Below are 57399 nucleotides of genomic sequence, written 5' to 3' on the forward strand. Positions count from 1 at the left end.
AAAACTCGTGATCGCCCTCGGCGTGTCGGTCCTGCTCGGCGCGTGCGCCGGCAGTGGCATGAGCAACGCCAGCAGCAGTGCCGCCACCCCCATGGTCGGCGGCGCGCCGATGTACCCGACGAAGGACATCGTCGACAACGCGGTGAATTCGAAGGACCACACGACGCTGGTCGCCGCGGTGAAGGCGGCCGACCTCGTGGCCACGCTCAAGAGCCCGGGCCCGTTCACGGTGTTCGCGCCCACCAACGCCTCGTTCGCGGCGCTGCCGGCCGGCACGGTCGACACGCTGCTCAAGCCCGAGAACAAGGCCACGCTCACCAAGGTGCTGACCTACCACGTGGTGCCCGGTCGCATGGACAGCGCGGCGCTGACGAGCGCGATCAACGCGGGCGGCGGCAAGGCGATGCTCAAGACCGCCAGCGGCGGCACGCTCACGGCCACGATGAGCGGCGGCACGGTGTGGGTGACCGACGCCAAGGGCGGCACGGCGGCGGTGACGATCGCCAATGTCTACCAGTCGAACGGCGTGATCCACGTCGTCAACAAGGTGCTGCTGCCAGGTTGATCGGCAGGCGGGCGGCGGCCCTTCGTCAGCTCCGCTGCGCGGCCTCCGCCTCGTCGCGCAGCCATTGCGCGAAGTCCTGCGCGTCGCGGTTGCCCGCGGCGCGCCGCGACATCTCGATGAAGTAGCCGCGGTGCGATGCCACGCCCTGGCCGAGCGGCGCCACGAGCCGGCCGTCGCGCACCAGTTCGCGCAGCAGCGGCAGGCGCCCGATGACCACGCCCTGCCCCGCCACCGCGGCGGCCACCGCATCGGCGTACTGCGAGAAGCGCAGCGTGCTCTTCATGCGCAGGTCTTCCAGCCCCATCACCTTGAGCCACGGCTCCCAGTCGGTGGTCGGGGCTTCGCTGTGGTCCGGGTATTCGATGGTCAGCAGCGTGAGCTTGGAAAAATCGGACAGCTCGCGCAGCGACGCGGCCACCTGCGGCGCGCACAGCGGGATCACCGACTCCTCGAACAGCGCCGGGCCCACGCCGCGGCCGATGGGCACGAAGCGCACCGCAAGGTCGAGCCGGCTCACGTCCAGGTCGAGCACGTCGAGCGTGGCCGACACGCGCACGTCGACCTGAGGATGCGTGCCGGTGAAGCGCGCCAGTTTCGGAATGAGCCACAGCGACGCAAAGCCCGGCGTGGTGGTGATCGACACCTGCCGCGGCGCGGCGCTGGCGCGCACGCGCGCGGTGGCGTCGCGCAGGCGCTCCAGGCTGTCGGTGACGGCGCGCTGCAGCACGCCGCCGGCCTCGGTGAGCACGAGCGCGCGGTGGCGGCGCTCGAACAGCAGCACGCCCAGGCTGGCTTCGAGCTGCTGGATCTGCCGGCTCACGGCCGACTGCGTGAGGTGCAGCTCGCCCGCCGCCAGCGTGAAGCTGAGCCGGCGCGCGGCGGCCTCGAAGCTGCGCAGCAGCTCGAGCGGCGGGAGCTCGCCGGCAGGGGTTTTCACATTCTCTGGAGGCATGCAACGAGTTCCAAATGACCGCGTGTAAGAGAGGGCTCGGCTCACTATATTCATTCGTATCACGAATGCAATGGAGGTTCCCATGAGCACCACCGACCGGTCCCCTTCCACCTTTTTCTCCTCGTCGAGCTCGCGCTTCCACGTGAGCCTGCCCAGCCGCGCCGTCTTCGCCGTGCCCGACGGCGCGGGCGTGGGCATCGAATGCCGCAGCGGCGCGGTGTGGATCACGCTGGACCGCGACCCGCGCGACATCGTGCTCGGGCCGGGCGAGCGCTTCGAGAGCACCGAGCACCGGCGCGTGCTGGTGTCGGCGCTGGAGTCGTCGTGCATCTCGGTGTCGGACGCGCAGCCCGCCGCGCTGCCGAACCCGGCCTCGCGCGCACAGGCTCGCGTGCGGTCGCCTTGGCGACTGGCGCTGCACGGGTTGTCCCCGGCTTGACCGCGGGCGCCGTGGCATCGAACCTCGATGCCATGGACCGCCCCCGCAGGGAGCAGCACCGCGCGCCGCCGTGACGACAGGCGGCTTTTTGCTTTGGGCGTCCGTTTTCCTTCTTGGCCTTGAAAGGGACACGCCCATGACCACCACTTCTGGCGCAGCGCTCGCATGAACGCGCCGCAACCCACACCCCAACCCTGCATCCTGTGCGAGCAGGCCGACGGCATCGCCACGCTCACGCTGAACCTGCCGCACAAGCTGAACCCGATCGCGAAAGACCTGCAGGTCGAACTGCGCGACGCGCTCGAGCGCATCCGCGACGACCGCACGGTGCGCGCCGTGATCCTCACGGGCGCCGGCAAGGCCTTCTGCGTGGGCGCCGACCTGAGCGCGATGGCGCCGCCCGGCGAGCCCGGCCAGACGCTCGGCGACCAGACCGCCGAGTGGATGCAGAAGCTCAGCAACCCGCTCATCGAGACGCTGCGCACGCTGCCGGTGCCGGTGGTGGCAGCCGTCAACGGCCCGGCGGCCGGTGCGGGCGTGGGCTTGGCGCTCGCGGCCGACGTGACCATCGCGGCGCGCAGCGCCTACTTCTACCTGCCCTTCCTGCCCAAGCTGGGCATCGTGCCCGACCTGGGCTGCACCTGGGCCATTCCGCGCCGCGCCGGCCGTGCGCGCGCGATGGGCATGGCGCTGCTCGACGAGCGCCTGAGCGCCGGACGCGCCGTGCAGTGGGGCCTGATCTGGGCCTGCGCCGACGACGAGCAACTGATGGACGAAGCCCGCGCCATCGCGCAGCGCCTGGCGCGCCTGCCGGCGCACTCGGTGCTCGAAGCCCGCGAGGCCTTCGACGCCTCGGAGCACCACTCGCTGAAAGAACAACTGCACTACGAGAGCGAGCGCCAGCGCGCGCTCATCGACCGCCCCAGCTTCCGTGAAGGCGTGAGCGCCTTCCTGCAGAAGCGCCCTCCTGTCTTCGAAACCCGCTGACGTCCCCATGACCATCGAACGCACCCTCTTCACCGCCGACCACGAGGCCTTCCGCGACAGCTTCCGCCGCTTCATGGACAAGGAGATCGCGCCTTTCCACGACGACTGGGAAGAGCAAGGCTACGTCGACCGCGCCGTCTGGTCCAAGGCCGGCGAAAACGGCTTCCTGTGCATGGCGCTGCCCGACACCTACGGCGGCGCGGGCGCCGACCTGCTCTATTCGGTGATCCAGTTCGAGGAGCTGTGGGCGCGCGGCTTCACGGGCATCGGCTTCGGCCTGCACAACGAGATCGTCGCGCCGTACATCCTGCGCTACGGCACCGAGGCGCAGAAGCAGCACTACCTGCCGAAGCTCGCCAGCGGCGAGAGGGTGGGCGCCATCGCCATGAGCGAGCCCGGCGCGGGCAGCGACCTGCAGGCCGTGAAGACCAGCGCCATCCGCCAGGCCGACGGCAGCTACCTGCTCAACGGCAGCAAGACCTTCATCACCAACGGCTGGCATGCCGACCTGGTGATCGTGGTCGCCAAGACCGACCCGGCCGCGGGCGCGAAGGGCACCAGCCTGTTCCTCGTCGAGCGCGGCATGCCGGGCTTCGAGAAGGGCAAGCGCCTGAAGAAGCTGGGCCTGAAGGCACAGGACACGTCCGAGCTGTTCTTCAACGACGTGCGCCTGCCGGCCGAGGCGCTGCTGGGCGAGGTCAACCGCGGCTTCGTCTGCCTGATGGAGCAGCTGCCCTGGGAGCGGCTGCAGATCGCGATCAGCGCGGTGGCCGCGTCGCAGGCCGCCATCGACCACACCGTGGCCTACGTGAAAGAGCGCAAGGTGTTCGGCCAGCCCGTGGGCAACTACCAGAACACACGCTACACGCTGGCCGAGCTGCAGACCGAGGTGCAGGTGGCGCAGGTGTTCGTCGACAAGTGCATCGAGCTGCTCATGGCCGAGAAGCTCGACACCGCCACCGCGAGCATGGCCAAGTACTGGACCAGCGACCTGCAGTGCAAGGTGATGGACGAGTGCGTGCAGCTGCACGGCGGCTACGGCTTCATGTGGGAGTACCCGATCACCCGCGCGTACGCCGACGCGCGCGTGCAGCGCATCTACGGCGGCACCAACGAGATCATGAAAGAGGTGATCACGCGATCGATGGGCCTCGGCGGGCGCTGAAGCGCCCCGCATTTGGCACCACTGGCGCCATGGAAAGGGCTGCGGGAGAATGCCGCGCATGCCCATCCTCAACGCCTTCTACGCCCAGTCGGGCGGCGTCACCTCGGTCATCAACGCCTCGGCCTGCGGCGTGATCGAGACGGCGCGCCAGCACCCGGACCGCATCGGCACGCTCTATGCCGGGCGCAACGGCATCCTCGGCGCGCTCACCGAGGACCTGATCGACACCAGCGCCGAGCCGGCCGACGCGATTGCGGCGCTGCGCACCACGCCCTCGGGCGCGTTCGGCTCGTGCCGCTACAAGCTCAAGTCGCTCGAGAAAAACCGCCGCGAGTACGAGCGCCTGATCGAGGTGTTCAAGGCGCACGGCATCGGCTACTTCTTCTACAACGGCGGCGGCGACTCGGCCGACACCTGCTTCAAGGTGAGCCAGCTGTCGCAGTCGATGGGCTACCCGCTGCAGGCCATCCACGTGCCCAAGACCATCGACAACGACCTGCCGCTGACCGACTGCTGCCCGGGCTTCGGCTCGGTGGCGAAGTACGTGGCGGTGTCCACGCTCGAAGCCTCGTTCGACGTGCGCTCGATGGCCGCCACCTCCACCAAGGTGTTCGTGCTCGAGGTGATGGGCCGCCACGCGGGCTGGATCGCCGCGGCCGGCGGGCTGGTGGCCGACCATGGCATTCCGGTGGTGGTGCTGTTCCCCGAGATCGAGTTCGATGCGGCCCGTTTCCTGGCGCGCGTCGATGCCATGGTGCAGCAGCACGGCTACTGCTCGGTGGTGGTGTCCGAAGGCTGCCACCATCCCGACGGCACCTTCCTGGCCGAACAGGGCGCGCGCGATGCCTTCGGCCATGCGCAGCTCGGCGGCGCGGCGCCGGTGGTGGCGCAGATGGTGAAGGAGGCGCTGGGCCACAAGTTCCACTGGGCGGTGGCCGACTACCTGCAGCGCGCGGCACGCCACATCGCCTCGGCCACCGACGTGAAGCAGGCCTACGAGCTGGGCCAGCGCGCGGTCGAGCTGGCGCTCGAAGGCCGCAACGCGGTGATGCCGACCATCGAGCGCACGAGCGACGTGCCCTATGCGTACACGTTGGGCGCGGCGCCGCTCGAAGCGGTGGCCAATGTCGAGAAGCCGATGCCGCGCGATTTCATTTCGGACGACGGCTACGGCATCACCGAGAAGTGCCGCCGCTACCTGCTGCCGCTGATCGCGGGCGAGGACTACCCCGCCTACCGCGACGGCCTGCCGGTGTACGCGACGCTGCGCAACGTGGCGGTGCCGAAGAAGCTGCCGGCCTTCGCGCTCGCATGACGGTGGTCATCGACACCGCGCGCTGTCCGCTGTGCGGCGAGGCGAACCGCTGCGCGATGGAGGTCGAGCGCGAGACCGGGCAGGCGCAGCCGCCCTGCTGGTGCATGGCCGCCGATTTTTCGCTGGCCCCGCTCGACACGCTGCCCCCGGCGTTGCGCGGCCAGGCCTGCATCTGCGCGCGCTGCGCCGCAGGAAAGCCGCCGCCTCAGGACTGAGCGACGTCGCCCTGCGACTGGGACTGTGACTGCCCCTGTGCAGGCTCGGCAGCTTCCGTCGCGGCTTCCGCCACATCCCCTGCCGTCACCATCGTCGGCGCCGTGCCGCTGCGCTGCGCGGTGACCACGCCGTGGATGAACTGCAGCTTGCCCACCGCCGCGCGCGGCAGCACGAAGGGGTAGTAGTCGGGCTGGCCCATGCTGCGCGACAGCTCGTTGAGCATGCTGGTCAGCAGCACCCAGCCGTTGATGAAGTCGAGAAACTTCGCGGCGTCGGGATGGTCGGGCTGCCACAGGTCGGCGGCGGTAAAGAGATCGTTCTGCAACTCCACATTGCTCGCGTCGATGCCGAAGCTCATGGCCGTGTCGGCGGTGTCGGCCATGTGCAGGTAGTGGGCCCAGGTCTCGGCCCAGTCTTCCCACGGGTGCATGCTCGCGTAGCTGCTGACGAAGCGCTGCGCCCAGTCGGGCGGCGGGCCCTGTTCGTAGTGCTGCTGCAGCGCGGCGCCGTAGTCGGCGCGCTCGTCGCCGAAGAGCACGCGGAAGTCGTCGATCCATCGCGTGGGCAGCACCAGCAGGTCCCAGTAGTAGTGACCGATCTCGTGGCGGAAGTGGCCCAGCAGCGTGCGGTAGGGCTCGTGCATCTCGGCGCGGATGCGCTCGCGCACGGCGTCTTCGGCCTCCTCGGCGTTGAGCGTGATCAGCCCGTGCTCATGGCCCGTCATCACGTGCGGGGCGCCCGGCATGTTGCTGAGGAAATCGAAGGCCAGCCCGTGCACCGGGTCGGCATGGCGGCTCACCACCGGCAGGCCGAGCGCGAGCAGCTGCGAGATCAGGCGGCGCTTGGGCATCTCGAGCTTGCGCCAGAGTTCGCCGTTGGCTTCCACCGACAGGTCGGGGATGGTGCGCGTGACGCTGCAGGCCAGGCAGTAGCCGGGCGCCAGGCCCTGCGTGTCGGCGGGAATGGTTTCGCCCTCGCGCGGCTGCGCCACCATCCAGTTGCAAGCGGCCGGCGTCATGAGGTTGGCGCAGCGGCGGTAGGTGGCGCCGTGCGGGTCGCCAAAGACGGTGAAGGTGTCGGGCAGCGCGCCCTCGCCTTCGGCCGGCGCCAGCGGCACCACGCCGAGCCGGTCGATCACGTAGCCCAGCGGCGTGTGGCAGGCCAGGCACTCGCTGTTGCGCAGGAACACGGGGCGCCCGCACTGGCAGCGGTAGGCGCGGCTGACGGTGGGCGCGGCGAGTTCAGCCGCGAGCGTGGGGGTGGCGTCGGGCGCGGCCGGGTCGTGGCCGGAGTCGGGGGTCGATGGATGCATGGCTTGTTCTTTGGAGACTTGACGCACAGGGGACAGCCGCCGCATTGTGCGACCGGCCCGCGCGCGGTCGACCGCGTAAACACCGATATGCTTGTAGGACGACGGACCCGCGACCGTCCCTGCGCCGCCCCATGACCTCCCCCCCCACACCCGACACGCCGCCCTCCATGGGCGCCCTGCGCGCCCGCTACGGCGAGCGCTACCGCTGGTACCTGCTGCTGTCGGTCATGGTGGGGACGATGGCGTCCATCATGTCCTCGACCATCGTCAACGTGGCGATCCCCGACATGAGCCACCACTTCGCGCTGGGCCAGGAGCGCGCGCAGTGGGTCAGCTCGGGCTTCATGGTGGCGATGACGGTGTCGATGCTCACCACGCCCTGGCTGCTGTCGCGCTACGGCTACCGGCGCACCTACGTCGGCACCATGCTCCTGCTGCTGGCCGGCGGCATCGTCGGCGGGCTGGCCAACCACTACCCGCTGGTGCTGCTGGCGCGCGTGGCCGAGGGGCTGGCCGCGGGCGTGGTGCAGCCCATTCCGGCCATCATCATCCTGCGCGCCTTCGAGCCGCACGAGCAGGGCCGCGCCAGCGGCATCTTCGGCATGGGCGTGGTGCTGGCGCCGGCCATCGGGCCGAGCATCGGCGGCGTGCTGGTCGACCTGTTCGGCTGGCGCTCGATCTTCTTCATGGTGGTGCCCTTCTGCCTGGCCTCGATCTGGCTGGCCTACAAGTTCGTGCCCAAGACCGCGCCCGGCGGCGTGGCCGCGACGCGCGGCAGCGGGCTCGATGCGCGCGGCCTGGCGCTGGGCACCGTGGGCACGCTGTGCCTGCTGAACGGGCTGGTCGAGCTGCGCGGCGATTCGCCGCTGCAGGCCGCGCTGCTGCTGGCCGGCGCGCTCATCGCCTTCGCCGCCTTCGTGTGGTGGCAGCGCCGGCTCATGGCCTCGGGCGGCGCGCCGCTGATGAACCTCGCGCTCTTTCGCTACCGCCAGTTCGCCATGGGCAGCCTGGTCGCCTTCATCTACGGCACCGCGCTGTTCGGCTCGACCTACCTGCTGCCGGTGTACATGCAGGTGGGGCTGCACCTGTCGGCCTCGCATGTGGGCACCACCCTGCTGCCGGCCGGCATCGTGCTGGCCTTCACCATCGCGGGCGTGGGCCGGCTGGCCGACAAGCAGCCAACCTGGCTGCTGGTGAGCATCGGCCTGGCGCTGCTGGCGGTGTCGTTCGCGCTCATGGCCGTGCTGCGGCTGGACAGCCCGCTGTGGCTGCTGGTGGTGTTCGCGATCGTCGGGCGCATCGGGCTGGGCTTCATCCTGCCCTCGCTCAACCTCGGGTCGATGCGCCCGCTGGCCAAGCCGCTCATTCCGCAGGGCGCCAGCGCGATCAGCTTCGTGCGCATGCTCGGCGGCGCGGTGGGCGTGAGCCTGTGCGCCATCATTCTCGAATGGCGCCTGGCGGCGCACGGCGACTCGCTCGCCAACCCGGTGAGCACGCCGGCGCGGCTGGCCGCCTTCGACGAGGTGTTCCTCATGCTGGCCGGCCTGTGCGCGCTGGCCGTCTGCGCGGCCTGGCAGCTGCGCGAGCCGCCCGGCGAGGACACGGCGCAACACAGGGGGTAAACCCCGGCGGCGCGGGGACTCGCTTTCGCTTTCAATTGTTATCAGTTGTATCTAAAAGCGGAATCGGTTCCATGCATCGCAGACGTTTTCTCGCCGCCTCGGCCGCGGCGACGGCCGGACTCGGCCCCCTCCTTTCCTTGCCTTCCACCGCCCTGGCCGCCGAGAACGGCGTCAGCGACGGCGAGATCGTCCTCGGCCACACCGGCATCCTGAGCGGGCCGCTGGGCGTGCCGATCAAGGTCGTGATGGCCGGCGCCGGGCTGGCCTTCGACGCGGTCAATGCGCAGGGCGGGCTCGCGGGCCGCAAGCTCAAGCTGGTCTCGCTCGACGACGAGCTCAAGCCCGAGAAGGCCGTCGCCAACTACGAGAAGCTGCTCGCCGAGCACCGCGCCTTCGCCTTCTTCGGCTGCGTGGGCTCCGGCACCACGGCCGCCGCGGCCAAGGTGCTGGGGCAGAGCGGCGCGCCGATGGTGGGCGGTTATGCGGTGTCGGACTCGGCGCGCGAGAAGGTCGCGGGCGCAGGCTACTTCGTGCGCGCCACCTTCGCGCGCGAGGCGCAGGCGCTGGTGCAGCACCTGAGCACCATCGGCGTCTCGCGCATCGCCGTGGCCTACCTGGACAACCCCGGCGGCGCCGAAGTGGCGCGGCTGGTCGAGGCGGCGCTCGACACGCTCAAGCTCAAACCCGTGGCGGCGGTGCCCGTGAAGGGCGACGGCACCACCAACGAGTCCGCCGGCAAGGCGCTGGCCGAAAGCAAGGCCCAGGCCGTGCTCATGTACCTGGGCGGCGGCATCGGCGGCGAGGTGATGAAGAGCGCCTGGACCGCCGGCGGACGCCAGATGTTCTACGGCATGTCGATCGTGCCGGGCGACGTCACCGCCAAGCTCGTCGGCGACAAGACCAGCGGCCTGGCCATCTCGCAGATCGTGCCCTACCCCTGGAGCGAGGTCGACGCCACCGCGCGCGAATTCCGCCAGCTGGCCGAGCGCGCCAAGGTCGACATCGGCTACCTCAGCTACGAAGGCTATGTGAACGCGCTCGTGATGATCGAGGCCCTGCGCCGCACCGGCCGCGACCTCACGCGCGCAAAGCTGCACGCCACGCTGAAGGCGATGAAGCTGCGCATCGGCAACATGGAGATCGACTTCACGGGTGCGAGCAACACGGGCTCGCGCTTCATCGAGATGGTGCGGGTGACGAAGGAAGGGCGCTTCCTGCGATAGAGACAGAGGTCGGCGCTGCTCACAGCCCCAACTGCGTGAGCGCCCAGGCCACCGTGCCCAGCTGCATCACGTTCAGCACCATCCCGGCGATGTGGAGCTTGCGGAACTGCACGATCGACGTGTCCGTCGCCGGGATCGTGTGGCGCAGCAGGTCCATGCGCGGAATGATGAGCCAGCGGCGCAGCGCGAAGGCCAGGCCGGCAATGAGGGCCATGCCGACCGCGAAGAAAGGCTTGCCGCACCACGCATAGCTGAGCGCCGCCGCGCTCGCGGTGAACACCACGGCCACGTAGTAGACGTTGAACAGGCCGCGGATGAAGCGCGAATCCAGCGGGGTGTCGTGCGAGAGCACGAGCAAGGGCAGCGAGCCCATCATGAAGAACCCCATCCAGACCAGCAGGATGACGGTCGCCATGAGCGCAACGACGATGGGAAGCATCTTTGAAAACCCTCCGCGGCGCGCAAGCATACGCCCGGCCGGGCGCGGCGTCTCTCGGCGCTTACACGGCGCGCGCAGCCGCCGGCACCCGCGCCCCGCCGTCGGCCACCAGCGCCACGCCGGTCACGAACGAGGCTTCGTCGCTGGCCAGGAACAGGCACACGGCGGCCATTTCCTCGGGCGTGGCCATGCGCCCCAGCGCGATGCGCGCCACCGTCTGCGCGCGCGCGGCGTCTTCGTCGATGCCGCGTTCGGCGGCCAGGTCGCGCATCTCCTGGCGGCTCATGGGCGTGTCGACCCAGCCGGGGCACAGCGCGTTCACGCGCACGCCCTTCGGCCCATAGGCCTGCGCGGCCGAGCGCGTGAGCGCGACCACGCCGGCCTTGCTGGACGCATAGCTGGCCATGCCGGCACCGGCGTTGAAGGCCGCGACCGAGGCGATGTTGACGATGGCGCCACCACCCTGCGCGACCATGCCGGGCAGCACGGCGCGCTGGCAGCGCATGGTGCCGCCGAGGTTGACCTCGTGCAGGCGGTGCCAGTCACCGTCGTCGATGTCGGCCGCGTCGTCGCTCTGCACGATGCCGGCGCAGTTCACCAGCACGTCGATGCGCCCGAACGCGGCCTGCACCGCGGCCACGGTGGCGCGCACGGCCGCGTCGTCGGTCACGTCGCAGTCGAAGGCCGGGCCGTCGCCCACCGGCTGCGGACGCGGCCAGCCGGCCACCGCGACGCGCGCGCCCTCGGCCGCGAAGCGCGCGGCCACGGCGGCGCCGATGCCGGTCGCTGCACCGACGACGAGGCAGGCCTTGCCTTGCAGGCGCGCGGTCATTCCGATGCCTCCGCGAAGAACGGACTCTCAGGCAGCGTCGAGCCGCCATCGACCACGATCGTCTGCCCCGTGATGTAGCGCGCCGCCGGGCTCGCCAGGAAGCGCATCGCGTAGGCGATGTCTTCAGGCCGCCCCAGTTCGCCGGCCGGGATGTGGCGCGCGATGCGCGCGGCCTTGGCCGGGTCGGACAGCAGTGAGCCGCCCTGCTTGGCGATGTAGCCCGGCTCCACGCCGTTCACGGTGATGCCCTCGCGCGCGTACTCCAGCGCCGCGGTGCGGATGAAGCCGTTCACGCCGGCCTTGCTGGCCGCGTAGTGCGCGCTGCCCGGCATGGCCACGCGCGGCCCGGTCACCGACGAGGTGACGAGCAGCCGCCCGCCGCCGCGCGCGCGCAAGTGCGGCACAGCGGCCTGCGTGAGCCAGAAGCAGGCCTTGAGGTTGACGGCCAGCGTGTGCTCGAGCTGCTCGTCGGTCATCGCGTCAATGGCGGCCCAGGGGTTCACGGCCGCGTTGTGGACCACGATGTCGAGCGCGCCGAACACGCGCACCGCCTCGGCCACCGCACGCTCGGCCTCGTCGCGCCGGCCGATGTCGCAGGCCAGTGCCTGCGCCGCGAAGCCGCGCGCACGCAGTTCGGCCGCCACCGCCTCGCCCGCACTGCCGGTGCGGTTGGCGATGAGCACCGAGGCGCCCGCTTCGGCGAACACCTGCGCGATGGCCGCGCCGATGCCGCGCCCGCCACCCGTGACCAGCGCGACCTTGCCCTGCAGGCCGAAGAGATCGGGCGTGCTCATCCCTTGCACTCCCGCACGAACTCGGCGAAGGCCGCGTTGTGCTCGTCGACCTCGCGTTCGGTGGTGCCGGGGCAGCACAGCATCATGTTGTGGAAGGGCGTGATGAGCACGCCGCGGTTCATCATGTACAGGTGCAGCAGCGCCTCGAGTTCGCCGTCGCGCGTGCGGCGCACGTCGCTCGCGTTGCGCGGCGCGTCGGCGCAAAAGAGCGTCTCCACGCGCGCACCGACCTGCGTCGCATGCCACGGCAATCCCGCCGCGGCGATGCTGGCGTTGACGCCTTCGGCCAGGCGCTGCGCCAGCACCAGCATGCGATCGAAGGCCTCGGGCGTGAGCACCTGCGAGAGCACCGCACGCATCACGGCCACGGTGAGCGCGTTGCCCGCCAGCGTGCCGCCGAAGCCGGCGTGCGCCGACTGGCGCTTCGTGGGGTGCAGCTTGGGCAGCACCTGCCAGACGCGCTCGGCGGTCTCGGTGCTGAGGCCGAAGGCGGCGGCGGGAATGCCGCCGGCGATGGCCTTGCCGATCACGAACATGTCGGGCTCCAGGCCATGCTGTCGCGTGTAGCCGCCGGGGCCGCTCGAGATGGTGTGCGTCTCGTCGATGACCAGCAGCGTGCCGGTCTCGCGCGTGAGGCGGCGCAGCGCGTCGTGAAAGCCGGGCGCGGGCGCGATCATTCCGTAGTTGGTCATGGCCGGCTCGGCCAGCACGCAGGCCACGTCGCCGGCGCGCAGCGCGCGCTCCAGCGCGGGCACGTCGTTGAACTCGACCACGGCCGACAGCTGGTCGTGCGGAAAGCCGTTGGGGTGGATGTCGTTGCGCATCGCGACAGCGCCGTCGCGCAGCTCCACATGCGCCTCTTCCACCGAGCCGTGGTAGCAGCCCGAGAACACCAGCACGCGCGGCCGGCCGGTGACCATGCGCGCCAGGCGGATGCAGGCGCGGTTGGCGTCCGAGGCCGAGGTCGTGAGGTTCCAGTACGGCAGGCCGAAGCGGCGCGACAGCTCTTCGCCGACCCAGGCCGCATCGTCGGTGGGCAGCATCAGCGAGCTGCCCACGCGGGCCTGCCGCGTCAGTGCCTCCACCACGGCCGGGTGGCCGTGGCCGCACATGCCGCCGGTGTCGCCGAGGCAGAAGTCGGCATAGCCGTTGCCGTCCACGTCGACGAAGCGCGCGCCATAAGGCAACTGCGCGTCCTGCACGTACAGCGGCCAGCCGCCGATCCAGCGGCGCATCCAGTGCGAGGGCGCGCCGTAGAGCCAGGCCTGCTGGCCCTGCGCAAAGCGTTCGCCGCTGCGCGCGTGGGTGCGCGCATAGCGCGCCTGTTCGGCCTGCATCAGGGCCTGCACGCGCTCGCGCGGCACGGTGGGTTCGAAGGTCGGGGTCATCGGGAACTCGGTCAAGAAGAAAGAGAGGAAGAAACGCCCAGCATCGAGAGCGCCTGCGCATAGCTCGCGCCCGGATGCATCACGTCGAAGTGCACGGTGCGCAGGCCCACGCGCTGCGCGCCGGCGATGTTGCGCAGCTGGTCGTCGACGAACACGCAGGCGTCGGCGGGCAGGCCGAGCTGGTCCAGGCACTGCTGGTAGGCGCGCGCATCGGGCTTGAGGATGCCGGTGTGCGTGGCGTCCACCACCACGTCGAAGGCGCTCATGAAGGGCAGGCGCTGGCGAAAGCCCGCGCCGTAGAACAGGTCGAGCTCGTTCGACAGGATGGCGAGCCGGCAGCCGGCGCGGCGCGCCGCCTCGATGGCCGCGAGGGCCTCGGGGCGGATCGCCGCCTCGGGGTCGGCGCCGCGCGCGCGCTGCACGAAGGTCTCCATGCGGTCCCAGCGTTCGCCGACCAGCGCACCCACCTCGCGGGTGCGCGCCATCCAGTAGTCGCGCTCCGAGAGCTTGTCGGCCTGCATGTCGCGCCACAGCGGATCGCTCGCGAGGTCGAAGGGGCCGCGCCAGGTGAGCGTGCCGCGCGGCAGCGACAGCGCCTCTTCGGTGAGCGCGTGGGTCTCGAACAGCGTGCGGCTGATGACGCCGCCGAAGTCGAGCACGAGGGCTTGCGTACCGGGGCTCATGCGCGGCTCCCTGCGGGCACGGTGCCGTCGGCCACCCAGGCGTCGAACACCTGCAGTGCGGCGTCGCAGAAGGCGCTGTCGTTGATGTGCGCGTCGAGCTCGACGAGCCGCGCGGGGTCGACGCTGCTGCGCAGCGCCTCGGTGAAAGCCGCCAGGCCCTCGGGGTCGTGCAGCGGCTCGCCGGGACGGTCCCAGCCTTCGATGCCTTGCAGCGGCATCAGCAGGCAGGTGGCACCCTCGGCGCGCGCGAGGCGGCGTGCGATCTCGGCGGCCACACCACGGCGGAACGCGGGCGCGCTGAGCGCCGAGGCCAGCAGCCGGTTGTGGATGTGCGTGGGCCGGCCTTCAAGGCCTTCGGGCGTGGACTGCCAGGCCGGGTAGTCGAGCATGTCGATGGCGCCGGGCGCGACGATCTGCGGCGTGCCCGCGCGGCCGGCGCCGAGCAGGCGGTGGGGCCCGGCCGTCACGCACGAGCCGCCGAGCTGGTTGGCCAGCTCCTGCAGGCTGAAGTCCATCACCGCGCAGAAGCGGCCTTCGGCGGCGAGTGCCTCGAAGGCACGACCGCCCATGCCGGTGGTGTGGAACACGGCGACTTCGTACCCGCGCGCTTCGAGCGCGGGCTTGAGCGTCTTCATGTAGGTGAGCGCGCTGGAGCCCAGCGAGGTCATGCCCACCAGCGGCTTCTCGAAGGCCGGCACGCAGGCCTGGCGGCAGGCGCCGAGCACCGCGCCCGCGGCCTGGCTCAGGGCCGAGCGGCACAGGCTGTTGAGGCCGTAGAGCCCGCCGGCCCACAGCACCATGATGAGGTCGGGCGGAATGCGCTCGGGCGGCAGCAGGTGCGAGTAGGCGATGGTCGACACCAGCACCTTCGGCACGCCCAGCGGCAGCGCCTGCGCCACGTCGAGCGCGAGGTCGGTGCCCATGGTGCCGCCCAGCGCGAGCAGGCCGTCGATGCGGCCTTCGGCCTGCCAGCGCGCGGCGAGTTTCGCGGCGCCGCGCGCCATCAGCGTCATGGCGCTGTTCTCGTCGCCGCTGTGCGCCACCTCGGCCACGGTCTTGCCGGCGGCCGCGGCCACCTCGGTGTTGGGAATGTCGGGCACGAAGGGCGCGCCGTCGAGCACGCCCACGTCCATCACGACGACACGGCCGCCGCCGGCCTCGATGCATTCGCGCATGAACAGCAGCTCGGCGCTCTTGGTGTCGGCGGTGCCGATCAGCAGGATCGTGGGCGATGCACTCACAGCGTCGCTTCCACGTCGGCGAACGCACCTTCGAGCGCATCGACCATGAAGTCCACCTCCTCGCGCGTGATGACCAGCGGCGGCGAGAGGATGAGGTTCGGCCCCGAGATGCGCACCATCAGCCCGCGCTGGTAGGCCGCCTGCGCCACCTTGGCGGCGATCGGGTTGCCGCGCGGCAGTGTGGTGCGCGTGGCCTTGTCGGCCACCATCTCGATGCCCAGCATGAGGCCCATGCCACGCACGTCGCCCACGAAGCTGAACTTGTCGACGAAGGGCCGCACGCGCGCCTGGAAATGCGCGCCCACGCGCGCCGCGTTGCCGGGCACGTCGAGCGCCTCGATCTGGTCCAGCGTGGCGAGCGCGGCGGCGGCCGCCACCGGGTGCGCGCTGTAGGTGTAGCCGTGGCCCACCGCGGCCTGGCCCGTGGGGTCGTTGAGGAAGACCTCGGCCACCTTGCTGCCGATGGCCGTGGCGCCCAGCGGCACGTAGCCCGACGAGATGCCCTTGGCCAGGCACCACAGGTCGGCCTTCACGTTCCACAGCCGCGTGCCGAACATCGCACCGCCGCGGCCGAAGCCGGTGACGACCTCGTCGGCGATGAGCAGCACGCCGTACTTGTCGCAGATCTCGCGCACGCGCGGCCAGTAGTTGGGCGGCGGCACGATCACGCCGCCCGCGCCCTGGATCGGCTCGGCGATGAAGGCGGCCACGGTGTCGGGGCCCTGGAACTGGATCTCGCGCTCCAGCTGCGTGGCGCAGATCTCGCCGAGTTCTTCCGGGTCCTGCGTGTAGGGGTTGCGGTACAGCCACGGCGTGTCGACATGAAAGCAACCCGGCAGCAGCGGCTCGTAGGCACGGCGGAAGTTCAGGTTGCCGTTGACGCTCATGCCGCCGAAGTGCACGCCGTGGTAGCCCTGGCGCAGCGCGATGAACTTGAAGCGGTCGGCCTGGCCCTTGAGCTTCCAGTACTGGCGCGCAAGCTTGAGCGCACCCTCCACCGCGTCGGAGCCGCCGTTGCTGAAGAACACGGCGGCCACGCCGTCGGGTTCCATGGTCTTGACCAGGCGCGCCGACAGCTCGATGGCGCGCGGGTGCGTGGTGCCGCGGAACACGTTGTAGAAGGGCAGCTCGTCCAGCTGCGCCACGATGGCGTCGCGCACCGGTTGATTGCTGTGGCCCAGGTTCGCGGCCCACAGGCCGCCGACGCCGTCGAGCATCTTGTGGCCGTCGACGTCCCAGATCCAGCAGCCCTGCCCGCGCGCAATGATGTCGGGCTTGCTCTTGAGCATGGCCTGCGGATGCGCCATGGGGTGCCACAGGTACTGGGCGTTGTCTTGCTTGAGCGCCGCCACGGCGGCGGCTTCTTTCGTTGTCATGCAGGTCTCCGGAAGTGTTCGATGCGCGTGCTCAGGACGGCACGCCGACGGTGAGGGTCTTGACCTCGGTGTAGTGCAGCAGGCCTTCGGCGCCCATCTCCTGGCCGATGCCGCTTTCCTTCCAGCCGCCGAAGGGCATCTCGGGCTGCGAGACGCCGAAGTGGTTGATGCCGACCATGCCGGCTTCGAGCGCGTCGCCCAGGCGGTGCGCGGTGTGCAGGTCGCGCGTGAAGGCGTAGGCGCCCAGGCCGTAGGGCAAGGCGTTGGCCTGCGCGATGGCTTCGTCCAGCGTGTCGTACGGTTGCAGCACGGCGATGGGGCCGAAGGGCTCCTGGCGCATCACGCGGCTGTCGGCCGGTGCGTTGGCGATCACGGTGGGCTCGAAAAAGAAGCCGGGGCGCTGCACGCGGTGGCCGCCGCACAGCAGCTGCGCGCCGCGTTCCACGGCGTCGTCGACGAAGCGCTGCATGTCCTCGATGCGGCGCGCATGCGCGAGCGGGCCCATCTGCGTGGCGGGGTCGGTGCCGTCGCCCAGGCGCAGCGCGCGCGCGGCCTGCACGAAGGCGTCGCTCCATTCGCCGAAGCGGGCGCGCGGCACGTAGAAGCGGATCGGCGACGCGCACACCTGGCCCGCGTTGCGGAACTTGGCGGCCAGCGACTGCTTGAGCGCGAAGGGAAAGTCGGCGTCGTCGCAGACGATCACCGGCGCGTGGCCGCCGAGCTCGCCGGTGAAGCGCTTCACATGCCGCGCCGCCTGCTCGCCCAGCAGCTTGCCCACGGCCACCGAACCGGTGAACGACACCTTGGCGATGGCCGGATGGTCGATGAGGAAGGACGACACCTCGGCCGGGTCGCCGCACACCATGTTCAGTGCGTCGGGCGGCACGCCGGCGTCGAGAAAGGCGCGCACCAGCAGCATGCAGGTGCCCGGCGTTTCTTCCGCCGGCTTGATGACCACGCTGCAGCCCGCGGCCAGTGCGCTCGCGAGCTTGCGCGCGGGCAGGTTGGCCGGGAAGTTCCACGGCGTGAAGGCCGCCACCGGCCCCACGGGCTGGCGCATGACCGACTGCGAAAGGATGCCCTCGACGCGCGGCGGCACGAGGCGGCCGTACAGGCGCTTGGCCTCCTCGGCCTGGAAGTCGATGATGTCCGCCGACAGCGTGACCTCGCGCAGCGACTCGGCCAGCGGCTTGCCTTGCTCGAGCGTGAGCACGTGCGCAATCGTCTTCGCCTGCTCGCGGATGTTCTGCGCGGCGGCGCACAGGATGTTGCAGCGTTCGAGCGCGCTCTTGCCGCGCCACTGCACGAAGCCGCGGCGCGCGGACGCGGCTGCTTCGGCGAGTTCGTCGCGGCCGGCCAGCGGCAGCTGCGCGATCGTTGCTTCGGTGGCAGGGTTGACGACCGCGCGGCGGCCGCCGGCGGTCTGCGTGCGCCATTGGCCGGCGATGTGCAGTGCGAGTTCAGGGTAGTCCATGCCCTGCACGATAGGGAGCGAGCCCCTTGCCGCGTTATCGAAAACTGGCAAACCTCGCGCAGCCTCGTGCGTGATGCGCAAAGGCCTTCCTATACTGTCCGCGCCGATCTTCTTTCACGACGCCTCCACGCCACGACCTCACCGTGCCCCGTTCACGCACCCCTTCCAGGCCCAGCGCCAAGCCCCTGCCCAAGGCACGCAGCAGCGCCGCGAGCGCCCCGGCCTTCGACCTCGAGACCTTCCTGCCCTTTCAACTCTCGGTGGTCGCCAACCGCGTGAGCCAGACGGTGGGCCAGTCGATCGCGAGCCGCTTCTCGCTGCAGATTCCGGAGTGGCGCATCGTCGTGGTGCTGGGCAAGTACGGTGCACTGTCGGCGCTCGAAATTGCACAGAAGACGAGCATGGACAAGGCCCGCGTGAGCCGCGCGCAGCACCGGCTGGTGGACCTGGGCCTGGCCAACATGCACCCCTCGGCCGACGACCGCCGCAAGGTCATCGTGTCGCTCGAGGAAGAAGGCCTGGCGCTGTACCGCGACATGGTGCCGCTGGCGCACGACACGGCGCAGCGCCTGTTTTCGCAGCTCACGGCGGACGAGCGCCAGGTGCTGCAGACCATCGTGCAGAAGCTGTTCGACAGCACCACCGGCTTCGAGCCCAGCGGCGAGCTCGAATAGGGCGCGATCGGGTGGCTTAGGGGTTTGCCCTGTCACTTTAAGATCGTTGTCAACGAAACAATCTGGTCTGGAGATTGCTTCCGGCACGGGTCTTCGCACCCCTGCCACCGCTTCGCCGGACCGCCATGACCAGCCAGACCGCCTCCGTTCTTCCTGACTCCGCCCCCACCGTCGCGACGCGCTGGACCCTGTCCACGCACGACATCGACGCCTATGCCAGCGGCCAGAACGGCTGGCACCTGGCGTGCGACATGCTCTCGGGCGGCAGCTTCGCCGGCTTTCTCGACCACGTGCAACTGCCCGGCCTGCGGCTGGTGCGCGAGACCACCAACCGCGCGCTGCGCCAGCACGGCGAGATGAACCCCGACTGCTGCGGCTTCGCCCTCACCTGCCGGCAGGACGGCGAGGCGCGCTTCTCGGGCCAGCGGCTGGACACCGAATCGGTGATGGTCGGGCGCTGCGACGAGCTCGACCTGTGCAGCCCGCCGGGCTTCGAGCTGACGGGCATCGTGGTCGACAACGCGCTGCTGCAATCGCTCACCGAACGCCTGAACGACCGCGCGCCGCCGGCCTGGCTCGAACGGCGCGTGGTGCTGCACTTCGACGACCCCACCATGCAGTCGCTGCGTGGCACCTTGCGCGGCGCCTTCAGCGCACTCGACGCGATGCCCGGCCTGCTCGACGACCCCGTCGCCACGGTGCAGCTGCGCGACGACGTGCTGCTGGCCTGGCTCAACGCGCTGCCCGAAGACGTCGACCTGCGCGAGCTGCGTTCCACCGAGGCGCACCGCCGCGTGGTGCGCCGCGCCTGCGAGCTGATGATGTCGCGGCCCGACGAGCCGCTGTCGATGCTGCAGGTGTGCAGCCGCATCGGCGCGAGCCAGCGCAAGCTGAACTACTGCTTCCAGGAAACGCTGGGCCTGAGCCCCGCGCGCTACCTGCGGGCGCTGCGCCTCAATGGCGTGCGCCGCGCACTCAAGCGGCCCGAGTCGCGCTCGGTGCAGGACATCGCGGCGCACTGGGGCTTCTGGCACCTGAGCCAGTTCGCGACGGACTACCGGCGCCAGTTCGGCGAGCTGCCCTCGCAGACGCTGCGCGGCGCGGCGCTCACGAGGCACTGATCCGGTGCACGGGCCGAGGGGAATCCCTCGGTTTTCGGAGCGCCAGTTTTGCCGTTTTTTGATACCTGCTTGCGGAGGCGGTCGCTATCGTTGACCGCCATATGTCCGCCACGCTGCCAACTCTGCCGAGTGCCCGTTCGCTCGCCGCCGCCCTGCAACGCCGCGAGCTCTCGTGCCGCGACCTGATGCAGACCTGCCTCGCGCGCATCGACCGCTTCAACCCGCAGGTCAACGCGTTGGTGTCGCTGCAAGCGCCCGAGGAGATGCTGCGCCAGGCCGATGCCTGCGATGCCCAACGCGCGCGCGGCGACGCGGTGGGCCGGCTGCACGGCTTCCCGATGGCGCCGAAGGATTTCGTCGCCACCGCCGGCCTGCCGACCACCATGGGCAGCCCGGTGTTCGCCAAGCAGGTCACGCCGCACGACGCGATCATGGTCGAGCGCCTGCGCCGCGCCGGCGCGCTCTTCGTGGGCCGCAGCAACACACCCGAGTTCGGCCTGGGCTCGCACACCTACAACACGGTGTTCGGCACCACGCGCAACGCATGGAACCTCGACCACGCGGCCGGCGGCAGCAGTGGCGGCGCCGCGGTGGCGCTCGCGCTGCACATGCTGCCGGTGGCCGACGGCAGCGACATGATGGGTTCGCTGCGCAACCCCGCGGCCTGGAACCATGTCTACGGCCTGCGCCCGTCGCTGGGCCGCGTGCCCACCGGGCCGGGGCGGGAGCTGTTCTTCCAGCAGCTGGGCTGCGAAGGGCCGATGGGCCGCACGCCCGAGGACGTGGCCTGGCTGCTGTCGGTGCAGGCCGGCTACGACGCGCGCTCGCCGCTGAGCCTGGCCGGTGACGGCGAGGCCTTCGCGCAACCGCTCGATGCGGAACTGCGCGGCCAGCGCATCGCCTGGCTCGGCGACCTCGGCGGCCACCTGCCGATGGACCCGGGCGTGATGGCGCTGTGCGAATCGGCGCTGCAGCATTTCGACACGCTGGGCTGCAGCGTCGCACCCGCCGTGCCCGCCTTCGATTTCAACGCCCTGTGGACCGCCTGGCTGCGCCTGCGCGGCTTCATCGTGGCCGGCGCGCTGCGCGGGCTGCATGCCGACCCGGCCACGCGCGCGCAGCTCAAGCCCGAGGCCTGCTGGGAGATCGAGCAGGGCGAGCGCCTGAGCGCCGCCGCGCTGCATGAGGCGGCCGTCACGCGCACGCAGTGGCATGCCGCGCTGCTGCAGCTCTTCGAACGCTTCGACTTCCTGGTGCTGCCGGCCGCGCAGGTGTTCCCGCTGCCGGTCGACACGCACTGGCCGCGCGAAGTCGGCGGCCGCGCCATGGACACCTACCACCGCTGGATGGAAGTGACCATCGGCCCCTCGCTCGCCGGCCTGCCCGCGATGGCGATCCCGGCCGGCTTCTCGCAAGCCGAGGGCACGCGCGGCCTGCCGATGGGCCTGCAGCTCATCGGCCGCCCCGGCGCCGACCTCGACGTGCTGCGCATGGCGCACGGCTGGCACCAGGCCGTGCCCTTCGCGAACGTGCAGCCGCCGCTGCTGCAGCCGTAGCAGCAACAACAAGCCCCCTGTTTTCCGTACTCCGACACATCTCACACAACCCGAGGAGAGAACCCATGCGCAGACGTTCGCTGATTGCTGCCGGCCTGGCCGCCGGCCTGTCCCCCATCGCCCTGCCCGCCCTGGCGCAGGGCCTGGGGGGCAAGACCCTGAACCTGATCGTGCCCTACCCCGCGGGCGGCGGCTCCGACATCAACGCGCGCCTGGCCGCGCCCGAGCTCTCGCGGCTGCTGGGCCAGCCGGCCATCGTCGACAACGTGCCCGGCGCCAGCGGCTCGCTCGGCGTGATGAAGGCGGCGAATGCACCGGCCGACGGCTCGGCGCTGCTCGTGGGTTCGCCGATGGAGCTGATGCTCACGCCGCTCACGCTCAGCAGCGCGCGCTACAAGGCCGAGGACTTCCGCCCCATCGGCGTGATGGCCGTCACCTCGATGGTGCTGCTGGCGCGCAAGGACCTGGGCGTGGGCAGCGTCGACGAACTCATTGCACTGCTGCGCCGGCCCGACACCAAGGAGCTGAGCTACGGCAGCATCGGCCCCGGGTCGCTGTACCACCTGCTGGGCGAGCGCTTCATGCAGCAGACTGGCACCAAGATGCTGCACGTGCCCTACAAGGGCTTCGCGCCGCTGGTGAACGACCTGCTGGGCGGGCAGATCGACCTGGTGTTCGCGCCGCTGGCCGGCAACGTGCCCGACCTGCTGGACGCCGGCAAGGTCAAGGCGCTGGGCATCGCGGCCTCGGCGCCGCACGAGCGCTTCACCACCATTCCGCTGATCCGCAACAGCAAGGGCCTGGACGACTTCGTCTACAGCCTGTGGGCCGGCATCCAGGTGTCGCACCGCGTGCCCGAGGAAGCGCAGCAGCGGCTGCACACGGCCTTCAACCAGATGATGCTCAAGCCCGAGCTGCGCCGTGCACTGGAACTCGGCGGCAGCAAGGTGGCGCCCGAACAGACGCTGGCCGAGCTGCGTCGCGGCTACCAGGCCGACATGGAGCGCTACCGCGCCATCGCCAAGTCGGTGAACCTGCGGCCCGAATGACATCCGCGGGCACGGGCCCGCGTTTTGCCAGTTTTCGATAACGCCGCGGCGGCGCGCAGAGAGAGGATGCGGACCTGTCCATCCTTCATCCGCCAAGGAGAACCTCCATGTCCGCCGACCTTTTCCCCGCAGCCTCCGGCGCCCTCACGCGCCGCCAACTCGTCATCGGCGGCGGCGCGGCCGCGCTGGCCGGCGTGCCCGCGCTGGCGCATGCGCAATCGAAGACCATCAAGATCGGCTACCTCACCACGCTGTCGGGCGTTCGCGCCAACTTCGGCGAGGCCGACCCCTGGAGCCTGGAGCGCGTGCGCGCCACGCTGAAGGACGGCCTGACCATCGGCGGCACGACCTACAAGGTGGAGATCGCGGTGCGCGACACGCAGTCCGACGCCAACCGCGGCGCCACCATGTCCAGCGAGCTGCTGCTGCGCGAGAAGGTCGACCTGCTGCTGGTGCAGGACAGCGACGCCGCGCTGGCCGCGGGCCAGCTGTGCGACGTCAACGGCGTGCCGATGGTCTCGACCATGGGCCCGTGGCAGGCCATCACCTTCGGTCGCGGCTCCACGCCGCAAAAAGGTTTTCCGTTCTCCTTCCATTTCTTCTGGGGCGCCGACGACGTGCTGAAGAACTTCTTCGGCATGTGGGAGCCGCTGAAGGTGGAGCGCACGCTGGGCACGCTGTACATCGACAACGGCCCGGGCCACGCCTTCGCCGATCCGGCCACGGGCATCCCGGGCGGCGCGAAGCAGCGCGGCTACAAGGAGACCAACGGCGGCTTCTTCAAGATCGCGACCGACGACTTCAGCAACCAGGTCTCCAGCTTCAAGGCGGCGCGCGCGAACATCGTCTCGGGCTTTGCCTACGCCAACCACTTCGCCACCTTCTGGAAGCAGGCGCAGCAGGCGGGCTACCGGCCCGAGGTGGTGACGATGGCGGCGTCGTTCCTGTTCCCGAGCGCGGTGGAGTCGCTGGGCGCGGCGGGCAACGGCATGTCGACCGAGGTCTGGTGGACGCCCAACTTCCCGTTCAAGTCCTCGCTCACGGGCCAGAGCGCCAAGGCGCTGGCGGCCGACTGGGAGGCCACCACCGGCAAGCAATGGACGCAGCCCATCGGCTACGGCCACGCGCTGTTCGAGGTCGGCATCGCCGCGCTGAAGAACGCCTCCAACCCGAAGGACAAGAAGGCCGTGCGCGACGCGCTGGCCAACCTGCAGCTCGATTCAGTGGTGGGGCGCATCGACTTCAAGGGCAGCCCGATCAAGAGCGTGGCCGTCACGCCGATGGTGGCGGGCCAGTGGCGCAAGACCAAGGCGGGCAGCAAGTTCCCGTACGAACTGGTCATCACGCACAACAGCACGGCCAAGCAGATTCCGGTGGAAGACGAGCTCAAGCTGCTGTCGCAGCTGAAAGCTGCATGAGCGATTGCCTCGTCATCGACGGCCTGTGCAAGCGCTACGGCGAGATCGTCGTGGCCGACCAGGTGGCGCTCTCGCTCGCACGCGGCGAGTGCCTGGGCGTGGTCGGGCCGAACGGCGCGGGCAAGAGCTCGCTGTTCAACCTGATCACCGGCGTGGCCGTGCCCGATGCCGGCAGCATCCGGCTCGAAGGCCGCGAGCTGGTCGGGCTGCGCGCCGATGCGCGGGCGCGGCTGGGCGTGGCGCGCGCCTTCCAGATCCCGCAGCCCTTCGCGCACCTGAGTGCGTACGAGAACGCACTGGCCGCCGCCACCTTCGCCGCGCGGCTGCCGCGCGCGCAGGCCGCGCGCCAGGCCTGGGCCATGCTGGAGCGCACCGGGCTGGCCGACCGCGCCGACGTGCCGGCCGGCCGCCTGCCGCTGCTGGACCGCAAGCGACTCGAACTGGCCAAGGGCCTGGCGGCGCGGCCGCACCTGCTGCTGCTCGACGAGATCGCCGGCGGCCTCACCGAGGCCGAGGTGCAGGTGCTGGTGGCGCTGGTGCTCGAGCTGAAGCAGGACGTGGCGATGATCTGGATCGAGCACATCGCGCAGGCGCTGATGGCCGTGGCCGATCGCATCATGGTGCTGAACTTCGGCCGCAAGCTGCTGGAAGACACACCCGCCGCCGCCATGGCCAGCCGCGAGGTGCGTGAGGTCTACATGGGCGTGGGCGACGAAGACACCTTGCAGGAGAGCACCCATGCCGCTGCTTGAAGTGCGCGACCTGTGCAGCCACTACGGCGACCTGCAGGCGCTGTTCGACCTGTCGCTCGACGTGGCGGAAGGCGAAGCCACCGCGCTCATCGGCGCCAACGGCGCGGGCAAGTCGACGCTGATCCGCGCCATTGCCGGGCTGGGCTCACGCAGCCGTGGCGGCATCCGCTTCGACGGCCAGGCCATCGAGGCCGAGCCGGCCGAGCGCATCGCGCGCCGTGGCATCGCGCTGGTGCCCGAGGGGCGGATGCTGTTCCCCTCGCTCACCGTGGAAGAGAACCTGCGCATGGGCGCGCTGTGCGGGCGCACGGGCCACTGGACGCTGCCCACCGTGTACGCGCTGTTCCCGATCCTGCAGGAGTTCCGCCACCGGCCGGCCACGCAGCTGTCGGGCGGGCAGCAGCAGATGGTGAGCATCGGCCGCGCGCTCATGGCCAACCCGCGCCTGATGCTGTGCGACGAAATCTCGCTGGGCCTGGCGCCCGTGGTCATCGAGCAGATCTACCGCGCCTTCGGCGACATCCGCGCGCAGGGCACGGCGCTTTTGGTGGTGGAGCAGGACGTGACGCGTGCCTGCCGCATCGCGCAGCGCGTGTACTGCCTGCTCAAGGGCCGCGTCACGCTGGCGGGCCGCGCGAGCGACTTCAGCGCCGCGCAGATCGCCAACGCCTACTTCGGACACTGAACACATCTCCCCATGGCCTGGCTCGAAACCCTCATCAACGGCGTGCTGCTCGGCGGCCTCTATGCGCTCTTCGGCCTCGGGCTGGCGCTGGTCTTCGGCGTGATGCGCATGGTCAACCTCGCGCACGGCGAGTTCGTGGTGCTCGCGGCGTACTTCGCGGTCTTCCTGGCCACGCAGTTCCCCGGCGTGTCGCCGCTGTTCTTCATCGCGCCGGTGGCGCTGGCGGCCTTCGGCATGGGCTACCTGCTGCAGCGGCTGCTGCTGAACCGCGCGGTGGCCACCGACGATCCGCTCACGCCGGTGCTGGTCACCTTCGGCATCGCGGTGGTGCTGCGTAACCTGATGGTCGAGCTGTTCGGCGCCGACCCGCGCGCGCTGGACGGCGGCGCGCTGGCCACGGCGGGCTTCGAGATCGGCGGGCTGCGCATCGGCTGGTACCCGGTGCTGGTGCTGGTGCTCGCGGTGCTGGCCTTCGGCGCGCTGCAGTGGCTGCTGCAGCACTCGCGCTTCGGGCTCGTGGTGCGCGCCACCTCGGACCACCGCGAGATCGTGCGCACGATGGGCGTGCGCCCGCGCCATGTGTATGCGGTGGTGATGGGGCTGTCGCTGGCCTTCGCGTCGGTGGCGGGGCTGCTGCTGGCGCTGCGCACCTCGTTCACGCCCTTCTCGGGCGTGGAGCGGCTGCTGGGCGCGTTCGAGGTCGTGATCATCGGCGGCCTGGGCTCGTTCCGCTGGGCGCTGGTCGGCGGCATCGCGCTGGGCGTGGCGCAGCTCGTGGGCCAGCGGCTCGATTCCAACGCGGGCGCGCTGTACGCCCACCTGCTGTTCTTCGCGGTCCTGATGGTGCGCCCCAACGGCATCGCTGGCGCACGTACCTGAGATGACTTCGATGCGTCCTCCGTCTCTTGTCCCCTGGCTCGGCTTCGCCGCCGCGGCCCTTGCCATCGCCTTCGCGCCCACCGTGGCCGACGGCGGCCTGCTGCGCCTGCTCAGCGAGGTGCTGATCACGCTGGCCATGGCCCAGATGTGGAACCTGCTGGCCGGCTACACCGGGCTGGTATCGATGGGCCACCAGGCCTTTGCCGGCATCGGCGCCTACCTGCTGTTCGTGGCCTCCGACCGGCTGGGCATCTCGCCCTACTGGATGGTGCCGGTGGCGGGCCTGGGCGGCGCGCTGCTGGCCGCCGTGGTGGCGCCGCTGATGTTCCGCCTGCGCGATGCCTACTTCTCGATCGGCATGTGGGTGCTGGCCGAGATCGTGCGGCTGCTGGTCGCCAAGTTCCCGCTGTTCGGCGGCGAGTCGGGCGTGCCGCTGCAGGCGGTGCGGCTGGTGGAGGCCGAGACCTTCCAGCAGAACGCGTTCTGGATCTCGGGCGCCATCGGCCTGGCAGCAGTGGCCGGCGTGTACCTGCTGATGCGCTCGCCCTTCGGCCTGGGGCTGATGGCGGTGCGCGACAACGAACTGGCCGCCACCAGCATCGGCGTGAATGTGTGGCGCAACCGCTTCATCGCCTTCGTGCTGTCGGGGCTGGGCTTCGGGCTGGCCGGCGGGGCGCACTTCATGGGCACGATGTTCGTCTCGCCCGACTCGGCCTTCGACATCAACTGGGTGGTGACGGCGATGTTCATCGTGATCATCGGGGGCATCGGCACCATCGAGGGGCCGCTGATCGGCACCGTCATCTACTTCGGGCTGCGCGAGCTGTTCAACACCTGGTTCGCGATGTCGGGCGGCTGGTACCTGATCGCGATGGGCTGCATCGCCATCGCTGTCATGCTGCTGGCACCGCGCGGCCTGTGGGGGCTGGCGCGCGAACGCTGGGGCTGGCGCGGCCTGAGCGTGCAGCGCCATCCGCCGCCGCGCGACGAGACGGCCCTTTCTTCTTCTCCCCTTCCTCCCTCCACGCAAGGACGCACCGCATGAAGACCACCGCCTTCTTTCACGACGAACGCACCTTCTGGCATGTGCCCGGCGGGCTGCATGCCCTGTTCCTGCCGGTGGGCGGCTGGGTGCAGCCCATGGCCGGCAGCGGCATGGCCGAGTCGCCCGATTCCAAGCGGCGCATCAAGTCGCTGATGGACGTGTCGGGCCTGAGCGCGCAGCTGGACGTGCTGAGCGCGCCGATGGCCAGCGAAGAAGACCTGCAGCGCGTGCACCCCGCGGGTTACCTGCAGAAGTTCAAGGCCGCCAGCGACGCCGGCGGCGGCGACCTGGGCGAGGTCGCGCCCTTCGGCCCGGGCAGCTACGAGATCGCGAAACTCTCGACCGGCCTGGCCATTGCCGCGATGGACAGCGTGCTGCAGGGCCGCCACCGCAACGCTTTTGCGCTCACGCGTCCGCCGGGCCACCACTGCCTGCGCGAGCACAGCATGGGTTTCTGCCTGTTCAACAACATCGCGGTGGCCATCGAGACCATGAAGGCGCGCCACGGCCTGGGCCGCGTGGCCGTGATCGACTGGGACGTGCACCACGGCAACGGCACGCAGGAGATCTTCTACGACCGCCCCGACGTGCTCACGCTGTCGCTGCACCAGGAGAACTGCTTCCCGCCCGGCTACAGCGGCGCCGAAGACCGGGGCACGGGCGCGGGGCTGGGCTTCAACGTCAACATTCCGCTGCAGCCCGGCGGCGGGCACGCGGCCTACATGCACGCCTTCGAGCGCATCGTGACGCCGGTGATCGACCGCTACCGACCCGAGCTGATCGTGGTGGCGAGCGGGCTGGACGCCAACGGCGTCGATCCGCTGGCGCGCATGCAGCTGCACCCCGAGTCGTTCCGCCAGATGATGCGGCAGGTCAACGCGCTGGCCGCGAAGCACTGCAACGGGCGCGTGGTGGTGGTGCACGAAGGCGGCTACTCGGAAGCCTGCGTGCCCTTCTGCGGACTGGCGGTGGTGGAAGAACTGTCGGGCCACCGCACCGAGGTGGAAGACCCGTTCAGCGACTTCTTCGGGCTGCAGCAACCGTCAGCGCGCTTCGATGCGTTCCAGCGTGAATTGATTGGCGAGATGGCTGCGTTGCACGGGCTCTGAGGCGAGACGGGTCTTTCCATGGACTAAGCTCGTCGCTGCCGGCCCGTGGCCGCGCGTCCTGCTTCACCGTCCATGCCCCGTTTCATCAACCGCTGCACCGTCGTCGTTCTCTCTGCCCTCGTCCTCGTCGCCCTGCTCGGCCTGTGGGGCGCGAGCCGCTTCAACGTCAACCCGGCGCACGCGCCCGGCGAGGTGATCGACCAGTTCGAGGGCGTGCCGGTGTACTTCAACGGCGCCATCAACCACGTCGACGGCCGCAGCGTGGCGCCCGACGGCTACAACATCGGCCTGCGCTGGCAGTGCGTGGAGTTCGTCAAGCGCTACTACTACGAGCGGCACCAGCACCGCATGCCCGAGGCGCGCGGCCACGCCAAGGCCTTCTTCGACGCGGCCGTGGCCGATGGCGCGCTGAACACGGCACGCAACCTGGTGCAGCACCGCAACGGCGGCGCGGTGGCGCCCGCCGTGGGCGACATCGTCGTGTTCGCGCCGTGGCTCTTCAATCCCTACGGCCACGTGGCGATCGTGTCGCGCGTGGACGCCGACGCGGTCGAGATCGTGCAGCAGAACCCCGGGCCCTTCGGCACCTCGCGCGAGCGCCTGCCGCTGGTACTCGCTGAAGGCCGCACGCAGCTGGGCACCGCGCGCGTGCTCGGGTGGCTGCGGCTGCCCGCCTCCTCCTCCAAACCCTGAATCGCGGTCTAATCACAGCCATGTGCCAATTGCTAGGGATGAACTGCAACACGCCGACCGACGTGACCTTCAGCTTCACGGGGTTCGCGCAGCGCGGTGGCCGCACCGACCACCATGCCGACGGCTGGGGCATCGCGTTCTTCGAGGACCGCGGGCTGCGCCACTTCGTGGACCACCAGCCGGCCTGCGAGTCGCCGGTGGCCGAGCTGATCCGGCGCTACCCGATTCAGAGCCGCAACGTCATCGCGCACATCCGCAAGGCGACGCAGGGCGAGGTCAACCTGCAGAACTGCCACCCCTTCGTGCGCGAGCTGTGGGGCCGCTACTGGGTGTTCGCCCACAACGGCGACCTGAAGGACTTCCGCCCGCGCCTGCACGGCAACTTCCACCCGGTGGGCAACACCGACAGCGAGCACGCCTTCTGCTGGATCATGCAGGAGCTGGCCAAGTCGCACGCGGGCGTGCCCAGCGTCGAGGAGCTCACGCTCACGCTGCGCGAACTGGCGCCGCAGCTGGCGGCGCACGGCACCTTCAACTTCATGCTGTCCAACGGGCAGGCGCTGTGGGCGCATGCCTCCACCAACCTCTGGTACGTGGAGCGCCGCCACCCCTTCGTGACGGCGCAGCTGTCGGACGAAGACCTGGAGATCGACTTCGCCCAGCACACCACGCCCACCGACCGCGTGGCCGTGGTGGTGACGGCGCCGCTCACCACCAACGAGACCTGGACGCCCTTCGCCTCGGGCGAGTTGCATGTGTTCGTGGACGGCCAACGGATGCCACGCTGAGGCCTGACATTCAGTCTTTTGGCTGACACTTTTTTGCAACAGCGCAAGAAAGTATCGATGAGTGAGTGCAAACAATGAACAATAACTGTTCTCATTTGCATCCAATCGATCGTTCATGCCCGCTCCCCGTTTCTTTCTCCGCCCGACCGTGGCCGCCTCGCTGCTGGCCCTTCACGCCCTGACGGCCCTGGCGCAGACACCACCCGCCGAACCGGCGGCCCCCGCCAGCGGCACGCTGAGCACCGTCACCGTCGAAGCCAGCGCCGACGCCTCGGCCGAAGGCCTGACCAAGCCCTTCGCGGGCGGGCAGGTGGCGCGCGGCGGGCGGGTGGGCATCCTGGGCAACCAGGACATGATGGATTCGCCCTTCTCCAGCACCAGCTACACGCACGAGCTGATCCAGAACCAGCAGGCCAGAAGCGTGGCCGACGTGCTGCAGAACGACCCGTCGGTGCGCGTGGCGCGCGGCTTCGGCAACTTCCAGGAGTCGTACTTCATCCGCGGCTTCGTGGTGAATTCGGACGACATTGCCTACAACGGCCTGTACGGCCTGCTGCCGCGCCAGTACATCTCGTCGGAGCTGTTCGAGCGCGTCGAGGTGCTGCGCGGCGCGAGCGCCTTCCTGAACGGCGCCACGCCCACGGGCGGCGGCATCGGCGGCAACATCAACCTGCTGCCCAAGCGCGCGCCGAACGACCCGCTCACGCAGGTCACGCTCGGCACGGCCAGCGGCTCGCAGAGCTATGTGTCGACCGACGTCGCGCGCCGCTTCGGGCCCGACCAGAGCCTGGGCGTGCGCCTGAACGCGGCCCACCGCGACGGCGGCACCGGCGTGAACGCCGAGCAGGTGAAGCTCGACGTGGCCTCGGTCGGCTTCGACTGGCGCAGCCGCAATGCGCGCATCTCGGCGGACCTCGGCCACCAGGAACACCGGCTCTCGCGCACGCGCCCGAACGTGACGCTCGGCGCCGGCGTGACGCGCGTGCCGTCCGCGCCCGACAACCAGCTCAACTACGCGCAGCCCTGGACCTACTCCAACGAGCGCGACACCTTCGGCTCGCTGCGCGGCGAGTACGACATCACCGACAACGTCACGGCCTGGATCGCCGGCGGCGCGCGCAAGAGCCACGAGGGCAATGCGCTCGCCGGCCTCACGCTCACGAACAACCTCGGCATGGGCAACATGTCGCGCTTCGAGAACCAGCGCCAGGACAGCACCCGCACGGCCGAAGCCGGCGTGCGCGGCAAGTTCGCGACCGGCCCGGTGAACCACACGGTGGTGGCCTCGTACTCCTACTACCAGCTCAAGGAGAAGAACGCCTACAAGTGGGACTTCTTCAACCCCCTGAAGACCAACCTGTATGCGCCCGTCGGCTACCCGATCCCGGCCTACACGGCGAGCGCGTTCCGCGGCAACGACATGGACAACCCCGCGCTGCTGACCCAGACGCGCCTGAGCAGCCTGGCGATCGGCGACACGCTGTCGTTCCTGGACGACCGCGCGCAGCTCACGCTCGGCGTGCGGCGCCAGAAGCTGGAGAGCACCGACTTCGCCTACGACACCGGCAAGCCCACCGCGTACGAGAAGAGCCGCACCAGCCCGATGGCCGGCTTCGTGTTCAAGCTGCAGCCGCAGGTGTCGCTGTACGCGAACTACATCGAGGGCCTGAGCAAGGGCGACACCGCGCCCACGGTGTCGACCGGCGGCGCCGTGCGCAACGCGGGCACGCAGCTGTCGCCCTATGTGTCCAAGCAGAAGGAGATCGGCATCAAGTTCGACGGCGGCCGCATCGGCGGCGGCCTGGCCTTCTTCACCACCGACAAGCCGCGCGCCCTCGTCAACAGCGCCGGCTACTACGTGGCCGAAGGCCGCGACCGCCACCAGGGCCTGGAGCTGACCGCGTTCGGCGAAGCGGCCAAGGGCGTGCGCCTGATGGGCGGCATCACCTTCCTGGACGCCAAGCAGCGTGCCACGGGCGACGCCACGACCGACGGCCGCCGCGTCATCGGCATCGCGAAGACACAGGGCACCCTGGGCGTGGAATGGGACGTGCCGGGCGTGCGCGGCCTGTCGCTGGACGGCCGCGTGGTGGCCACGGGCCCGAGCTACGCCGACGCCGCCAACACGCTGCGCGTGCCGGGCTGGACGCGCTTCGACGTCGGCGCGCGCTACCTCACCGAGGTGGCCGGCAAGCTGGTGACGCTGCGCGCGCGCATCGACAACCTGACCAACCGCAACTACTGGGCCTCGGTGGGCGGCTACCCGAACAACGGCTACCTGGTGCTCGGCGCGCCGCGCACCTTCACGCTGTCGGCGTCGGTCGACTTCTGATCAGGCCGAAGCCAGGTGCGCCTCGAGCGCATCGATGAACATCTTCGGCACGTCGAAGCCGGTCTGTTCGGTGATCTCCTGAAAGCAGGTCGGGCTGGTCACGTTGATCTCGGTGACCGAGTCGCCGATCACGTCGAGCCCGATCAAGAGCAGCCCGCGCGGCGCCAGCACCTTGCCGATGGCTTCGGCGATCTCGCGGTTGCGCGCCGTGAGCGGCTGGGCCACGCCCTTGCCGCCAGCCGCGAGGTTGCCGCGCACCTCGGTGCCCTGCGGAATGCGCGCCAGCACGAAGGGCGCCGGCTCGCCCGCGATGATCAGGATGCGCTTGTCGCCCTGCGTCACCTCGGGCACGAAGCGCTGCACCATGATGGTTTCGGCGCCGTCCTTGTTGAGTGTCTCGACGATGGAGCCGAGGTTGAGCGCGTCCTGCTTCACGCGGAAGATGCCCATGCCGCCCATGCCGTCGAGCGGCTTGAGGATGATGTCGCCGTGCTCGGCATGGAAGTCGCGCACGGCCTGCGCGCTGCGCGTGACCAGCGTGGGCGTGACGAACTGCGGAAACTCCATGATCGCGAGCTTCTCGGGGTGGTCGCGCAGCGCGCGCGGCGAGTTGACCACCTTCGCGCCCTCGCGCTCGGCCTGCTGCAGCAGGTGCGTCGAGTAGATGTACTCGGCGTCGAAGGGCGGGTCCTTGCGCATCAGCACGGCGTCGAAGTCCTTCAGCGCCTTCGACTCGACGATGTCGACGCGGTACCAGTCCTTCGGGTCACCCGTCAGCGTGATCTGCTGCACCACGGCCGAGACGCGTCCGCCGGAGGTCCACTGGATGTCCTGCGGCAGGCAGGCCGCGATGCGGTGGCCGCGGCGCTGGGCCTCGCGCATCATCGAGAAGGTCGTGTCCTTGTAGATCTTGAAGTGATCGAGCGGGTCGGCGACGAAGAGGATGTTTTTCATCAGGCGTTCTTTCCGGCGCCGGGAGCGGCGGCTGTGGAGGGGGTTTCTGGCGGCATGTTGCCGGAAGCGGCGATGTCCTTGCCGGCGGGGGCTTTTTCAACGGGCACCTGCACCCGTGCGCGGCCGACCTGCTGCACCGCCAGCGCCACCGCGCCGGCCACCACGCCCCAGAAGGCGGAGCCGATGCCGGCCAGCGTCACGCCCGAGAGCGTGACCAGGAAGGTGATGAGCGCGGCCTCGCGGTGCGCCTCGTCGCGCACCGCCGCCGCCAGCCCGCCGCCGATGGTGCCCAGCAGCGCCAGCCCGGCGATGGCCGCGACCAGCTCTTTCGGGAACGCTGTGAGCAGGCCAGTGACGGCCGCGCCGAACAGGCCGATCACCACGTAGATGGCGCCGCAGCTCACGGCCGCCGTGTAGCGTCGCGCCGGGTCTTCGTGCGCCTCGCGGCCCATGCACATGGCGGCCGTGATCGCGCTGAGGTTGAGCGCAAAGGCCCCGAAGGGCGCGAGCACCAGCGTGGCAAGGCCGCTGATGGTGATGAGCTTGCTGACCGGCAGATCGCTGTAGCCACTGGCGCGGATCGCCGCCACACCGGGCAGGTTCTGCGAGGCCATGGTCACGACGAACAGCGGCAGCGCCAGGCTCACGATGGCTTGCCAGGTGAACACCGGCACCGTGAACACCGGCCAGGTGAGCGAGAAGTGCACAGCCGACCACGCCAGCTCGCCGCGCGCGGCCGTGAAGGCGATGGCCACCAGCAGCGTGAGCGGCACCGCATAGCGCGGCAGCAGGCGCTTGCCCAGGAGGTAGGTGGCGAGCATCAGCAGCACCAGCGGCAGCGCGGTCTGCGCCGCCGTGAAGGCCGAGATGCCGAAGCGCGCGAGCACGCCGGCCAGCAGCGCCGAGGCGATGGCCATCGGGATCTTGTTCATCACGCGCTCGAACCAGCCCGTGGCACCCGCGAGCACGATCAGCACCGCGCAGACGATGAAGGCGCCCACCGCCTCGCCCATGCCGTAGCCCGCGCCGGCCACGGCCAGCACGGCCGCACCGGGGGTGCTCCAGGCAATCATGACGGGCTTGCGCCACCACAGCGAGGGCAGCGCCGAGGCCAGTCCCATGCCGATGCCCAGCGCCCACATCCACGAGGCCGCCATCTCGGGCGTGGCGCCGAAGGCCTGGGCGGCCTGGAACACGATGGCCACCGAACTCGTGAAACCCACGAGCACGGCGACGAAGCCCGCGGTGAAGGCCGAAAGGCTCAGGTCCTTGAAGAATCGCATGCCGCGATTCTGCCGGGGCGCGCGGCCTGGCGCTGCGCGCCTCAGATCTCGATCTTCGAACCCAGCTCGACGACCGCGTTGTTGGGCAGCCCAAGGAAGGCCGCCGCACCGCTCGCGTTGTGGTGCATCTGCGCGAAGAGCTTCTCGCGCCACGGCGCCATGCCGCTGCCCAGCGTGGGGATCACGACGTCGCGCGAGAGGAAGTAGCTGGTCGTCATCGGCTCGAGCTGGCAGCCGCGCATGCGTGCGTTGTCGAGCGCGCGCGGCAGGTCGATGTCGTTCTTGAAGCCGTAGTGCACGATCACCTGCCAGCAGTGGTTGCCCAGCGCCTCGATCTCGATGCGCTTGTCCATCGGGATCCAGGGCACCTCGTGGTTGCGCACGGTGACGAACATGTTCTGCTCGTGCAGCACCTTGTTGTGCTTGAGGTTGTGCAGCAGCGCGTTGGGCACCACGCCCGGTTCGGCCGTGAGGAACACGGCCGTGCCGTCCACGCGCGCGGGCGGGCTCATGAACACCGAGCCGAGGAACGACTTCAGGTCGATCGCGTCGGCATGCTGCGCCTCGCCCATGAGGCGGCGGCCTTCCTTCCAGGTGACCATCAGCGTGAACACGGCGCCGCCGATCAGGAGCGGGAACCAGCCGCCTTCGAACAGCTTGAGCAGGTTCGAGGCGAAGAACAGGAAGTCGACCACGAAGAAGATCGCGGTCGAGGCGATGCACAGCGCCAGCGGCAGCTTCCACGCGTAGCGGATCACGAAGAAGGTGAGGATCGTGGTGATCAGCATGTCAGTGGTCACGGCAATGCCGTAGGCCGCGGCCAGGCTGCTCGAGGTGCGGAACATCACGACCGCCATCACGATGGCCACGAACAGGCCCCAGTTGACCAGCGGAATGTAGATCTGCCCCGCCGTGCGCACGCTGGTGTGCTCGATGTTCAGGCGCGGCAGGTAGCCCAGCTGGATCACCTGGCGCGTGACGCTGAAGGCGCCGGTGATGAGCGCCTGCGAGGCGATCACCGTCGAGAGCGTGGCCAACAGCACCAGCGGAATCAGCGCCCATTCAGGCGCCATCATGAAGAACGGGTTCTTCACGGCCTCGGGGTTCTCCAGGAGCAGCGCGCCCTGGCCCAGGTAGTTGAGCGTGAGCGCCGGCATGACGACCGAGAACCACGCGATGCGGATCGGCTTCTTGCCGAAGTGGCCCAGGTCGGCGTACAGCGCCTCGGCGCCGGTCACGCACAGCACCATGGCGCCCAGCAGGATGAAGCTGGTGCCCGGGTTGTCCCAGATGAACTTCAGCGCGTACCAGGGGCTCAGCGCCTTGATGATCTCGGGGTGGTGCGCGATCTGCCACACGCCCAGCACGGCGATGGCCGCGAACCAGGCCAGCGTGACGGGGCCGAAGAACTTGCCGATGCCCGCCGTGCCGCGCTTTTGCACCGCGAACAGGCAGAACAGCACGACCAGCGTGATCGGGATCACGTAGTGCTTGAAGTGCGGCGACACCACCTCCAGGCCCTCGACCGCCGACAGCACCGAGATGGCCGGCGTGATCACACCGTCGCCATAGAACAGCGAGGTGCCGAAGATGCCGACGATCAAGAGCAGCTGGCGCAGCCTGGGCTTGTCGGCCACGGCCTGGGAGGCCAGCGCGAGCATCGCGACCAGGCCACCCTCGCCTTCGTTGTCGGCGCGCAGCACGAGCACGACGTACTTGATCGAGACGATGACCGTGAGGGTCCAGAAGAACATCGACAGGATGCCGTAGACGTTCTCCACGGTGAACGGCACATGGCCGTGACCGAAGACTTCCTTGACCGCATAGAGAACGCTGGTGCCGATGTCGCCATAGACGACGCCGATGGCGCCGACGATGAGGCCGGCAGAGATGTTTTTGGGGGCTGACACGGGGGTCGATGGGAAAAGGTTGGCTCGCAATGATCGACGCGTCAGTCACGCCGGGGTGCCGCGGCCGCGCCGCGCATCCCTCCGCCCTTTTGGTTCCGTTGCTGTGGGGCCGCTATTTTGCCGTTGCCCGCCGACGCCGCAACCCGCCCCCGCCGCTCATTCGTAGATTTCGGCGTCCGGGTCGGTCGCTTCCATCTCGTAACTGGCCGCGACCATGGCCAGGCGGCCCACCACGCCATACATGTAAAAACGGTTGGGGGCGCTGGCGCCGGGCTTGGCGCCCGGCTGCGGCAGCTGCGCGCTTTCCGAGAAGGCCAGCGGCACGTAGCTGGCGCCCGGCTGCTTGAGGTTCTCGTCGGCGGCGCGCTCGGCGTGCACGCGGTAGAAGCCGCCCACCACGTAGCGGTCCATCATGTAGACGACCGGCTCGGCCACGCCGTTGTGCACGCGCTCGTTGGTCAGCACGCCTTCCTGCACGATCAGCTCGGTGGGCTCGCGCAGGTCGCGCCCGGCGCTGGTCTTGGCGGGCGACGAGGTGGCGGTGCGCGACTTGCCGATCAGCGCCTCGACCTCCTTGGCGTCGCGCACGGTCACGACGCCGGGGCTGCCGCTGCCGCTGTGGCCGCCCTTGACGACCACGAAGGGCTTCTCGTTGATGCCGTATTCCTTGTACTTGCGGCGCACCTTGGTGAGCACCGCGTCGACATGGCTGGTGAGCACGTCGATGCCGCGGCCCTCGGCCACGTCGACGCCTTCGGCGCGCGCGTAGATCGGGTTGATCAGCCAGGGGTCGATGCCCAGCAGCTTGCCGAAGCGCTTGCACAGCTCTTCGTAGCTGTGCAGGTGGTTGCTCTTGCGGCGCACCGACCAGCCCGCGTGCAGCGGCGGCAGCAGGTACTGCTCGTGCAGGTCTTCGAGGATGCCGGGCGTTCCTGCAGAAAGCTCGTTGTTGAGCAAGATTGTGCAGGGATCGAAGTTCTTCAGGCCCAGGCGGCGCTTGGAACGCACCACCGGTTCGAGCGTCACGGTCTCGCCGTTGGGCAGCTCGATCTTCTTGGGCGACTTGATGGCCGGATCGATCGAGCCGATGCGCACATTGAGGCCCGCCATGTGGAAGATGCGCACCAGTTGCGCGACGTTGGCGAGATAAAAGGTGTTTTTCGAGTGGTTTTCAGGAATGACGAGCAGGTTGCGCGCCTCCGGACAGATCTTCTCGATGGCCGCCTGCGCGGCCTGCACCGCCAGCGGCAGCATTTCCTTGGTGAGGTTGTTCCAGCCACCCGGGAACAGGTTGGTGTCGACCGGAGCCAGCTTGAAGCCCGCGTTGCGGATATCGACGGCGCTGTAGAACGGCGGCGTGTGCTCCATCCACTCGAGGCGGAACCAGCGCTCGATGGCGGGCATCGAGTCGAGCACCCGCTGCTCCAGTTCGTTGATCGGGCCGGTCAGGGCAGTGACGAGATGCGGAACCATGCAGCGGCCTTGTTGGTTTTGTGCTTAAAGGTGGAGTGGAATTGTAGGATTTGGGGATGGCGCGCCCGATGACAAGCAGCCAAAGAGAACAAAGCACCCCAATCCACAACACACGTTGCAAGAACACCGCGGCACGAGCCTCGCCGCGCCGCCGGCCCGATGGCCCCGGCCCTTCGGACCCCGATTAACCGCGGACTTCGCCCTGCCCCAGCACCACGTACTTGAGCGAGGTCAGGCCTTCGATGCCGACCGGGCCGCGCGCGTGGAACTTGTCGGTGCTGATGCCGATTTCGGCGCCCAGCCCGTACTCGAATCCGTCCGCGAAGCGCGTGCTCGCATTCACCATCACGCTGGCCGAATCGACCTCGCGCAGGAAGCGCTGGGCGTTGATGTGGTCGCGCGTGACGATGGCGTCGGTGTGGTGGCTCGAGTAGCGGTTGATGTGCGCAATGGCCTCGTCCAGCCCCGCCACCACCTTGATGCTGATGACGGCGGCCAGGTACTCCTCGGACCAGTCGGACTCGACCGCATCGATCACCTTCGCCTGCGGATGGTGCGCCTCGCTGGCGCGCAGGATCGCGGCGGCGGCCGGGTCGCAGCGCATCTCGACGCCCTTGGCGGCGAAGATGGCGGCGATCTCGGGCAGGAAGTGGTCGGCCACCGAAGCCGCCACCAGCAGGCCTTCGGCGGCGTTGCAGGGGCTGTACTTCTGGGTCTTGGCGTTGTCGACGATGCGCAGCGCCATGTCGAACTCGGCCGTGTCGTCCACGTAGACGTGGCAGTTGCCGTCCAGGTGCTTGATGACGGGCACCTTGGCGTCGCGGCTGATGCGCTCGATCAGGCCCTTGCCGCCGCGCGGAATGATCACGTCGACGTATTCGGGCATGGCGATGAGCTGGCCCACGGCTTCGCGGTCGGTGGTCTGCACCAGCTGCACCGCATCGACCGGCAGGCCGGCTTCGGCCAACGCTTCGGACACCAGCAGCGCCAGCGCCTTGTTCGAGTCGATGGCTTCCGAGCCGCCGCGCAGGATGGCGGCGTTGCCGCTCTTGATCGCCAGGCTCGCGGCCTCGATGGTCACGTTGGGGCGGCTCTCGTAGATCATGCCGAAGACGCCGATCGGCACGCGCATCTGGCCCACGCGGATGCCGCTGGGCTGCTGCTTCATGCCGATGATCTCGCCGATCACGTCGGCCATGCCGGCCAGCTGCTCGCAGCCCTCGGCCACGGTCTCCAGGACCTTGGGCGTGAGCTTGAGCCGGTCGACCATCGGGGCCGACAGGCCGGCGGCCGTGGCGCGCTCCAGGTCCTTTTGATTGGCGACGGCCAGCGCGGGGCCGGCTTCGCGCAGGCGCCGGGCCAGCGCTTTCAGTGCTCTGTTTTTGGTAGCTGCATCCGCACGGGCCATGAGGAATGCAGCGGCTTTGGCTTGCAGACCGAGGGTCTGCATGTGCTCGCTGACGTTGAACGCGTTCATGACCGGCATTTTCCCACGCGGACCTTCGGCCCGGCTGACGCGGGCCTTTTGATGGCGATCGACGGCGGGAGCGTCAGGCCCGGCGCGGCGCCGCGGCCGTGCTGCAGGCACGGCACAGCATCAGCGCCAGCCGCTGCAGCGCCTGCCAGCCGCTGGCGGGCCAGTCGGGCTGCTTCAGGCCCTTGCAGATGCCGTCGACCAGGTGGGCCGCGCGCAACAGTCGGGTCAGCATGCGGTCGTCCAGGCGCGGCAGCACGCGCTCGAAGGCGCGCTCGCGCGGGCCCCAGATGCGGTTCTCACGCAGCGCCATCGGCAGCGGACGGCCGGCGGCCATGGCGTCCTTCACGCGCTTGAGGGCGCGGATGTCCTCGGCGATCGTGTAGTGCACCAGCACCTCGGCCTCGCCCTCGGCCTGCAGGCCGTCGAGCATGCGCGCCACGCGCTGCGGGTTGCCGGCCAGCACGGCCTCGGAGAGCTTGAACACGTCGTAGCGCGCCACGTTGTTGACGGCGCCCTCGACCTGCTCCCAGCTCAGCTCGCCCGCCGGGTGCAGCAGCGCGAGCTTCTGGATTTCCTGGTGCGCGGCGAGCAGGTTGCCTTCGACGCGGTCGGCAAAGAACTGCAGCGTGCGCTGGCCTTCGTCGCCGGGCATCACGCGCTGGTTCTGCAGCCCCAGGCGCTGCGCGATCCATTGCGGCAGCGCGGCGCGCTCGATCGGGTCGACCTGGATGCTCACGCCGTTGTTCTCCAGCGCCGAGAACCACGCGCCGGTGCGCGTGGCCTTGTCCAGGCGCGGCAGCATCACCAGCGTGAGCGTGCTGTCGTTGCCGGGCGCGCCCTCGGCCAGCTGCTGCAACGCGACGCTGCCGTCCTTGCCGGGCTTGCCCGAAGGAATGCGGATCTCGACGATCTGCTTGTCGGCGAACAGCGAGAGCGAGCCCCCAGCCGCGAGCACCGCGCTCCAGTCGAAGTGCGCGCCGGCCACGGTGTACGAGCTGCGCTCGGTGTGGCCCTGGGCGCGCGCGGCGGCGCGGATGGCGTCGGCCGCCTCCTGCGCGAGCAGCGGCTCGTCGCCGTGGATCGTGTAAAGCGGCTTCAGGCCCTTTTGCAGGTGGGCGCCGAGCTGGGCACTGGCAAGTTGCATTGAAAAAAGAACGGAAGCGACGCTTACAGGGACTGCACCGCCGCCAGCCGGCGCATCAGCTGCTGCGCGATGTCGGCCTGCATGTCGCGGAACAGCAGGTCGGCCTCGCCTTCCTTGGCCAGCGCGTTGGTTTCGTTGAAGCTCAGGTCGCGCGTCTGCGAGACCTCGGACGCGGGCAGCAATTCCTTGCCGCCCGGCGTGCGCAGGCTGAAGCGCACGCGCAGGCGCAGCTGCAGCTCGCGCAGCAGGCCGGCGGAGTTGGTCGAGATCACGAAGCGGTCGCGGTCCTCGCCCAGCACGACCAGCACGGCGTCGGCGGTGCTGGCTTCTTCCTTGGGCACCAGCGTCACGTTGCCGGCCGCGCGCAGCTCGCGCCGCAGCTGGTTGATGAGCGCCGTATTGCCTTCGAGCGACAGCGTCTTGAACGCGAAGTTCGGCGCCTTGCGCAGCGCGAAGCCGCAGCCGGACAGGGCCAGCGAAGCGCCTGCCACGCCGAGACCCAGGAGAAAGCCGCGGCGCGGCTGCGAGGCATTGCGAATGTTCATGCGTCTGTCGTTTCCGTCGTTCTGCAGTGTCGGGTTCAGATGACCACGTTGACCAGGCGCCCGGGCACCACGATCACGCGCTTGGCCGGCGCGCCTTCGGCGAAGTTGACGAAGTCGTCGCAGGCGAGCGCCAGCCGCTCGATCTCGTCCTTCGAGGCACCGGCGGGCACCAGCAGCTTGCCGCGCAGCTTGCCGTTGACCTGCAGCATGAGCTCGACCTCGTCCTGCGCCAGCGCGGCCACGTCGACCACGGGCCAGGGGGCGTCGAGCAGGTCGCCCGATGCCTTGTCGTAGCCGAGCTGTTGCCACAGCTGGTGCGCGATGTGCGGCGTGGCCGGGTAGAGGCAGCGCAGCAGGATGCCGAAGCCCTCGCGCGCGGCGGCCGCGTCGCCCGCGCTGCCGTCGGGCTTGAAGCCCTCGAGCGCATTGAGCAGCTTCATCGCGCCCGACACCACCGTGTTGTATTGCATGCGCTGGTAGTCGTAGTCGATCTGGCGCAGCACGGTGTGGACCTCGCGGCGCAGGGCCTGGGCGGGCTTGCCGAAGCTCTGGCCGGCGAGCGCCACGGGCGCCACGTCGGCCTGGGCCACGCCGTAGTTCCACACGCGGCGCAGGAAGCGGTAGCTGCCTTCGACGGCCGCGTCGTTCCACTCGAGCGTGGCTTCGGGCGGCGCGGTGAACATGGTGTACAGGCGCGCGGTGTCGGCGCCGTACTTCTCGATCAGGTCCTGCGGGTCGACGCCGTTGCGTTCGCTCTTGCCCATCTTGCCCACGCCGCCGTACTCGACCTTGGTGCCATCGGCCAGCGTGCCGCCGGTGATGCGGCCCTGCGCGTCGAGCACCGCCGTGACTTCGAGCGGCGGGAAGTAGTCCTTGCCGCCCTTCTCGTTGCGCTTGTAGAAGATGTGGTTGAGCACCATGCCCTGCGTGAGCAGCTTGGCGAAGGGCTCGTCGGCCTTCACGAGGCCGAGGTCGCGCATGACCTTGGTCCAGAAGCGCGCGTACAGCAGGTGAAGAATCGCGTGCTCGATGCCGCCGATGTACTGGTCCATCGGCATCCAGTAGTCGGCGCCCTCGGCGACCATGGCCTTGTCGTTGGTCGGGTCGCAGTAGCGCATGAAGTACCACGACGAATCGACGAAGGTGTCCATCGTGTCGGTCTCGCGCCGCGCAGCCTTGCCGCACACCGGGCACACCACGCCGGCGTGGAAGCCTTCGTGCTTGGCCAGCGGGTTGCCCGAGCCGTCGGGCACGCAGTCGGTCGGCAGCACCACGGGCAGGTCCTTCTCGGGGACCGGCACCGCGCCGTGTTCTTCGCAATGGATGATCGGGATCGGCGTGCCCCAGTAGCGCTGGCGGCTCACGCCCCAGTCGCGCAGGCGCCAGGTGGTCTGCAGCTCGCCCAGGTCCTTCTGGCCCAGCGCATGCGCCACGGCGGCCACGGCCTCCTTGTAGGTCATGCCGCTGAAGTTGTCCGAGTTGATGGTCACGCCGCGCTGCTTGTCGCCGTACCAGTCCTGCCACTTGTGATAGTCGAAGTGCGGCTCGTCGTCGACCAGCACGACCTGGATGATCTCGATGCCGTACTTGTTGGCGAAGGCGAAGTCGCGCTCGTCGTGCGCGGGCACGCCCATCACGGCGCCGTCGCCGTAGCCGATGAGCACGTAATTGCCCACCCAGACCGGCACCTGCTCCTCGGTGATCGGGTGCTTCACGGTCAGGCCCGTGGGCACGCCCTTCTTCTCCTGCGTGGCCAGCTCGGCTTCGGTCGTGCCGCCACCCTTGCACTCTTCGATGAAGGCCGCGACCTTCGGATCGAGCGTGGCGGCGTGCGCGGCCAGCGGATGCTCGGGCGCGACGGCGCAGAAAGTGACGCCCATGATGGTGTCGGCACGCGTGGTGAACACGTACATGCGACCGTCCTGGATCAGCTTGCCGCCCGCGTCCCGGATGTCATGCGTGAACGCGAAACGCAGGCCTTCGCTCTTGCCGATCCAGTTTTCCTGCATCAGCTTCACGCGCTCGGGCCAGCCCGGCAGCTTGTGCTGGGTGTGCTCGAGCAGTTCTTCGGCGTAGTCGCTGATCTTCAGGTAGTAGCCGGGGATCTCGCGACGCTCGACCGTGGCGCCGGTGCGCCAGCCCTTGCCATCGATCACCTGCTCGTTGGCCAGCACGGTCTGGTCGACCGGGTCCCAGTTCACGACCTGGGTCTTGCGGTAGGCGATGCCCTTTTCGAGCATCTTCAGGAACAGCCACTGGTTCCACTTGTAGTAGCTCGGGTCGCAGGTGGCGATCTCGCGGCTCCAGTCGATCGCCAGGCCCATGGCCTGGAGCTGGCCCTTCATGTAGGCGATGTTCTCGTAGGTCCACTTGGCCGGCGGCACGCCGTTCTTCAGCGCCGCGTTCTCGGCCGGCAGGCCGAAGGCGTCCCAGCCCATGGGCATCAGCACGTTGTAGCCGCTCATGCGCAGGTAGCGCGTGAGCATGTCGTTGATCGTGTAGTTGCGCACGTGGCCCATGTGCAGCTTGCCGCTCGGGTACGGCAGCATCGAGCAGGCGTAGTACTTCTTGCGGCTCGCGTCCTCGGTGACACGGTAGACATCGGCGGCGCGCCATTGCGCCTGGGCAGCGGACTCGACGTCGCTGGGTTTGTAGCTGGGGTTCATGACATCTCGGCAGGGCCCGGCTCGACGGCGGCCGGGAAGGCGGATTATCGCGCCGTGCGTGATCGTCCCCCGGGCCCCATGCCGGAATCAGGCCCTTTCCTGCGGCGGCGGGGCGGGCGTCCACTCGTCGCCGAACAGTTCCGGCTCGCTGTAGGCCTCCAGATTCGCCCAGTGGTGGGCCGCGTCTTCCCGGTAGAACAGGCTGGCAAGCCCCGCCGCCAGGCGCCGCGCGCCGTCGCTGATGGCCGGAATGTCGCCCGACACCGTGCCGTGCGACAGCGCCGCCGGGTAGCAGAAGCAGTGGATGCGATCCAGCCCCGGGCAGGCACCCGGCGCGCTTTCCTGGAATTCGAAGGCCGGCCCGAGGTCGGGCGAATCGGCCAGTTCGCGGTCTTCGTCGCCGGGCGCGGGCGTGAAACGGTCTTTCCAGATACGAATGTGCGCGGCAATGCCTGCGAATTCGGGGCGGGCGGCCCAGTCGACCTGGAAACCGGTCGACACGATCAAAAAGTCGAATTCGAAATCACCCTTGGGCGTGGCCACGCGCAGCGCCTCGCCCTGCGGCGCCACGGCGAGGATGGGGCAGTCGAAGTTGAAGAAGGCGTTGGCGTGCCGCGACACCCGCAGCGTGCTGCCGTGCGGCGGCGGCACGTTCAGCACGTTGATGTAGTGGCGGATGCGCCACTTCAGTTCGTCGGGCAGGTCGTAGTGCCCCTGCGTGAGCCCCGGCACGCCGGCGCCCTTGCCCTTGTTGACGCGCGGCAGGTCGGGCCGGCGGATCAGCAGCTCGACGCTGCGCGCGCCGGCCTCGAGCGCGGTGGCGGCGCTGTCCATGGCCGAGGAGCCCGCGCCGACCACGCCCACGCGCAGGCCCTTGAGGCGGCCGTAGTCCATCTCGTCGGAGGAGTGCGCCCACTTGGCGCGTGGCAGGCCATCGACAAAGGCGGGCACGGCCGGGCCGCCCAGGCCGTCGCGGCCGGTGGCCAGCACGACGCGGCGCGCCAGCACGCGGCGCTCGCCCTCGGGCGTGCGCAGGTCCAGGCGCACGGCGCTGGCGTCGGGCAACGGTTGCAGGCCCGTCACAGCGGTGTCGTTGCGCACGTCCACGCCCATCACGCGGCGGTACCAGACCAGGTAGTCCATCCACTGCAGGCGCGGGATCTTGTCCATCGCGGCCCAGGCCTCGGTGCCGAACTGGGCCTCGAACCAGGCGCGGAAAGTCAGCGAGGGCAGCCCCAGCGCGGGGCCCGTGAGCTCCTTGGGCGAGCGCAGGGTTTCCATGCGCGCCGTGGTGGCCCAGGGGCCTTCGCGCCCGGCCGGCGCGCGGTCGAAGACCACGGCGCGGATGCCCTGCTGCGCCAGCGCGCCCGCCGCGGCCAGCCCGGCCTGGCCGCCGCCGATGATGGCCACGTCGAGCACGGGTTCGCCGTCGACCTGGCGCGGCGGCACCCAGGCGCGGGCGGGCCAGCCGAGGTAGTCGAGGTCCTGGGCGAGCCGGCGTTCGAGCGCGGCAAGGCCGATGGGTGGGGCGGAGGGGGAGAAAGCGGTGTCGTCGGTGGTCATCGGTCGGGGGTCGGGGCGGCAGCGCCCCGCCCTGCTGAATTTACCCACTTCCGCGCGGCGCCCGCCTGCCACAGCGTACCGCTGGCCCGGATTTCGCATGCCACAATGAATTTCGACCACAGGGGCAGGCATGAGCGGCAGCAACGGCGAATGGTGGCGGGGCGCGGTGATCTACCAGATCTACCCGCGCAGCTTCATGGACAGCAACGGCGACGGCGTCGGCGACCTGCCCGGCATCACGTCGAAGCTCGACCACGTCGCCCGCCTGGGCGTCGACGCGGTCTGGGTCTCGCCCTTCTTCCGCTCCCCCATGAAAGACTTCGGCTACGACGTGGCCGACTACCGCGCGGTCGATCCGCTGTTCGGCACGCTGGCCGACTTCGACGCCATGCGCGCACGCATGCATGCGCTGGGCCTGAAGCTCATCATCGACCAGGTGCTCTCGCACACCTCCGACCAGCACGCCTGGTTCGCCGAAAGCCGCAGCTCGCGCGACAACCCGAAGGCCGACTGGTACGTCTGGGCCGACCCCCAGCCCGACGGCACGCCGCCCACCAACTGGCTCTCGGTCTTCGGCGGCCCGGCCTGGCAGTGGGACTCGCGCCGGCGGCAGTACTACCTGCACAGCTTTCTCGCCGAGCAGCCCGATCTCAACTTCCATTGCCCCGCCGTGCAGGACGCGCTGCTCGGCGAGGTGCGCTTCTGGTGCGAGCGCGGCGTGGACGGCTTTCGCTTCGACGCCTGCAACCACCAGTTCCACGACGCGCTGCTGCGCGACAACCCGCCCGCCACGGTCGAGTCGATGGGCGAGGTCAGCACCGTGCGCGCCGACAACCCGTATGCGATGCAGGTCCACCTGTACGACAAGAGCCAGCCCGAGAACCTCGTGTTCCTCGAGCGCCTGCGCCGGCTGCTCGACGGCTACGGCGCGGTCGCGCTGGGCGAGGTCGGCGACGAGAACGCACCGCCCGTCATGGCCCAGTACACCGAACTCGGCAAGCGCCTGCACCTGGCCTACAGCTTCAGCCTGCTCACGGCCGACCACAGCCCGAAGCACCTGCGCCACCAGGTCGAATCGCTCGACACCGCACTGGCCGTGACGAACGGCTGGGGCTGCTGGGCAGTGTCGAACCACGACGTGCCGCGCGTCGCCACGCGCTGGAGCGACGGCCAGGCGCCCGACCCGCGCCGCGACCGGCTCTGGCTCGCGCTGCTGCTCGCGCTGCGCGGCAGCGCCAGCCTCTACCAGGGCGAAGAGCTGGGCCTGCCCGAGGCCGACGTGCCCTTCGAACTGCTGCAAGACCCCTACGGCCGCGCCTTCTGGCCCGAGTTCAAGGGCCGCGACGGCTGCCGCACGCCGATGCCCTGGACCGCCCAGGCGCCCAACGCCGGCTTCAGCACCGGCACGCCCTGGCTGCCGATGGACGGCGCCCACCTGCCGCTGGCCGTCAACCAGCAGGAAGCCGACCCCGGCTCGATGCTCGCCTTCAGCCGCGCGCTGCTGCACTGGCGCCGCACCCAGCCGCTGCTGCGCACGGGCGCGCTGGCGTTCGTCGATGCGCCCGCGCCGCTGCTGCACATCGTGCGAAGCGACGGGGACGCGGTGCTGCATGCGATCTTCAATACAGGCATCGAACCGGTCTCGATTCCCTTGCCCGAGCCGCTGGTGCCGCTGACGGGCCACCCGCTCGCACCGACCGCAACGGTCACCGCCGCTCCAAAGCCCCTGCTGACATTGGCGCCTTATGGCGTGTACTTCGGCACGCCGGCCGAAGCAGGAGGACGCTGAACCCCATGCCCCCTTCTCCTTTTCTCCTCCCGGCCGACATCCAGGCGCTGATGCGCGCCGAGCACGGCGATCCGTTCGCCGTGCTCGGCCCCCACGAGACCGCCGACGGCCTCGAGGTGCGCGCGCTGATGCCCGGCGCACGGCAGGTGGCCGTGGTGCATTCGCGCACGGGCTGGCCGCTGTCGATCCTTGCGCGGCACGAGGGCTCCGACCTGTTCAGCGGCCTCGTGCCCGCGGCCGAGGCGCGCATGGGCTACTCGTTCCAGGTCGACTGGGAGAACGGGCACGCCTCGCGACTCGAAGACCCCTACCGTTTTCCGTTCGTGCTCGGCGAGACCGACGTGTGGCTGCTGGCCGAGGGCACGCACTTGCGGCCGTGGGAGCGGCTGGGCGCGCACCTGCGCGAGATCGATGGCGTGAAGGGCGTGGCCTTTGCCGTGTGGGCGCCGAATGCGCGGCGCGTGTCGGTGGTCGGCAACTTCAACAACTGGGACGGCCGGCGCCACATGATGCGGCTGCGCCGCGAGTGCGGCGTGTGGGAGATCTTCGCGCCGCACGTGGCGACCGGCGACAGCTACGAGTTCGAGATCCTGTCGTCGCGCGGCGAGGTGCTGCGTAAGGCCGACCCCTTCGCCTTCTCGTCGCAGCTGCGCCCCGGCACCGCCTGCGTCGTGGCGCCGCTGCCCGCGCCCGTGCCGATGCCCGCCGGGCGCGCCGAGGCCAACGCGCACCAGGCGCCGATCAGCATTTATGAAGTGCACCTGGGCTCGTGGCGCCGCAAGCACCATGGGCAGGAATGGCTGGACTACCGCGAGCTGGCCGACACGCTCGTGCCCTATGTGCGCGACATGGGCTTCACGCACATCGAGCTGCTGCCCATCACCGAGCACCCCTTCGACGGCTCGTGGGGCTACCAGCCCATCGGCCTGTATGCCCCGACCTCGCGCTTCGGCACGCCCGGCGACTTCCGCCATTTCGTCGAAGCCGCGCATGCCGCGGGGCTGGGCGTGATCCTCGACTGGGTGCCCGCGCACTTTCCGACCGACGCGCATGGTTTGGGCAACTTCGACGGCACCGCGCTGTACGAGTACGCCGATCCGCGCGAGGGTTTCCACAACGACTGGCAGACGCTGATCTTCAACTACGCCCGCACGGAGGTGCGCAACTACCTCGTCGGCAACGCGCTGTACTGGCTGGAGCGCTATGGCGTGGACGGCCTGCGCGTGGATGCGGTGGCGTCGATGCTGTACCGCGACTACAGCCGCAAGGCCGGCGAGTGGTTGCCGAATGCGCAGGGCGGGCGCGAGAACCTGGAGGCCATCGACTTCCTTCGCCGCATGAACCGCGTGGTGGGCGTGGAGCGTCCGGGGGCTGTGACCATTGCGGAAGAGTCGACGAGCTTTCCGGGGGTGACGCGACCGCCGGAAGACGGCGGGCTGGGGTTTCACTACAAGTGGAACATGGGGTGGATGAACGACACGCTGGCGTATGCCGGGACCGATCCGGTCTACCGCAAGCACCATCACCAACAGATCACTTTTGGCCTGATGTACGCGCACAGCGAGAACTTCGTGTTGCCGCTGTCGCATGACGAAGTGGTGCACGGCAAGGGGTCGATGATCGGGCGCATGCCTGGAGACGAGTGGCAGAAGTTCGCGGGGTTGCGCAACCTTTATGGGTACCTGTGGGCTTATCCGGGGAAGAAGCTGCTGTTCATGGGGGGGGAGTTTGCGCAGTACGCGGAGTGGAATGCGGATCGGGGGTTGGACTGGCACTTGCTCGAGCATGCGGGGCATCAAGGGGTGCGGCGGTTGGTGCGCGATCTGAACAATGTGTATCGGCACTTTCCTGCTTTGCATGAGCTGGACCATGAAGGGTCCGGGTTCGAGTGGTTGGTGCATGACGATGTGGCGCAGTCGGTGTTTGCGTTTGTTCGGCGGGCTCGGGATGGGGGGGGGGTTGTGGTGGTTTGCAACTTCACGCCTGTGCCTCGGCTTGGCTATCGGTTGGGGGTGCCTTATGCTGGTGCCTATCGGGAAATCATCAATACCGATGGGGCTGTGTATGGGGGGAGCGGGGTTGGGAACGGCGTGGTCGAGAGTGCTTCTGTGCCTTGGCATGGGAAAGCGGATTCGATTGTTGTCAGCGTGCCGCCGCTTGGTACTTTGATGTGGGTGCTGGCTTGAACCGCTCCGTGCTGGCTTGTGTTCCGAGGCCGGGTCTCGGCCCGGCGGCCGACCTACTTTTCTTTGCTTCGCCAAAGAAACGTAGGCAAAAGAAAGGCGACCCTGCTGCCTGCGTCCCTCCGCTTCGCTACGGGCAACCTGCGGTGCTCGCGTTTCGCGGGGTCTCGCCCAAACTCGCTTCGCTCAAACAAGGGCGAGCCCTGATCCGCGAAACGCTGCGCTCCTCGGCGCATACAGAAGGGATTTGGATACCAGCGGGCCATCGCTTCGCTCGGCCAGTGGGCCGCAGCAGGCGCTGCGCGCCTGCTGCGGCTGGGACTGGTCGCGACGTTGGTTGGAACTTGAACGGAGGCGCGCGCGCGAGTGCAGACGTGCCTACGTGCACGAGCACCAACACGAGCACGGGATTTGGCTGTTGGAGACTCCCGGGCCGAGCGAAGCGACGGCCCGCTCGGTATCAAAGCCCCTCTGGCTGCGCCGAGGAGCGCAGCGTTTCGCGGATCAGGGCTCGCAGCTGTTTGAGCGAAGCGAGTTCTGCGAGACCCCGCGAAACGCGAGCACCGCAGGTTGCCCGCAGCGAAGCGGAGGGTCGCAGACAGTGGGGTCGCCTTTCTTTTGCCTACTTTTCTTTGGCGAAGCAAAGAAAAGTAGGTCGCCTGCCGGGGCGAGTCCCGGCCTCGGGAAGCAAACGCCCAGGAGCACAAGCAACATGCTGAGCCCAGGCACCCCCCTCCCCTTAGGCGCAACCCCATCACAGCAAGGCATCAACTTCGCCATCGCAGCGCCCTCAGCAAGCAAGGTAGAACTCTGCCTCTTCGACAGCACAGGCCAGAACGAACAACAGCGCCTTCCACTCCCAGAATGCACCGACGGCATCTGGCACGGCCTGCTTCCCAACGCAAGAGCCGGCCTGATCTACGGCTACCGAGTCCACGGCCCGTGGGCACCCCATGAGGGCAAGCGCTTCAACCCCGCCAAGCTCCTCCTAGACCCTTACGCCCGAGAAATCCTCGGCCACTACAACGGCAGCGACCTCTTCCTGGGCCACGCCCCCACAGACCCGACCCAACGCGACAACAGAGACAACGGCTCGATCGCCCTCAAGGCCCGCGTCACAGCACCCAGCAACGCACCCAAAACAACAGGCCGCGCCCACATTCCTCCCACAGACCGCGTCCTGTACGAGCTGCACATCCGCAGCCTCACCCACCAGCACCCAGGCGTTCCCGAACCGCTAAGAGGCACCTACGCAGGCCTGGCCGAACCCGCCCTCCTCGACCACCTGCAACGCCTGGGCATCACCACCCTCAGCCTCATGCCCGTGCAGCACCGCGCCGACGAACAGCGCCTGCTCGCCAAGGGCCTGACCAACCACTGGGGCTACAACACCATCGGCTGGTTCGCCCCCGAGGCGCGCTTCTGGAGCGGCCGCCCCGGCACCACGCCCGCCAGCGAGTTCCGCGCCATGGCCGATGCGGTGCACGCGCGCGGCATGGAGCTGGTGATCGACGTGGTCTACAACCACAGCGCCGAAAGCGACGAACTCGGCCCCACGCTCTCGCTGCGCGGCATCGACAACGCCCTGTACTACCACCTGCGCCCCGACGACCGCGCCCTGTACGAGAACTGGGCCGGCACGGGCAATTGCCTGAACCTCGGCGAGCCGCGCGTGCTGCAGCTCGTGATGGACAGCCTGCGCTTCTGGGCCTGCGAGATGGGCGTCGATGGCTTCCGCTTCGACCTCGCCCCGGTGCTCGGCCGCGACGCGCAGCGCGGTTTCGATGCGCGCGCGCCCTTCTTCGCGGCGATGGCGCAAGACCCGGTGCTGTCGCGCACGCTGCGCATCGCCGAGCCCTGGGACCTCGGCCCCGGCGGCTACCGGCTCGGCGAGTTCCCGCCCGGCTGGCTCGAATGGAACGACCGCTTCCGCGACACGCAACGCGGCTTCTGGCTGCGCCAGGGGCGCGAGGGCGCCACCGGGCTGGGCGACTTCGCGCACCGCTTCACGGCCTCCAGCGCGAGCTTCGCGCACGACGGCCGCGCGCCGACCGCGAGCGTCAACTTCATCACCGCGCACGACGGCTTCACGCTGCGCGACCTCGTGAGCTACGAACAGCGCCACAACCTCGCCAACGGCGAAGACAACCGCGACGGCCATGCCCACAACCTGAGCTCCAACTGCGGCGTCGAAGGCCCGAGCGACGACCCCGCCGTGCGCGCGATGCGCGCACGCCTGCAACGCACGCTGCTCGCCACGCTGCTGCTGTCGCAGGGCACACCGATGCTGCTGGCCGGCGACGAACTCGGCCACAGCCAGGGCGGCAACAACAACGCCTACTGCCAGGACAACGAGACCACCTGGCTCGGCTGGATCGGGCTGTCCGACCCGGCCAGCGAGCGCGCGCGCCTGACGGCCTTCGTCGCACGGCTCACCGCGCTGCGGCGCGAAGCGCCGGCGCTGCGCAGCGCGCACTGGTGGCCGGCCGAACCGCCGACCGACGCCCCCCCGGGCCTGCGCTGGCTGCGCCCCGACGGCCAGCCGATGGCGCCGGCCGACTGGCATGCGGGCACGGCCCTTGCGATCCTGTTCGGGGATGCCGAAGGCGCCTGGCTGGTGCTGGTGAATGCGGGCCCGAGCCCCGTCGCCTTCACGTTGCCGCAGGGCGACTGGCGCTGCTGCCTGGCTACCGATGCCGAAGACCCCGACGACCTGCGCACCGCGCCCCGCCTGCTGGGCCGCGCGGTCGAGGTGCCGGTTTCGAGCCTCTGGCTTGCAAGAACGTAGGAGCCAAGCCCACGGCGCAGTGCCAGACTCGGTGCGGACACTCTGACGACGAACTCAACAAGCGAACGAACGGAGACACAGATGGACACGCTCAACACCCAGGGTACCCAGGCCCCGCAGGCGCCCCTGCAGGCCCATCAACTGGTCCGCCGCACCATCGCGCTGGTGCTGGCCGGCGGCCGGGGCTCCCGCCTCAAGCAGCTCACCGACCGGCGCGCCAAGCCGGCCGTGTACTTCGGCGGCAAGTTCCGCATCATCGACTTCGCGCTGTCCAACTGCCTGAACTCCGGCATCCGGCGCATGGCGGTGGTCACGCAGTACAAGTCGCACTCGCTCATGCGTCACCTGCAGCGCGGCTGGAGCTTCCTGCGCGCCGAGCTCAACGAGATGGTCGACGTGCTGCCCGCGCAGCAGCGCATGGGCGACGAGCACTGGTACCGCGGCACGGCCGACGCGGTGTACCAGAACCTGGACATCATCAGCACCCGCTCCACGCCGCACGACTACGTGGTGGTGCTGGCCGGCGACCACATCTACAAGATGGACTACTCCATCATGCTCAAGGACCACGCCGAGCGCGGCCTGGGCTGCACGGTCGGCTGCATCGAGGTGCCGCGCCACGAGGCCACGGCCTTCGGCGTGATGGCGGTGGACGACGGCCGCCAGATCACCAGCTTCCTCGAAAAGCCCGCCGACCCGCCCGCCATGCCCGGCCACCCCGACCTGGCGCTGGCCAGCATGGGCATCTACATCTTCGACTCGGCCTACCTGTACCGGCTGCTCGAGGAAGACAACGCCAACCCCGACTCGAGCCACGACTTCGGCAAGGACATCATTCCGCGCGCCGTGGCCGAGGGCCGCGCGCTGGCGCACCCGTTCAGCATGTCGTGCGTCACGCGCGCCTCGCGCGGGCCCGACGCCAAGGCCTACTGGCGCGACGTGGGCACGATTGATGCATTCTGGGCAGCCAACCTCGACCTGGCCTCGATCACCCCGGAGCTCGACATCTATGACACGGACTGGCCCATCTGGACCTACCAGCGACAGCTGCCGCCGGCCAAGTTCGTGCTCGACCGCGAGGGCAAGCACGGCATGACGGTCAACACCATCGTCTCGGGCGGCTGCATCGTCTCGGGCTCGAAGATCAGCAGCGCGGTGCTGTTCTCGGGCGTGCGCATCCACTCCTTCTGCGAGATCAACGAAGTTGTGCTGCTGCCCGATGTGGAAGTGGGCCGCGGCTGCCGGCTGAACCGCGTGGTGATCGACCGCGGCTGCGTGATCCCCGACGACACGGTCATCGGCGAAGACGCCGAGGCTGATGCCGCGCGCTTCGAGCGCACGGAAACGGGCGTGGTGCTGGTCACGCGCGAAATGCTCAAGCGACTCGCGCCGGACCCCGCGCCCGCAGCCGCCGCCTGATCGACCGCACCACCATGCGCATCCTCCAGGTCAGCGCCGAGCTGTTTCCCCTCCTGAAGACCGGCGGCCTGGCGGACATCGCCGGCGCCCTGCCCCTGGCGCTCATGGCCGCGGGGCAGGAGGCGCGCGCGCTGCTGCCGGGCTTTCCCGCCATCGTGGCCGGCGTGCGCGACCTGGTGCCGGTGGCCGAGTTCACCGCGCCCTGGGGCGAGCGCTTCGGCCTGCGCGCCGGGCACGTCGCCATCGCCGGCGCGCCGCCGATTCCCACCTACGTGATCGACGCGCCCGCGCTCTACGACCGACCCGGCAATCCGTACGAAGACACGACGCGCCAGCCTTACAGCGACAACCACCGGCGCTTCGCGCTGCTGGGGTGGGCGGCGGCGCAGCTCGCGCAGGGGCTCGACCCCGGCTGGCGGCCCGACATCGTGCACGCGCACGACTGGCACGCGGCGCTCGCGCCCGCCTACCTGGCCTTCGCGCGGCGCGCGGGCGGCCCGCGCACGGGCAGCGTGTTCACGGTGCACAACCTGGCCTACCAGGGCGTGTTCGCGCCCTGGCACTTCGCCGAGCTCGGGCTGCCGGCGCCGGCCTTCCACATGAACGGGCTGGAATACCACGGCCAGATCTCCTTCATGAAGGGCGGCCTGTACTTTGCCGACCAACTCACCACCGTGAGCCCCACCTACGCGCTCGAGATCCAGACCCCCGAGCAGGGCTGCGGCCTCGATGGCCTGCTGCGCCAGCGCGCCGGCGTGCTCAGCGGCATCCTCAACGCGGTGGACGACCAGGTCTGGAACCCGGCCACCGACGCCGCGCTGGTGCAGGGCTACCAGGCGCCCGAGGGCCGCCACATGGCCGGCAAGGCGCGCTGCAAGTCGGTGCTGCAGCGCCAGCTGGGGCTGGCCGAGCGCCCCGACGCGCCGCTGTTCATCGTGGTAAGCCGGCTCACCGAACAGAAGGGCCTGCACCTCGTGCTCGGCGGCCTCGACACGCTGCTGGCGCAGGGCGGCCAGCTGGCGCTGCTGGGCAGCGGCGAAGGCTGGCTCGAAGAAGCCTTCCGCCAGCGCGCGGCGGCGGCGCCCGCCTCGGTGAGCGTCACCATCGGCTACGACGAGACGCTGGCGCACCAGCTCTTCGGCGCGGGCGACGTGACGATCGTGCCTTCGCTGTTCGAGCCCTGCGGCCTCACGCAGATGTACGGCCTGAAGTACGGCAGCCTGCCGCTGGTGCGCCGCGTCGGCGGGCTGGCCGACACCGTCGTCGATTGCACGCTGGAAGACATGGCCAGCGGCGCCGCCACCGGCTTCGTGTTCGACCGCTTCGAGGACGCCGACTACGACCGCGCCCTGCGCCGCGCCTTCGCGCTGTACGAGCGCGCCCCCGACTGGCGCCGCGTGCGCGGCAACGCCATGCGGCGCCCGGCCGACTGGGGCACGGCGGCCGCGCAGTACATCGATGTGTACCAACGGGCGTTGGCCTGAAGCCCCCGCCCCACACCCCACCACCCACTCCGGGAACGCCTCCATGACGATCAAGGACTTCGCCTACGACCACCCCGACCGCGACGTTGCCGCCTTCAAGCGCGCGGTGGCCAACAAGCTGATCTACGCCGTCGGCAAGGACCCCGTGGCCGCCAGCCAGGATGACTGGCTGCACGCCACCGCGCTGGCCGTGCGCGACCAGCTCGTCGAGCGCTGGATGACGACCACGCGCGCCAACTACGCGCAGGACCTCAAGCGCGTGTATTACCTCTCGATGGAGTTCCTCATCGGGCGCACCTTCACCAACGCGCTGCTCGCCGTCGACCTGTACGGCACCGTGCGCGAGGCGCTGGCCGACTTCGGCGTCGACATGGCGGCGCTGGCCGAGCGCGAGCCCGATGCAGCGCTCGGCAACGGTGGCCTGGGGCGGCTCGCGGCCTGCTTTCTCGATTCGATGGCCACGCTCGGCGTGCCCGGCATGGGCTACGGCATCCGCTACGAGTACGGCATGTTCCGCCAGCGCATCGTCGACGGCCAGCAGGTCGAAACGCCCGACTACTGGCTCACGCGCGGCAACCCGTGGGAGTTCCAGCGGCCCGAGGTGAACTACCGCGTGCGCTTCGGCGGCCATGTGCAAAAGCGCGAAGGCAAGAACGCGCCCTACGGCGCGGCCGACTGGGTCGACACGCACGACGTGCTCGCCGTGGCCTACGACACCATCATTCCCGGCTACGGCACGCAGGCCACCAACACCTTGCGGCTGTGGTCGGCGCGCGCCACCGAGGAGATCGACCTGTCGGCCTTCAACCGCGGCAACTACATGGCGGCGGTGGAGAGCAAGAACCACTCCGAGAACGTCTCGCGCGTGCTCTACCCCGACGACTCCACGCCCTCGGGCCGCGAGCTGCGGCTGCACCAGGAGTACTTCTTCTGCAGCGCCAGCGTGCAGGATTTGCTGCGGCGCTACCTGCGCAACCACACGAGCTTCGACCAGCTGTCGGAAAAAGTCAGCATCCACCTGAACGACACGCACCCGGTGCTGGCCGTGCCCGAGCTCATGCGCCTGCTGCTCGACGAGCACGGCCTGGCGTGGGACGTGGCCTGGGGCCACACGCAGAAGGTGTTCAGCTACACCAACCACACGCTGATGCACGAGGCATTGGAAACCTGGCCGGTCGAGATGCTGGGCCGCATCCTGCCGCGCCACCTGCAGATCCTGTACGACATCAACGCGAAGTTCCTGGCCGCCGTGACGCAGACGCACGGTCAGGACGTCGAGCTGGTGCGCCGCCTCTCGCTGATCGACGAGACCGGTGAGCGCCGCGTGCGCATGGCCTACGTGGCGGTGCTCGCGAGCCATTCGGTGAACGGCGTGTCGGGGCTGCACTCGGAGCTGATGAAGCAGTCGATCTTTGCCGACTTCGCGAAGATCTTTCCTGAGCGCTTCAACAACAAGACCAACGGCGTCACGCCGCGCCGCTGGCTCGCGCAGGCCAACCCGCCGCTGGCCGCGCTGCTCGACCAGCGCATCGGCAAGGGCTGGCGGCGCGACCTGTCGCAGCTCGAAGCATTGCGCCCGATGGTCGCGCAGCCCGCCTTCGTGCGCGCCTTTCGCCATGCCAAGCGCGAGAACAAGCTGCGGCTGGCCAACTGGGTCGGCGAGCACCTGAAGCTCGACCTGGACACCGACGCGATGTTCGACGTGCAGGTCAAGCGCATCCACGAGTACAAGCGGCAGCTGCTCAACGTGCTGCACGTGATCGCGCGCTATCACTGCATCCTCGATGCGCAGGCCAGCGGCACGCCGCTCGACATCGTGCCGCGCGTGGTCGTGTTCGCGGGCAAGGCGGCTTCGGCCTATGCGATGGCCAAGCAGGTGATCCGGCTCATCAACGACGTGGCGGCCACCGTGAATGCCGACGCGCGCGTGGGCAAGCTGCTGAAGGTGGTGTTCCTGCCGAACTACAGCGTGAGCCTGGCCGAGATCATCATGCCGGCGGCCGACCTGTCGGAGCAGATTTCCACCGCGGGCACGGAAGCGTCAGGCACCGGCAACATGAAGTTCGCGCTCAACGGCGCGCTCACCATCGGCACGCTCGACGGCGCCAATGTCGAGATGCGCGAGAACGTCGGCCCCGAGAACATCTTCATCTTCGGCCACACCACGCCCGAGGTGGCCGACATCCGCGCGCGCGGCTACCAGCCGCGCGAGATCTACGAGGAGAACGCCGAACTCAAGCGCGTGCTCGATGCCATTCGAGACGGTGCGTTCTCGCCGGGCGAGCCGGCGCGCTACCAGGGCATCTACGACGCGCTCGTGAACTGGGGCGACCACTACCTGCTGCTGGCCGACTACGCGAGCTATGTCGCGAAGCAGGCCGAGGTCGATGCGCTGTACCGCGATGCAGAGGCCTGGACGCGCATGGCGATCCTCAACGTGGCGGGAATGGGCGCGTTCTCGTCGGACCGGACGATCGCCGAATACGCGCATGAGATCTGGCACACGAAGCCGGTCGTGCTCAGCTGAGGCGAGTGGGCCAGGCCCGCAAGCTCAGCGCGGTTTGGCGGGGGCCGCCTCGGCCTCGGTGACAAAGCCG

The 57399-nt window shown here is 69.5% G+C and carries 47 protein-coding genes (2 of these 47 cut by a window edge); 27 read left to right on the plus strand and 20 right to left on the minus strand.

Features of this window, described 5'->3' with window-relative positions; translation table 11 throughout:
• Positions 1-565: the 3' portion of a fasciclin domain-containing protein gene (locus FFI97_RS24335; protein ID WP_139702187.1), read on the plus strand. Its footprint begins 5 nt before the window's first position; only the last 565 of its 570 coding nucleotides appear in the window; the start codon falls outside the window, past its left edge; its stop codon occupies positions 563-565.
• A gap of 25 nt (positions 566-590) precedes the next feature.
• Here the strand turns inward: FFI97_RS24335 and FFI97_RS24340 are convergent, their stop codons facing one another.
• On the minus strand, positions 591-1517 hold the full coding sequence (locus FFI97_RS24340; protein WP_139702188.1) for a LysR substrate-binding domain-containing protein: 927 nt from the start codon (positions 1515-1517) through the stop codon (positions 591-593).
• 82 nt (positions 1518-1599) lie between these two features.
• Between FFI97_RS24340 and FFI97_RS24345 the strand changes: the two genes are divergently transcribed.
• The 5 genes from FFI97_RS24345 (at position 1600) to FFI97_RS24365 (ending at position 5638) form a co-directional block, all read left to right on the plus strand.
• Positions 1600-1956 (plus strand): DUF2917 domain-containing protein, encoded by a 357-nt coding sequence (locus FFI97_RS24345; RefSeq protein WP_062479754.1) that lies wholly within the window; start codon positions 1600-1602, stop codon positions 1954-1956.
• 165 nt (positions 1957-2121) lie between these two features.
• Positions 2122-2943 (plus strand): enoyl-CoA hydratase-related protein, encoded by an 822-nt coding sequence (locus FFI97_RS24350; RefSeq protein WP_139702189.1) that lies wholly within the window; start codon positions 2122-2124, stop codon positions 2941-2943.
• 7 nt (positions 2944-2950) lie between these two features.
• Positions 2951-4108 carry an acyl-CoA dehydrogenase family protein gene (locus tag FFI97_RS24355; RefSeq protein WP_139702190.1) on the plus strand — a complete coding sequence of 386 codons (1158 nt, stop codon included), beginning with the start codon at positions 2951-2953 and terminating at the stop codon, positions 4106-4108.
• Between the two features lie 58 nt (positions 4109-4166).
• Positions 4167-5423: a 6-phosphofructokinase gene (locus FFI97_RS24360; protein ID WP_139702191.1), complete on the plus strand. Its 1257-nt coding sequence runs from the start codon at positions 4167-4169 to the stop codon at positions 5421-5423.
• Complete coding sequence (locus FFI97_RS24365; RefSeq protein ID WP_095743338.1) at positions 5420-5638, plus strand: cysteine-rich CWC family protein; 219 nt, start codon at positions 5420-5422, stop codon at positions 5636-5638. The genes FFI97_RS24360 and FFI97_RS24365 overlap by 4 nt, the downstream gene beginning before the upstream one ends.
• Here the strand turns inward: FFI97_RS24365 and FFI97_RS24370 are convergent.
• Positions 5629-6951, minus strand: coding sequence for a putative zinc-binding metallopeptidase (locus FFI97_RS24370; protein WP_139702192.1), 1323 nt, complete (start codon positions 6949-6951; stop codon positions 5629-5631). The genes FFI97_RS24365 and FFI97_RS24370 overlap by 10 nt on opposite strands.
• 131 nt (positions 6952-7082) lie before the next feature.
• On the opposite strand from FFI97_RS24370, the gene FFI97_RS24375 reads away from it, so the two are divergent.
• Complete coding sequence (locus tag FFI97_RS24375; protein WP_139702193.1) at positions 7083-8573, plus strand: DHA2 family efflux MFS transporter permease subunit; 1491 nt, start codon at positions 7083-7085, stop codon at positions 8571-8573.
• A gap of 137 nt (positions 8574-8710) precedes the next feature.
• On the plus strand, positions 8711-9796 hold the full coding sequence (locus FFI97_RS24380; RefSeq protein WP_260685137.1) for an ABC transporter substrate-binding protein: 1086 nt from the start codon (positions 8711-8713) through the stop codon (positions 9794-9796).
• A 19-nt stretch (positions 9797-9815) separates the two neighbouring features.
• Here FFI97_RS24380 and FFI97_RS24385 read toward each other — a convergent pair whose 3' ends face one another.
• The 8 genes from FFI97_RS24385 to FFI97_RS24420 form a co-directional block, all read right to left on the minus strand.
• Positions 9816-10235, minus strand: a complete 420-nt coding sequence (locus FFI97_RS24385; RefSeq protein ID WP_139702195.1) for a hypothetical protein — start codon at positions 10233-10235, stop codon at positions 9816-9818.
• Positions 10236-10296: 61 nt separating this feature from the next.
• A complete protein-coding gene (locus FFI97_RS24390) occupies positions 10297-11067 on the minus strand; it encodes an SDR family NAD(P)-dependent oxidoreductase (protein ID WP_144004520.1) in 771 nt (256 codons plus the stop codon).
• Positions 11064-11861, minus strand: coding sequence for an SDR family oxidoreductase (locus tag FFI97_RS24395; protein WP_070063708.1), 798 nt, complete (start codon positions 11859-11861; stop codon positions 11064-11066). The genes FFI97_RS24390 and FFI97_RS24395 overlap by 4 nt, the downstream gene beginning before the upstream one ends.
• Entirely contained in the window at positions 11858-13249 is a 1392-nt protein-coding gene (locus FFI97_RS24400; protein ID WP_139702196.1) for a transaminase, read from the minus strand. Before FFI97_RS24400 ends, FFI97_RS24395 begins: the two co-directional genes overlap by 4 nt.
• A gap of 11 nt (positions 13250-13260) precedes the next feature.
• Positions 13261-13932 carry an HAD-IA family hydrolase gene (locus FFI97_RS24405; protein ID WP_139702197.1) on the minus strand — a complete coding sequence of 224 codons (672 nt, stop codon included), beginning with the start codon at positions 13930-13932 and terminating at the stop codon, positions 13261-13263.
• On the minus strand, positions 13929-15173 hold the full coding sequence (locus FFI97_RS24410; RefSeq protein ID WP_139702198.1) for a Tm-1-like ATP-binding domain-containing protein: 1245 nt from the start codon (positions 15171-15173) through the stop codon (positions 13929-13931). The genes FFI97_RS24405 and FFI97_RS24410 overlap by 4 nt, the downstream gene beginning before the upstream one ends.
• Positions 15170-16549, minus strand: coding sequence for an aminotransferase class III-fold pyridoxal phosphate-dependent enzyme (locus FFI97_RS24415; RefSeq protein ID WP_139702199.1), 1380 nt, complete (start codon positions 16547-16549; stop codon positions 15170-15172). Before FFI97_RS24415 ends, FFI97_RS24410 begins: the two co-directional genes overlap by 4 nt.
• A 31-nt stretch (positions 16550-16580) precedes the next feature.
• Positions 16581-18023 (minus strand): NAD-dependent succinate-semialdehyde dehydrogenase, encoded by a 1443-nt coding sequence (locus FFI97_RS24420; RefSeq protein WP_139702200.1) that lies wholly within the window; start codon positions 18021-18023, stop codon positions 16581-16583.
• A gap of 143 nt (positions 18024-18166) precedes the next feature.
• On the opposite strand from FFI97_RS24420, the gene FFI97_RS24425 reads away from it, so the two are divergent.
• The 13 genes from FFI97_RS24425 to FFI97_RS24485 all read left to right on the plus strand — a co-directional run bounded on the left by FFI97_RS24425 (position 18167) and on the right by FFI97_RS24485 (position 32124).
• Positions 18167-18697: a MarR family winged helix-turn-helix transcriptional regulator gene (locus FFI97_RS24425; RefSeq protein WP_070063702.1), complete on the plus strand. Its 531-nt coding sequence runs from the start codon at positions 18167-18169 to the stop codon at positions 18695-18697.
• Between the two features lie 125 nt (positions 18698-18822).
• On the plus strand, positions 18823-19818 hold the full coding sequence (locus FFI97_RS24430) for a helix-turn-helix domain-containing protein (RefSeq protein WP_139702201.1): 996 nt from the start codon (positions 18823-18825) through the stop codon (positions 19816-19818).
• 101 nt (positions 19819-19919) lie between these two features.
• Complete coding sequence (locus FFI97_RS24435) at positions 19920-21374, plus strand: amidase (protein ID WP_139702202.1); 1455 nt, start codon at positions 19920-19922, stop codon at positions 21372-21374.
• A 65-nt stretch (positions 21375-21439) separates the two neighbouring features.
• Entirely contained in the window at positions 21440-22423 is a 984-nt protein-coding gene (locus FFI97_RS24440; RefSeq protein WP_139702203.1) for a Bug family tripartite tricarboxylate transporter substrate binding protein, read from the plus strand.
• Positions 22424-22530: 107 nt separating this feature from the next.
• The gene (locus FFI97_RS24445) at positions 22531-23841 is read left to right on the plus strand and encodes an ABC transporter substrate-binding protein (protein ID WP_139702204.1); all 1311 of its coding nucleotides are present in this window, start codon (positions 22531-22533) and stop codon (positions 23839-23841) included.
• Complete coding sequence (locus FFI97_RS24450; protein WP_139702205.1) at positions 23838-24593, plus strand: ABC transporter ATP-binding protein; 756 nt, start codon at positions 23838-23840, stop codon at positions 24591-24593. Before FFI97_RS24445 ends, FFI97_RS24450 begins: the two co-directional genes overlap by 4 nt.
• Complete coding sequence (locus tag FFI97_RS24455; protein ID WP_139702206.1) at positions 24580-25278, plus strand: ABC transporter ATP-binding protein; 699 nt, start codon at positions 24580-24582, stop codon at positions 25276-25278. The genes FFI97_RS24450 and FFI97_RS24455 overlap by 14 nt, the downstream gene beginning before the upstream one ends.
• Before the next feature lie 12 nt (positions 25279-25290).
• Positions 25291-26157 carry a branched-chain amino acid ABC transporter permease gene (locus FFI97_RS24460; RefSeq protein WP_062477701.1) on the plus strand — a complete coding sequence of 289 codons (867 nt, stop codon included), beginning with the start codon at positions 25291-25293 and terminating at the stop codon, positions 26155-26157.
• Between the two features lie 10 nt (positions 26158-26167).
• On the plus strand, positions 26168-27202 hold the full coding sequence (locus FFI97_RS24465) for a branched-chain amino acid ABC transporter permease (protein ID WP_139702207.1): 1035 nt from the start codon (positions 26168-26170) through the stop codon (positions 27200-27202).
• The gene (locus FFI97_RS24470; protein ID WP_139702208.1) at positions 27199-28311 is read left to right on the plus strand and encodes a class II histone deacetylase; all 1113 of its coding nucleotides are present in this window, start codon (positions 27199-27201) and stop codon (positions 28309-28311) included. Before FFI97_RS24465 ends, FFI97_RS24470 begins: the two co-directional genes overlap by 4 nt.
• Positions 28312-28383: 72 nt before the next feature.
• Positions 28384-29004 (plus strand): CHAP domain-containing protein, encoded by a 621-nt coding sequence (locus FFI97_RS24475; RefSeq protein ID WP_139702209.1) that lies wholly within the window; start codon positions 28384-28386, stop codon positions 29002-29004.
• A gap of 20 nt (positions 29005-29024) precedes the next feature.
• Complete coding sequence (locus FFI97_RS24480; protein ID WP_062477710.1) at positions 29025-29792, plus strand: class II glutamine amidotransferase; 768 nt, start codon at positions 29025-29027, stop codon at positions 29790-29792.
• A 115-nt stretch (positions 29793-29907) separates the two neighbouring features.
• Positions 29908-32124 (plus strand): TonB-dependent receptor, encoded by a 2217-nt coding sequence (locus FFI97_RS24485; protein ID WP_139702210.1) that lies wholly within the window; start codon positions 29908-29910, stop codon positions 32122-32124.
• Here the strand turns inward: FFI97_RS24485 and gshB are convergent, their stop codons facing one another.
• The 9 genes from gshB to FFI97_RS24530 form a co-directional block, all read right to left on the minus strand.
• On the minus strand, positions 32125-33078 hold the full coding sequence (gshB, locus tag FFI97_RS24490; RefSeq protein ID WP_095743317.1) for a glutathione synthase: 954 nt from the start codon (positions 33076-33078) through the stop codon (positions 32125-32127).
• Positions 33078-34361 (minus strand): benzoate/H(+) symporter BenE family transporter, encoded by a 1284-nt coding sequence (locus tag FFI97_RS24495; RefSeq protein ID WP_139702211.1) that lies wholly within the window; start codon positions 34359-34361, stop codon positions 33078-33080. The genes gshB and FFI97_RS24495 overlap by 1 nt, the downstream gene beginning before the upstream one ends.
• A 41-nt stretch (positions 34362-34402) precedes the next feature.
• The gene (locus tag FFI97_RS24500; RefSeq protein ID WP_062477721.1) at positions 34403-36271 is read right to left on the minus strand and encodes a potassium transporter Kup; all 1869 of its coding nucleotides are present in this window, start codon (positions 36269-36271) and stop codon (positions 34403-34405) included.
• 156 nt (positions 36272-36427) lie between these two features.
• A complete protein-coding gene (gene gshA / locus FFI97_RS24505) occupies positions 36428-37744 on the minus strand; it encodes a glutamate--cysteine ligase (RefSeq protein WP_062477724.1) in 1317 nt (438 codons plus the stop codon).
• Positions 37745-37928: 184 nt separating this feature from the next.
• The gene (locus FFI97_RS24510; protein ID WP_139702212.1) at positions 37929-39221 is read right to left on the minus strand and encodes a glutamate-5-semialdehyde dehydrogenase; all 1293 of its coding nucleotides are present in this window, start codon (positions 39219-39221) and stop codon (positions 37929-37931) included.
• Positions 39222-39294: 73 nt separating this feature from the next.
• The gene (gene holA / locus FFI97_RS24515) at positions 39295-40365 is read right to left on the minus strand and encodes a DNA polymerase III subunit delta (protein WP_062477727.1); all 1071 of its coding nucleotides are present in this window, start codon (positions 40363-40365) and stop codon (positions 39295-39297) included.
• A gap of 23 nt (positions 40366-40388) precedes the next feature.
• The gene (gene lptE, locus FFI97_RS24520) at positions 40389-40910 is read right to left on the minus strand and encodes an LPS assembly lipoprotein LptE (protein WP_062477729.1); all 522 of its coding nucleotides are present in this window, start codon (positions 40908-40910) and stop codon (positions 40389-40391) included.
• Between the two features lie 35 nt (positions 40911-40945).
• The gene (leuS, locus tag FFI97_RS24525; RefSeq protein ID WP_139702213.1) at positions 40946-43576 is read right to left on the minus strand and encodes a leucine--tRNA ligase; all 2631 of its coding nucleotides are present in this window, start codon (positions 43574-43576) and stop codon (positions 40946-40948) included.
• Positions 43577-43663: 87 nt separating this feature from the next.
• A complete protein-coding gene (locus FFI97_RS24530) occupies positions 43664-45139 on the minus strand; it encodes a flavin-containing monooxygenase (RefSeq protein WP_139702214.1) in 1476 nt (491 codons plus the stop codon).
• 130 nt (positions 45140-45269) lie between these two features.
• On the opposite strand from FFI97_RS24530, the gene FFI97_RS24535 reads away from it, so the two are divergent.
• The 6 genes from FFI97_RS24535 to FFI97_RS24565 all read left to right on the plus strand — a co-directional run bounded on the left by FFI97_RS24535 (position 45270) and on the right by FFI97_RS24565 (position 57329).
• Positions 45270-46928, plus strand: a complete 1659-nt coding sequence (locus tag FFI97_RS24535) for an alpha-amylase family glycosyl hydrolase (RefSeq protein ID WP_139702215.1) — start codon at positions 45270-45272, stop codon at positions 46926-46928.
• 5 nt (positions 46929-46933) lie between these two features.
• Positions 46934-49114, plus strand: coding sequence for a 1,4-alpha-glucan branching protein GlgB (gene glgB / locus FFI97_RS24540; protein WP_139702216.1), 2181 nt, complete (start codon positions 46934-46936; stop codon positions 49112-49114).
• 709 nt (positions 49115-49823) lie between these two features.
• Positions 49824-51899: a glycogen debranching protein GlgX gene (gene glgX / locus FFI97_RS24550; RefSeq protein ID WP_139702235.1), complete on the plus strand. Its 2076-nt coding sequence runs from the start codon at positions 49824-49826 to the stop codon at positions 51897-51899.
• A gap of 81 nt (positions 51900-51980) precedes the next feature.
• Positions 51981-53318 carry a glucose-1-phosphate adenylyltransferase gene (gene glgC / locus FFI97_RS24555; protein ID WP_139702217.1) on the plus strand — a complete coding sequence of 446 codons (1338 nt, stop codon included), beginning with the start codon at positions 51981-51983 and terminating at the stop codon, positions 53316-53318.
• 14 nt (positions 53319-53332) lie between these two features.
• On the plus strand, positions 53333-54802 hold the full coding sequence (gene glgA / locus FFI97_RS24560; RefSeq protein WP_139702218.1) for a glycogen synthase GlgA: 1470 nt from the start codon (positions 53333-53335) through the stop codon (positions 54800-54802).
• 43 nt (positions 54803-54845) lie between these two features.
• Positions 54846-57329 carry a glycogen/starch/alpha-glucan phosphorylase gene (locus tag FFI97_RS24565; RefSeq protein ID WP_139702219.1) on the plus strand — a complete coding sequence of 828 codons (2484 nt, stop codon included), beginning with the start codon at positions 54846-54848 and terminating at the stop codon, positions 57327-57329.
• A 24-nt stretch (positions 57330-57353) separates the two neighbouring features.
• On the opposite strand, the gene FFI97_RS24570 is transcribed toward FFI97_RS24565, so the two are convergent.
• Positions 57354-57399 carry the end of an ExbD/TolR family protein gene (locus FFI97_RS24570; protein WP_099794719.1) on the minus strand. Its footprint extends 425 nt past the window's final position, so only the last 46 of its 471 coding nucleotides appear in the window; its start codon lies beyond the right edge, outside the window; it ends in the stop codon at positions 57354-57356.

Source organism: Variovorax sp. KBS0712 (assembly GCF_006323185.2).
Classification (GTDB): Bacteria; Pseudomonadota; Gammaproteobacteria; order Burkholderiales; family Burkholderiaceae_C; genus Variovorax; species Variovorax boronicumulans.

What these genes read in the sequence shown, in the direction of transcription:
- FFI97_RS24375 (WP_139702193.1), top strand. Translation starts at nt 7,083, where the DNA reads ATGACCTCCCCCCCCACACCCGACACGCCGCCCTCCATGGGCGCCCTG.
- FFI97_RS24460 (WP_062477701.1), top strand. Translation starts at nt 25,291, where the DNA reads ATGGCCTGGCTCGAAACCCTCATCAACGGCGTGCTGCTCGGCGGCCTC.
- holA (WP_062477727.1), bottom strand. Translation starts at nt 40,365, where the DNA reads ATGCAACTTGCCAGTGCCCAGCTCGGCGCCCACCTGCAAAAGGGCCTG.
- FFI97_RS24390 (WP_144004520.1), bottom strand. Translation starts at nt 11,067, where the DNA reads ATGACCGCGCGCCTGCAAGGCAAGGCCTGCCTCGTCGTCGGTGCAGCG.
- FFI97_RS24430 (WP_139702201.1), top strand. Translation starts at nt 18,823, where the DNA reads ATGACCAGCCAGACCGCCTCCGTTCTTCCTGACTCCGCCCCCACCGTC.
- FFI97_RS24530 (WP_139702214.1), bottom strand. Translation starts at nt 45,139, where the DNA reads ATGACCACCGACGACACCGCTTTCTCCCCCTCCGCCCCACCCATCGGC.
- FFI97_RS24400 (WP_139702196.1), bottom strand. Translation starts at nt 13,249, where the DNA reads ATGACCCCGACCTTCGAACCCACCGTGCCGCGCGAGCGCGTGCAGGCC.
- FFI97_RS24420 (WP_139702200.1), bottom strand. Translation starts at nt 18,023, where the DNA reads ATGGACTACCCTGAACTCGCACTGCACATCGCCGGCCAATGGCGCACG.
- FFI97_RS24445 (WP_139702204.1), top strand. Translation starts at nt 22,531, where the DNA reads ATGTCCGCCGACCTTTTCCCCGCAGCCTCCGGCGCCCTCACGCGCCGC.
- FFI97_RS24360 (WP_139702191.1), top strand. Translation starts at nt 4,167, where the DNA reads ATGCCCATCCTCAACGCCTTCTACGCCCAGTCGGGCGGCGTCACCTCG.
- FFI97_RS24415 (WP_139702199.1), bottom strand. Translation starts at nt 16,549, where the DNA reads ATGACAACGAAAGAAGCCGCCGCCGTGGCGGCGCTCAAGCAAGACAAC.
- FFI97_RS24565 (WP_139702219.1), top strand. Translation starts at nt 54,846, where the DNA reads ATGACGATCAAGGACTTCGCCTACGACCACCCCGACCGCGACGTTGCC.
- FFI97_RS24455 (WP_139702206.1), top strand. Translation starts at nt 24,580, where the DNA reads ATGCCGCTGCTTGAAGTGCGCGACCTGTGCAGCCACTACGGCGACCTG.
- glgA (WP_139702218.1), top strand. Translation starts at nt 53,333, where the DNA reads ATGCGCATCCTCCAGGTCAGCGCCGAGCTGTTTCCCCTCCTGAAGACC.
- FFI97_RS24395 (WP_070063708.1), bottom strand. Translation starts at nt 11,861, where the DNA reads ATGAGCACGCCCGATCTCTTCGGCCTGCAGGGCAAGGTCGCGCTGGTC.
- gshB (WP_095743317.1), bottom strand. Translation starts at nt 33,078, where the DNA reads ATGAAAAACATCCTCTTCGTCGCCGACCCGCTCGATCACTTCAAGATC.
- FFI97_RS24405 (WP_139702197.1), bottom strand. Translation starts at nt 13,932, where the DNA reads ATGAGCCCCGGTACGCAAGCCCTCGTGCTCGACTTCGGCGGCGTCATC.
- leuS (WP_139702213.1), bottom strand. Translation starts at nt 43,576, where the DNA reads ATGAACCCCAGCTACAAACCCAGCGACGTCGAGTCCGCTGCCCAGGCG.
- FFI97_RS24475 (WP_139702209.1), top strand. Translation starts at nt 28,384, where the DNA reads ATGCCCCGTTTCATCAACCGCTGCACCGTCGTCGTTCTCTCTGCCCTC.
- glgX (WP_139702235.1), top strand. Translation starts at nt 49,824, where the DNA reads ATGCTGAGCCCAGGCACCCCCCTCCCCTTAGGCGCAACCCCATCACAG.
- FFI97_RS24495 (WP_139702211.1), bottom strand. Translation starts at nt 34,361, where the DNA reads ATGCGATTCTTCAAGGACCTGAGCCTTTCGGCCTTCACCGCGGGCTTC.
- glgB (WP_139702216.1), top strand. Translation starts at nt 46,934, where the DNA reads ATGCCCCCTTCTCCTTTTCTCCTCCCGGCCGACATCCAGGCGCTGATG.
- FFI97_RS24340 (WP_139702188.1), bottom strand. Translation starts at nt 1,517, where the DNA reads ATGCCTCCAGAGAATGTGAAAACCCCTGCCGGCGAGCTCCCGCCGCTC.
- FFI97_RS24385 (WP_139702195.1), bottom strand. Translation starts at nt 10,235, where the DNA reads ATGCTTCCCATCGTCGTTGCGCTCATGGCGACCGTCATCCTGCTGGTC.
- glgC (WP_139702217.1), top strand. Translation starts at nt 51,981, where the DNA reads ATGGACACGCTCAACACCCAGGGTACCCAGGCCCCGCAGGCGCCCCTG.
- FFI97_RS24450 (WP_139702205.1), top strand. Translation starts at nt 23,838, where the DNA reads ATGAGCGATTGCCTCGTCATCGACGGCCTGTGCAAGCGCTACGGCGAG.
- FFI97_RS24465 (WP_139702207.1), top strand. Translation starts at nt 26,168, where the DNA reads ATGCGTCCTCCGTCTCTTGTCCCCTGGCTCGGCTTCGCCGCCGCGGCC.
- FFI97_RS24470 (WP_139702208.1), top strand. Translation starts at nt 27,199, where the DNA reads ATGAAGACCACCGCCTTCTTTCACGACGAACGCACCTTCTGGCATGTG.
- FFI97_RS24510 (WP_139702212.1), bottom strand. Translation starts at nt 39,221, where the DNA reads ATGAACGCGTTCAACGTCAGCGAGCACATGCAGACCCTCGGTCTGCAA.
- gshA (WP_062477724.1), bottom strand. Translation starts at nt 37,744, where the DNA reads ATGGTTCCGCATCTCGTCACTGCCCTGACCGGCCCGATCAACGAACTG.
- FFI97_RS24345 (WP_062479754.1), top strand. Translation starts at nt 1,600, where the DNA reads ATGAGCACCACCGACCGGTCCCCTTCCACCTTTTTCTCCTCGTCGAGC.
- FFI97_RS24365 (WP_095743338.1), top strand. Translation starts at nt 5,420, where the DNA reads ATGACGGTGGTCATCGACACCGCGCGCTGTCCGCTGTGCGGCGAGGCG.
- FFI97_RS24370 (WP_139702192.1), bottom strand. Translation starts at nt 6,951, where the DNA reads ATGCATCCATCGACCCCCGACTCCGGCCACGACCCGGCCGCGCCCGAC.
- FFI97_RS24435 (WP_139702202.1), top strand. Translation starts at nt 19,920, where the DNA reads ATGTCCGCCACGCTGCCAACTCTGCCGAGTGCCCGTTCGCTCGCCGCC.
- FFI97_RS24485 (WP_139702210.1), top strand. Translation starts at nt 29,908, where the DNA reads ATGCCCGCTCCCCGTTTCTTTCTCCGCCCGACCGTGGCCGCCTCGCTG.
- FFI97_RS24355 (WP_139702190.1), top strand. Translation starts at nt 2,951, where the DNA reads ATGACCATCGAACGCACCCTCTTCACCGCCGACCACGAGGCCTTCCGC.
- FFI97_RS24480 (WP_062477710.1), top strand. Translation starts at nt 29,025, where the DNA reads ATGTGCCAATTGCTAGGGATGAACTGCAACACGCCGACCGACGTGACC.
- FFI97_RS24350 (WP_139702189.1), top strand. Translation starts at nt 2,122, where the DNA reads ATGAACGCGCCGCAACCCACACCCCAACCCTGCATCCTGTGCGAGCAG.
- FFI97_RS24440 (WP_139702203.1), top strand. Translation starts at nt 21,440, where the DNA reads ATGCGCAGACGTTCGCTGATTGCTGCCGGCCTGGCCGCCGGCCTGTCC.
- lptE (WP_062477729.1), bottom strand. Translation starts at nt 40,910, where the DNA reads ATGAACATTCGCAATGCCTCGCAGCCGCGCCGCGGCTTTCTCCTGGGT.
- FFI97_RS24535 (WP_139702215.1), top strand. Translation starts at nt 45,270, where the DNA reads ATGAGCGGCAGCAACGGCGAATGGTGGCGGGGCGCGGTGATCTACCAG.